Below are 56,778 nucleotides of genomic sequence, written 5' to 3'. Positions count from 1 at the left end.
CTACGCCTGGTCAAATGACAACGATCGTTTCCACCCATCGCTTCATGAAATACCAGCTCTACCTCCTTATCTCCTGCCAGCCTTTTTCCACAATCAGATATACTTTCCCTACACTGTGTTAATAAGGACATGCTGGTGAGAACACGACATCTGGTCAGCCTGATTTCGGGAGTACTGATTCTTTCAGTATTACTGCCTGTCGGCTTAAGCATTTGGCTGGCCCATCAGCAAGTACAAACATCGTTTATTGAAGAGCTGAATACTTATTCCTCCCGCGTCGCTATTCGGGCCAATAAGGTGGCGACACAAGGGAAAGATGCTCTGCAGGAGCTGGAAAGGTGGCAAGGTGCGGCCTGTAGCGCAGCCCATCTCATGAAAATGCGTCGGGTATCTTACAGTTATCGCTATATTCAGGAAGTGGTCTATATCGATAACAACGTTCCCCAGTGTTCGTCTCTGGAGCATGAAAGCCCACCCGATGCCTTCCCCGAGCCAGGTAAAATTTCGAAAGATGGTTATCGGGTCTGGTTAACATCGCATAACGATTTAGGCATTATCCGTTACATGGTCGCCATAGGAACGGCACATTATGTCGTCATGATCGACCCCGCTTCCTTTATTGATGTCATTCCCTATAGCTCATGGCAAATTGATGCCGCCATTATTGGCAATGCCCATAATGTTGTCATAACCAGCAGCGATGAAATTGCTCAGGGAATTATTACCAGGCTACAAAAAACACCCGGTGAGCATATCGAAAATAATGGAATTATTTACGATATCCAGCCCTTCCCGGAGATGAATATTTCGATCATCACCTGGGCTTCAACGAAAATGTTGCAGAAAGGCTGGCATCGGCAAGTCTTTATTTGGTTACCGCTCGGGTTGGTGATTGGCCTGCTGGCAGCGATGTTTGTGCTGCGTATTTTGCGCCGTATCCAGTCACCGCATCATCGGCTGCAGGATGCTATCGAAAATCGTGATATTTGCGTGCACTATCAGCCGATTGTCTCCTTAGCCAATGGCAAAATTGTCGGTGCTGAGGCACTGGCGCGCTGGCCGCAGACAGACGGTAGTTGGTTGTCACCAGATAGTTTTATTCCGCTGGCACAGCAAACGGGGCTTTCTGAGCCGTTGACGCTACTGATTATAAAAAGTGTCTTTGAAGATATGGGCGACTGGCTGCGTCAGCATCCGCAGCAGCATATTTCGATCAATCTTGAATCCACCGTGCTCACCTCGGAAAAAATCCCGCAATTGCTGCGTGAAATGATCAATCACTATCAGGTTAATCCCAGACAGATCGCGCTTGAACTCACTGAACGCGAGTTTGCCGATCCGAAAACCAGCGCCCCGATAATTTCTCGCTACCGGGAGGCGGGCCATGAAATTTATCTCGATGATTTTGGTACGGGGTATTCAAGTTTAAGCTATTTACAGGATCTGGATGTCGACATTCTGAAGATCGATAAATCTTTCGTTGATGCGCTGGAATATAAAAATGTCACGCCACATATCATCGAAATGGCAAAAACACTGAAACTGAAAATGGTAGCGGAGGGAATCGAAACCAGTAAACAAGAAGAGTGGCTACGCCAGCATGGCGTGCACTACGGCCAGGGCTGGCTCTATAGCAAGGCATTACCGAAAGAGGATTTCTTACGCTGGGCCGAACAACATTTGTGAATTTTAGGGCTGACGGCACGCCGCACAGCCCGTCACGCTACCTACTCGTCGATGATTGACTCGAATCCGCCATAGATCATTCGCTTGCCATCAAACGGCATGGACTCGCCGAACTCCTTCATCCGTGGGTCCGACATCATCTTTTGATTAGCAGCGTCGCGGACCTCTTTTGAAGGGTATTCAATCCAGCTAAAGACAACCTCTTCATTCTCTTCCGCTTTCACCGCCATACGAAAATCGGTCACTTTGCCATCCGGTACATCGCTGGCCCAGCATTCGACAATACGAAGCGCGCCAAACTCTTTAAACAATGGCGCGGCCTTAGCGGCCATTTCCCGATAGGCATCCTTTTTATCGGCAGGAACGGCAACCACAAAACCATCAACATACTTCATCAGACATACCTCCGAAGCGTACTGCGCAGCCAGACAATTCTTGCGACGTCAGTTGTGGTTAAAGTTTAGCCATGTTGGGATTTTTTGACGAAACGGGGGAAGGCAGAAATGGGTGGGGGCCCTGCCAGCTACATCCCGGCACACGCGTCATCTGCCTTGGCTGCTTCCTTCCGGACCTGACCTGGTAAACAGAGTAGCGTTGCGGGAGAACCAACAGAGCCCCCATTGAGAGCGTTGAGAACCAACGCGCAGGCGCATTATCACTGCTGCCCCGGCTAATTGCAACCCATTGCGTGCCAGATGCTGGTTTCTTGCGCAATGCGGCTTCACTCGGGCGTTTTTCCAGATTATGCTGAAAAATTACCTCAGGAAGAAAAGATGGAAAAAGAAGATTCATTTCCCCAACGCGTCTGGCAAATCGTAGCCGCTATTCCCGAAGGCTATGTCACCACTTACGGTGAAGTCGCGAAACTGGCGGGATCGCCCCGCGCCGCGCGCCAGGTAGGTGGTGTGTTAAAGCGTCTCCCGGAAGGCAGCACCTTGCCCTGGCACCGGGTGGTTAATCGCCACGGCACAATTTCGCTAACCGGACCGGATTTACAGCGTCAACGGCAGGCATTACTGGCAGAAGGCGTGATGGTATCGGGAAGCGGACAAATCGACTTACAGCGTTATCGCTGGAACTACTAACCCTCTCCGGGCGGAGAGGGTTAACTTCGCTTAATATTGCGTAGGAGCTGGAACTGCCGAAGACGGATTCACCTGAGTTGGTGAAGTCGAAGGTACGGTAGTCGTTGCGCCACCGCTGGCCTGAACCGGCACGGCGGTTTGCTGCACCGGCACCAATGTCAGGTCAGCTTTAGTTCCGCCCTGGTTGATCACTGGCTGAACGGTATCGGTAATAAATACCAGTTTGTCATTCACGGTAATCGCCGCACTCAACAGAATACGCGCGTTCGGCTGAACGTCTGCCGGGTTAAATGGCAGAACAAAGCTGAATGGTGACTGTTTACCTTCAGTACGCACCGCTTTTTGAGCCAGCACTTTTGACGGTGCATCGGCTAATGATGCGTCAGAAAGTGTCACGGTCAGCACGGCATCAGGCGGCAGTGCGACTTTCTGACGGATCCAGACGGTACCGGAAACATTCGGTTGCTGGATAGCAGGTTGCTGTGTTGCTGAAATAGACGTATTTGCAGCCGGTGCTGGCGTCTGAATATCCGCGCTTTTATCTGCGCAAGCCGCCAACGCAATCGCAACCGCTAAACCACTGGCCATGTGCACGAGTTTCATTCACTTCTCCTTATTATCAATGCACCAGCGGGCTAACTTTCCTCGCCGGAAGAGTGGTTAACAAAATAGTAACGTCAACAAGTGTGGCACACATCACGCATTTCTGCCTGTAATTGGCTAGTAATTCAGACTATTGCACCCATCGGACCAGTGGCAAATTTGCGTTATACTCAACTCACTTTGGCTTGCTGCGGCAGCTTTGTTACTGGAGAGTTATATGAGTCAGGCGCTAAAAAATTTACTGACATTGTTAAATCTGGAAAAAATTGAGGAAGGACTCTTTCGCGGCCAGAGTGAAGATTTAGGTTTACGCCAGGTGTTTGGCGGCCAGGTCGTGGGTCAGGCCTTGTATGCTGCAAAAGAGACCGTCCCTGAAGAGCGGCTGGTACATTCGTTTCACAGCTACTTTCTTCGCCCAGGCGACAGTAAGAAGCCGATTATTTATGATGTCGAAACGCTGCGTGACGGTAACAGCTTCAGCGCCCGCCGGGTTGCTGCTATTCAAAACGGCAAACCAATTTTTTATATGACTGCCTCTTTCCAGGCACCAGAAGCGGGTTTCGAACATCAAAAAACAATGCCGTCCGCGCCAGCGCCTGATGGCCTGCCTTCGGAAACGCAAATCGCCCAATCACTGGCGCACCTGCTGCCGCCAGTGCTGAAAGATAAATTCATCTGCGATCGTCCGCTGGAAGTCCGTCCGGTGGAGTTTCATAACCCACTGAAAGGGCATGTCGCAGAACCGCATCGTCAGGTATGGATCCGCGCAAATGGTAGCGTGCCGGATGATCTGCGCGTTCATCAGTATCTGCTCGGTTACGCTTCTGACCTTAATTTCCTGCCGGTAGCTCTACAGCCGCACGGCATCGGTTTTCTCGAACCGGGGATTCAGATTGCCACCATTGACCATTCCATGTGGTTCCATCGCCCGTTTAATTTGAATGAATGGCTGCTGTATAGCGTGGAGAGCACCTCGGCGTCCAGCGCACGCGGCTTTGTGCGCGGTGAGTTTTATACCCAGGACGGCGTGCTGGTTGCCTCGACCGTTCAGGAAGGGGTAATGCGTAATCACAATTAAAAAAAACAGCCGGAGGTGAAAACCGTCCGGCTGTTTTTTGCAGTGCTTATTACGCGTTATAGGCATTTTCGCCGTGGCTGTTGACGTCCAACCCTTCTCGCTCCTGTTCTTCCGGTACACGCAGACCAACCGTCAGATCCGCCAGTTTGTAGCCAATAAACGCCACCACACCGGACCAGACAATCGTAATGGCAATGCTTTCCAGCTGTACCAGCAACTGATGGCCCATCGTCACACCTTCAGCGAAGCCCACGCCGCCCAGCGAGCTGGCGGCAAAAATCCCGGTCATGATACAGCCGACAATGCCACAAACGCCGTGCACACCGAAAACATCGCAGGGATCATCCACCCGCAGCAAGCGTTTGAGCATGGTAACGCCCCACAAGCCCGCCAGACCAGCGACTACGCCGATAATCAACGCGCCGCCAACACCAATGTAGCCACAGGCTGGCGTCACGCCGACCAGACCGGCAATCGCGCCAGAACACGCCCCCAGCAGTGAAGGCTTACCGCGCAGCGCCCATTCACCGAAGATCCAGCCAAGAATTGCCGCCGCCGTTGCGACCACAGTGTTCACAAATGCCAGTGCTGCAATTTCATTCGCCGTGCCCGCTGACCCGGCGTTAAAGCCAAACCAACCGATATAGAGAATGGCAGTACCGGTAAAGACCATCGGCAGGTTGTGCGGTTTAAACGCCTCTTTGCCGAAGCCCACGCGTTTGCCAATTAGATATGCGCCCACCAGACCAGCAATTGCGGCGTTAATGTGCACCACCGTGCCACCCGCGAAATCCAGCGCACCGTGAGAAGCCAGCAAACCACCGCCCCAGACCATATGCGCAATCGGAATGTAAGAGAGCGTCAGCCACACCACCACGAAAATCAGCACAGCTGAGAAGCGGATCCGTTCCGCCAGCGCCCCGACGATCAAGCCTACGGTAATGCAGGCAAACGATCCCTGAAACGCCACGTGGATATACTGATAAATGCTGCCCATCACCGCCGTCAGTTCGATGTTTTTCAGCATCAACCAGTTAATGTTGCCAAAGAAGTTGTTGCCCTCACCAAACGCCAGCGAGTAACCGTAAACCACCCAGAGAATACAGACCAGTGCAAACGTCACCGTCACCTGCGTCAGCATCGACAGCACGTTTTTGCCGCGAATTAACCCACCGTAAAACAGGGCAATCCCCGGAATAGTCATAAACAGCACCAGCGCAGTACAAATCATCATAAACGCATTGTCGGCTTTATCGGCCACCGCAGGTGCAGCCATTACCAGTCCCGGCAGCATCGCCAGTGAAGCAAGCCCAGTTTTTATCGTCGCTATCTTCATTTTTCGTTCCTGTTGCTGTGTGCCAGAGATTACAGCGCCGCTTCGTCGGCTTCGCCGGTACGAATACGAATGACGCGTTGCAATTCAGCGACGAAGATTTTGCCGTCGCCAATTTTTCCGGTGTAAGCCGCTTTGCTGACGATATCGATCACTTCATCGAGTTGGTCATCAGCAATCGCCACATCAATTTTTACTTTTGGCAGAAAGTTGACGCTGTATTCCGCCCCCCGGTACAGCTCGGCATGCCCTTTCTGACGCCCGAAACCTTTCACTTCGGTGACGGTCAGGCCCTGAATACCGATGGAAGATAACGCTTCACGAACGTCTTCCAGCTTGAATGGTTTGATTATCACGGTCACCAGCTTCATAGATCCCCTCCGGTCAGAATTCGGTAATGGTTCTGCTACACGAATAAGGTATTGCAAGCGGTGTGCCAGAAATGAAAAACGAGAAAGAGAGCAGGAAGTTAAGAAGATTGAAAACAAAAACGCACTATGACAGTGCACAGTGCGTTACATTTTTGCACCAACGATGAAATATTGCGCTATTCAGGCGCTCAATGATTCATCTTCACGCACGCTGGCTGCCAGCTCTTCGCCCGCAAGTTGCAGTTGATACATCTGCCAGTAGCGCCCCTGGGCGGCCAGCAGTTGCTGGTGAGTCCCCTGTTCCACAGCCTGACCACGATGAAGCACCAGAATGGTGTCGGCATCGACAATGGTCGATAAGCGGTGAGCAATCACCACAAGCGTAGTGTGTTCACGCACCGCCGCCAGTGCGTGTTGAATCGCCTGTTCAGTACCGGAGTCAATGCTGGCGGTTGCCTCATCAAGGATCAGGATTTGCGGCGTCTCCACCAGCACGCGCGCCAGTGCCAGCAGTTGCTTTTGCCCGACGGAGAGATTATTCCCCTGCTCGCCCAGCGGCGTATAAATACCATCGCTCATGCTGCGCGCCAGCTCCGCCAGTTGCACGGTTTCCAGCGCCTGCCAGACACGTTCTTCGGAGATATCACGTCCCAGCGTCACGTTGGCGAGGAAGGTATCCGCCAGTACCACCGGATCTTGTTGCACCATCGCCACGCCCTGGCGCAGCACGCTGTGACTTAGCGAACTTAATGGACGACCATCAAGGCGAATCTCACCTTCCGTTAGCGGGTAATAGCCCATCAATAAACTGGCGAGGGTACTTTTTCCACTTCCGGTATGCCCCACTAGCGCCACAAAGTTACGCGAAGGCACAGAGAGATTAATATTCTTCAGCACCAGATTGTTATCGCGATAAGCAAATGACACGTTATCGACTTCAATGGTGCCGCTCTGCAACGGGCGATCATCATTGCCATATTGCTGGCGCGGCCCGTCCATCAACTCAAACACGCGCTCACCAGCAACAACAGCCTGTTGCAGCATCGCTTGTTGCGTGGTCAGTTCGATTAAGGGTTCGTTAAGCCGCCCAAGATAGCTGATAAACGCATACAGTACGCCCACTTCAATGGTACCGCTGGCGGAGAAGCCAAACAGCATCAACAAGCCACAAAGAATGAGCGATGAAAACAGACTCAGCAGCGGACGCAGCAGAAAACCGTCGAGGCGCAGGGTTTGCATCCTCGCCATATAGTGTGAACGACTGGCCTCACCCATACGTTCGCCAAATCGCGCCTGCTGACGGAACTGCTGGATGACGCTCATGCCATTGATGATTTCGTTAAAGCCGTCGTTGATATCTGCCAGATAGGCGCGCACACGACGGACAATCGGCGTGCTGTAACGCTGGTATATCACCATTACCACCAGCACCACCGGGAAAATCATTATCGCTACCAGCGCCATTCGCCAGTCGAGACTAAACATCGCCACCAGCATCGCACCCACCAGGGCGGCGCTACGCAGGACCGTTGCCACTACGGTAACGTAGAGGTCGCGGATCACTTCAGTATCATTGGTAACGCGGGAAATCACCTGCCCGACCGGCTGAGTATCAAACTCACTCAACGGTTGGCGTAACGCAGCATCCATCACGTCGGTACGCAACTGTTGTACCACGCCAACCGCCGCCCGATTAAACAGCAGCGACTGCGCGTAATGTAGCCCGGCGGCAAACAGTTGTAGCCCAACATACGCCGCAGCCAGCCCGGCAACCACTTTCAACGGCAGGTTATTTTTCGCTACCATATTGTCGATAAAATAGCTGATAAGCAGCGGCCCGCTGACTTCTGCCGCCGCCGCAACCCACATCATCAGGACCGCAATCCCCAACGGTTTCCGCCACGGTGAACCGTACGCTAACAGGCGCTTGAGAGTCGGCCACAGTTGGCTAAAACTACGCATCGATGGCCTCCTCGCGAATTTCCGGAGCGTCGTCGAGCGCCGCCTCCAGTTGTTGATAGCGATACATATCGCGATACCAGCCGCTTTGTTGTGCCAGCACATCATGATTGCCACGCTGGGCGATATGTCCGTGCTGCATCACAATAATTTCACTGGCTTCCGTCAGTGCAGAAAGGCGATGGGCACTGATGATTACCGTCCTTCCCTGCCCCCACTGGCGCAGGTTATGCAGGATCTGGTGCTCTGTGCGTCCGTCCACCGCCGAAAGCGCATCATCAAGGATGAGGATTTCCGCGTTGACTAATAACGCACGAGCAATGGAGATACGCTGTTTTTGCCCACCAGAAAGCATCACGCCGCGCTCGCCCACCTCTGTATCGTAACCTTGCGGTAGACGCAAAATATCGTCATGTACGCTGGCTAACCGCGCGACATGCTCAATCTCTTGCTGTGTGGCATTCGGGCAACCTAGCGCGATGTTGTTCGCCACGGTGTCGGAAAAAAGGAATGGCGTCTGGCTGACCACCGCCAGGCGGCTACGCCAGCTATCGAGTTGTAACTTCGTCAGAGGAATATCATGAAAGCGAATATGCCCCTCGCTGACGTCGAAATGACGCTGAATGAGCGACAACAGGGTACTTTTGCCGGAACCAGTCGGCCCGCAGATACCCAGCATCTGACCGGGTTTCAGGGCGAAATTGACGTTTTCCAGCGCAGGATGGTCAGTCTGCGGATACATAAACTGGCGAATATTTACATCCAGTTCACCACGACCTTCTGGCACTGGTTCGCTACCATCGTTCACCACCGGCGCTTCCGCCAGCATCGCGCGAATACGGCTGTACGCAGCACTACCACGCTCCACTATGTTAAACATCCATGCCAGCGCCAGCATCGGCCAAATCATCAGACCTAAATACATCATAAAACTGGTGAGCTGGCCCAGCGTTAAACTGCCCTGCACCACCATCCAACTACCGCCGCCAATCGCCAGCAAGTTCGCCATACCAATCGCGATATAGATGGTCGGGTCGAAACGAGCATCAATACGCGCCACCCGCATGTTTTTTTTGCCGGTATCTTCGGCATCCGCGGCAAATAACGCCGACTGGCGATCTTCCAGACCAAAGGCTTTGATCATGCGGATACTGGTGAGGCTTTCTTGAGTTCGGTCATTAAGACTGGAAAACGCCGCCTGCGCCAACTTAAAACGTTCATGTAAGGCATCGCCGTTGCGCTTAATCATGATCGCCATCACTGGCATCGGCAACAGGGCAAATAAGGTCAACTGCCAGCTAATTTGCGTTGACATCATAATCAACACAGCGCAGCCCATCACCAGTGAATCCACCAGCGTCAGCACCCCTTCTCCGGCGGCAAACACGACCCGATCGACGTCATTGGTCGCACGAGCCATGAGGTCACCCGTGCGATGACGCAGATAAAACTCAGGATGCTGCCGGCTTAGCTGACGGTAATAATCTTCACGCAGTTCAACAGCCAATTGATAGGACGCGCCGAACAGCAATACGCGCCAGACGTAACGCAGGAGATAAACTACGACTGCAATCAGCACCATGGTAGCGATCCACATCAGGATCTGCCCGGTAGTAAAGTGTTGTTCTGTCACGCCATCGACAACAATACCAACCACCTTCGGCGGAACCAGTTGCAGCATCGCGATAATGACAAGCAAGGCAACAGCCCCGAGATAGCGACGCCATTCCCGACGGAAATACCAGCTTAATTGAGCAAATAATCGCACGCGTAGTGTCCTGACCTGATTCTGGATATTTATTCGATGGGTAAAGAAGTGGTGTATTTAATCTGTTCCATCGCGAAGCTGGAAGTGACGTCCGACAGCCCCGGCACGCTGTTTACCAGACGCTTATAAAACTCGTCGTAGCGTTTCATATCGGCAACCTGGACGCGCATCAGATAATCGTATTCCCCGGCCATGCGCCAGAACCCCAGCACTTCTGGCATTTCAGTAACCACCGTCACAAAGCGGCAATACCATTCGCTGCTGTGATGTTGCGTTTTTATCAGCACAAAGGCGGTCAGACCGAGGCCAATTTTTTCCGGGTCCAACAGGGCGACTTTGCCGATAAGGATACCGTCATCCTCCAACCGTTTCAGTCGCTTCCAGCAAGGCGTGGTTGTCAGATTAACGGCTTCAGCCAATGCCTGCAAAGAGAGGGTGCAATCCTGCTGTAGTAAGGCCAGCAGCTTACGGTCAATTTTATCTAACATAACCCTTCCACAGAGAATTTTTTTCTCTTTTAATTCTATTTTAAAGGTGAAATCGCGACAATTTATTCTGTGCGGTTTAAACATCACGGCACAAAATGACAAATTCAACGCAAAAAAAACCGGGCAATTGCCCGGTGCTGGAAGGGATCTCGTTATTCGGGGGAATAAGGTAGATGTGGATAGTCCAGCCAGTGCGTCAAATAGTGAGAGACCGCCTGATTTCGGCAATGTCCAATCACCGGTAAATGAGGGAGCTCCGCGCGCAGTTGCGGCATCGCATTGCCCATAATAAAGCCGCTACCGACGCTGCCTAACATTTCGCGATCGTTCATCGCATCACCAAAGGCCATGCAATCGCGCAACGATAAACCTAAATGTTGGGTCAGCACCGTCAATGCAGCGCCTTTATTGCAGCCCACCGGGAGCACTTCGAGGCAATCCGTCGCGGAAAAACACAAATGTGCACGCTCGCCTAATGCTTCGTGTAGTTGGATCTGCAAGCGTGTAAGATCGTCGTGATCGCCACAGAAGCAGATCTTGGTGACGCTGCCGAGTGGCATTTTTTTAACATCGATTATCTGATAACGAAAACCGCTATAGACAAATGCCTGCAACAACGCAGGGATCTCTTTTCCGGTAAACCAACCATCGTCATTGAAAATATGCATGCTAGCTCGGGTATCCCATTGCTGATACAGCACCAGCTCTGCCACATCCGCAGGTAAATCATCACGATGTAAAAGTTCACCTTCCAGAGAATGCACGCGCGTTCCGTTGCCGGTAATCAAATACGCATCCAGCGATAGCGCCCCGAGAATATGCTGCATCTCCAGCGCATGACGACCTGTGGCGAAAGTGAGGGTAATGTCGCGTTCACGCAGTCGTGCCAAAGTAGAGAGTGTTTTCTCACCTAAATGATGGTCAGGCATCAATAAAGTGCCGTCCATATCAAATGCTGCCAGACGAGCCATTTCTTTCTCCACTCTGTGACACGGTTAATAGTGATTGAGTATCACCTGATATATACGGAAGTAATAGTGAATAGTTAAATAATATTGTTCCGGGTTTATATGCGACTGCTCAACCGTCTTAACCAGTATCAACGTCTGTGGCAACCTTCCGCCGGAAAGCCGCAAACCGTCACCGTCAGCGAACTGGCCGAACGCTGTTTTTGCAGCGAACGCCATGTTCGTACGCTGTTACGCCAGGCACAGGAGGCGGGATGGCTGGAGTGGCAGGCGCAGTCAGGACGCGGAAAGCGCGGTCAACTACGCTTTCTGGTCACGCCAGAATCGCTACGCAATGCGATGATGGAACAGGCGCTGGAAACCGGAAAGCAGCAAGATGTGCTGGAGCTGGCGCAACTGGCCCCAGGTGAGCTGCGCACTCTGTTACAGCCGTTTATGGGCGGACAATGGCAAAACGATACGCCCACGTTGCGTATTCCCTACTATCGCCCGCTCGAACCGCTACAACCGGGCTTTTTGCCCGGCCGTGCCGAGCAGCATCTCGCCGGGCAAATATTTTCCGGCCTGACCCGCTTCGATAATAATACCCAGCACCCGATTGGCGATTTAGCGCATCACTGGGAAACCTCTGCTGACGGGTTACGCTGGGACTTTCATCTTCGCTCAACCCTACACTGGCATAACGGCGATGCAGTAAAAGCCTCACACTTACACCAGCGGTTATTGATGCTGTTACAACTGCCAGCACTGGATCTATTATTTATTAGCGTGAAGCGTATTGAAGTCACCCATCCGCAGTGTCTGACCTTCTTTTTACATCGCCCCGATTACTGGCTTGCGCACCGGCTGGCGAGCTACTGCAGCCATCTGGCGCATCCGCAATTCCCCCTGATCGGCACTGGTCCTTTTCGCTTAACACAATTCACAGCGGAACTGGTGCGCCTGGAGAGTCATGATTATTACCATTTACGTCATCCGCTGCTTAAAGCGGTTGAGTACTGGATAACTCCGCCGCTTTTCGAAAAAGATTTGGGAACCAGTTGTCGGCATCCCGTGCAAATCACTATCGGCAAACCTGAGGAGCTGCAACGGGTCAGCCAGGTCAGTAGTGGCATCAGTTTAGGTTTTTGCTATTTAACGTTGCGCAAAAGTCCCCGACTGTCCCTCTGGCAGGCGCGAAAAGTGATCTCCATTATTCATCAATCCGGTTTATTACAAACGTTAGAAGTCGGAGAAAACCTGATCACCGCCAGTCATGAATTACTGCCTGGCTGGACTATTCCACAATGGCAAGTACCGGATGACGTCAAACTACCGAAAACCTTGACGCTGGTTTATCACCTACCGATAGAACTTCATACCATGGCAGAACGCCTACAGGCGACACTGGCCGCGGAAGGCTGTGAACTTACAATTATTTTTCATAACGCAAAAAACTGGGACGACACGACCCTACTGGCACACGCAGACCTCATGATGGGCGACAGGTTAATTGGCGAAGCGCCGGAATATACCCTGGAGCAATGGCTGCGATGCGATCCACTGTGGCCACATGTTTTCGAGGCTCCAGCATATGCACATTTGCAATCGACACTGGACGCGGTGCAAGTAATGCCTGATGAGGAAAACCGATTTAATGCCCTGAAAGCGGTTTTTAGCCAGTTAATGGCAGATGCGACGCTGACGCCGCTGTTCAACTATCACTATCGCATTAGCGCCCCTCCCGGCGTGAACGGTGTGCGGCTGACACCGCGAGGCTGGTTTGAATTTACCGAAGCCTGGCTTCCCGCGCCGTCGCAATGAATAGCTGGTCCGGGTTAATCGCAGGCGTTACCATAACGCTTTTATTGTTCAAGCAGGATTATCTATGAAACGTGCTGTCGTTGTGTTCAGTGGAGGCCAGGATTCCACCACCTGTCTGGTGCAGGCATTACAACAATATGATGAAGTCCATTGCGTGACGTTCGATTACGGTCAGCGACATCGCGCAGAAATCGACGTGGCACGCGAACTGGCGCTGAAACTGGGCGCTCGTGCACATAAAGTGCTGGATGTAACGCTGCTCAACGAACTGGCGGTCAGCAGCCTGACGCGTGACAGCATTCCGGTGCCTGATTATGAACCTGAAGCTGATGGCATCCCGAATACGTTTGTCCCTGGGCGTAATATTTTGTTCCTGACACTGGCGGCAATATATGCGTATCAGGTAAAAGCAGAAGCCGTAATTACCGGCGTCTGCGAAACGGATTTCTCCGGCTACCCAGATTGCCGCGATGAGTTTGTGAAAGCACTAAACCATGCTGTCAGTTTAGGCATGGCGAAAGATATTCGTTTTGAAACGCCGCTGATGTGGATTGATAAAGCGGAAACCTGGGCGCTGGCTGATTATTACGGCAAACTAGATTTAGTCCGTAACGAAACGTTGACCTGCTATAACGGCATTAAAGGCGACGGTTGCGGTCATTGTGCGGCGTGTAATTTACGCTCCAACGGTTTGCATCATTATCTGGCCGATAAACCGACGGTGATGGCAGCGATGAAGCAGAAAACCGGGTTGAAGTAATTATTCCGGGTGTCGCCGGATGCGGCTTGAGCATCCGGCACCACAAAACGTTTACTTAACCATCTGCTCCAGCTTTTCGCGCAATTCCCCTTCCAGAGCTAATGCTTTCTGCGTTTTAAGATCAATACAAACAAACGTAATAAGCGCATCCGCGACTACCTGCCCTTCCGGCTCCAGTGTAATGACCTGGCTTAAGATGCCGCTTTTACCGTTTAATTGCTGCAACTGACTGGTAATGGTTAACAGGTCGCTTAATACCGCCGGGCGACGATAGTTAATATTGATATTGACCACGACGAAGGCGATGTTATGGGCCGTCATCCACTGAAAACTGTCGCTATTTTCCAACCCATCCCAGCGGGCTTCTTCGAGAAACTCAAGGTAGCGGGCGTTGTTTACGTGCTGGTAAACGTCGAGATGATATCCACGAACTTTGATTTGTGTTTGCATAGCGCAATAACCTTACGTTGTTGTTATAAGAACTGTTATAAGTGCAGAGGTCATAACTGGTATGACCTCTTCAGTCTGGCAAAAATTTGCCACTATGCAAATTAATTACAGGGTTAATACCGCCAGATTACGTTCCACCAGCGAATTGCCCATCCCCGGCACCTGCTTGAGATCCTCCACCGTTTTAAACGGACCGTACTCTTCGCGATAACTGACAATCGCCTGCGCCTTCTTCAGGCCAACGCCATTCATCGCGCGGGCTAACTCTTCCGCGCTGGCATTATTAATGCTGACCCGGGTACCTTCTTCGTCACTGGCTTTAGTCGGTACTGCTGCTTTACTTTGTGCTGCAGGAGCTTCCGCTTTGGTTTCTACCGTTGTCGGTTTCGCCGCAGGAGCTGCCGCCAGCGCGCTATGAGACATTCCGGCACAGGCCAGGGACAGGGTAATGAGCAGTGCTTTAATTCCGTGTTTCATACTGTTTTCTCCTTGTTTGTTAACAGTGGAATCACCTTAACGACAGTGAAAACAGGAAACAAATGGCAATGTTCAGAAATGGAAAAGGCCGCGAAAGCGACCTTTTCTTGTTACAGCTGCAAAGCATTTTTTTGCGAGGCGGCTTCAGGATTATTGCTGTTCCAGCGCATCGCCAATTTTGATTTTCGCCTCTTTACGCAGGTTACTCATCAGAGCTTCAAAGACGATTTGTGCGTTGTTCTGGGTGATACCCTGCACCATCGCTTTTTTCTGCTCTTCCGGCATTGAACCTTGTTTCACTTCATCCAGCGCCAGCAGAACCACATTACCTTGCATATCGGTCGCCATACCGTAGCTCGGTTTGTCTTTCGCTGGCAGTGGCAGTGCAAACGCCGCCTGGCTAATCGGGTCACGACCGGAACGGCTTAAGGTTTTCGGCTCGCCAAATTTCAGACCGGCGGCCTGCATAGCTTCTGCACCTTTGCCGGCTTTCAAATCAACCAGCAGTTTTTCAGCATCCACTTTCGCCTGTTGTTCAGCTTTGTTGTGCTGAACCAGTGCCTTAACTTGTTCCTGAACATCTGCCAACGGTTTCACCGCTTCCGGTTTGTGCTCGCTGATGCGCAGCACGAATGCGCGATCGCCGTCTACGGTGATGATGTCAGAGTTGATGCCCGGCGCGCCGTTTTCACCTACCAGACCGCCGTTGAAGATAGCGTCTGCAACCGGCTTAAAGTTCAACTCTTCCGGCAGGTTATCTTTGCTGAACCAGCCAGTCTGAGTGGCTTTAACGCCCGCAGCTTGCTCTGCACCGGCCAGAGACTCGGTATCATTGCTTGCTGCATCGCTCACTTTCTGCTGCAGTGCGTAGTACGCATCGAGGGCTTTTTCGTGTTTCACTTTCGCCGCGACATCGTCACGCACTTCGTCTAACGACTTCACTTTCGCTGGCTGAATGTCGTCCAGACGTACAATCAGGAAACCGACCGAAGATTTGATGACACCAGAGAGTTGGCCTTTTTCTTTCAGACCAGCATTTTTCAGTTCGTCCGGGATAGTGGCATCTTCTAACCAACCCATATCGCCGCCGTTACGGGCAGAGATAATATCGGCAGATTTTTCTTTGGCTAACGCAGCAAAATCACCGCCTTTATTCAGCTCATCAAGTACCGCTTTCGCTTCATCTTCAGTTTTGGTCTGGATGATGCTGTAGCGGGTACGCTGCGGCTGGGTGAATTGATCCTGATGCTGATCGTAGTAGCTCTGGATATCCGCATCGCTAACCGGTTGCTGCATCGTTGCGGCATCCAGCTTGATGTAACTCACGCGGAATTGTTCCGGCGTCATGAAATTGTTTTTGTTTTGTTCGTAGTAGCTGGCAATTTCCTGTTCGGTCACAGGCTGCTTCGCCGCCAGCGCGTTAACATCGATAGTCGCTTCACGTACCACGCGTTGTTGAGCTACCAGTGCCGCCAGCTCGTCGGTTTCACCTTTCAGCATAAAATCGGTACCGGCAACGCCGTTAATCAGCTGTTGAGTAGTGAGCTGGTTACGTAGCGCCTGGGCGTACTGATCGGCGGTCATCCCCATCTGGTTGAGGATACCGTTATAGCGGCTGTTATCAAATTTGCCGTCAACCTGGAAGGCTGGGGTCGCGAAAATCGCCTGTTTAACCTGCTCATCACTGATACCCAGTTTCAGCTCACGAGCGTACTGATCCAGCAGCGCCTCGTCGATCAGACGATTCAGCACCTGTTGACGCAGGGTTTTCATATAGCCTTCGTTCGCTGCAAGCTCAGAGTATTGATCGCCCAGCTGTTGCTGCATGCGATTACGCTCGCTGTTGAAGGCGTTCTCGAACTGCCCACGGCTGATTTCCTGGTCATTCACTTTTGCGGCGTAGTTATTGCCTCCGCCAATCAGGTAACCACTCACGCCGGTCAATATGAACGACACGATAATGATACCGAAAATAATCTTGAGCACGAGACTGTTTGCAGCCGTGCGTAAGCTGTCCATCATGGTGTAACAACACTCCGCTGTAGATGACTGTGTACCTCACGCAACGTATCGATGCGCGCAAAGGCCTATTGTGACAAGAAACGGGGGCAATTGTCAGCCCACAAGACGCAGAAAGTCACCGAATACAAATAAAAAAGGCACATCAGTAGATGCGCCCTTGAACTTCGTCACATCCCCACTGGGGACAACGCTTAGTTTACCGCGTCTTTCAGTGCTTTACCTGCACGGAAGCTCGGTACTTTAGCGGCAGCGATGGTGATCTCTTTACCGGTCTGCGGGTTGCGGCCAGTACGGGCAGCACGCTCTTTAACGGCAAAAGTACCAAAACCTACCAGTGCTACATCATCCCCTTCTTTCAGAGATTCAGTTACGGAAGCAATAATAGCATCTAACGCACGGCCAGCCGCAGCTTTAGAGATATCAGCCCCTGCAGCAATCTTGTCGATCAATTGAGATTTATTCACTCTTCTCTTCCTCTTTATAATTTATATCGCACTTGAATCCTTCAAGGTACGAACGCGCAGCAGTTATATCAGGCCAGCCATCCCCTTACAACACCCCTTAATAAGGGCAAGCCCAATCCGCCATCTAACTTAGCGAGACAAAAAAAGGCTGGCAAGTCCGAATTAGCCTGCCAGCCCTGTTTTTATTAGTGCATTTTGCGCGAGGTCACTATTTTGCAGTCACAACCTGCATGCCAGACGGTTCATTTTGCAGCGCCAGAGTCAGAACTTCCTCAATGCGTTTCACAGGATGAATGTCCAGATCAGCAATTACGTTGTCAGGAATCTCTTCCAGATCGCGTTTATTTTCGAACGGAATTAACACTGTTTTAATCCCGCCACGATGCGCCGCTAACAGTTTTTCTTTCAAACCACCGATAGGCAGTACCTGACCACGCAGAGTGATCTCACCGGTCATTGCCACATCGGCACGAACCGGGTTACCGGTCAGGCAAGAAACCAGCGCAGTGCACATGGCAATACCGGCGCTCGGGCCATCTTTCGGCGTCGCGCCTTCCGGTACGTGAACGTGGATGTCGCGTTTTTCGTAAAAATCAGGGTTGATCCCCAGTTTTTCTGCACGCGCACGAACCACCGTTAACGCCGCCTGAATGGACTCTTGCATCACTTCGCCGAGCGAACCGGTATAGGTCAGTTTGCCTTTACCCGGAACGCACGCAGTTTCAATGGTCAGCAAGTCGCCACCCACTTCTGTCCACGCCAGACCGGTTACCTGGCCGACACGGTTTTCGTTATCCGCGCGACCATAGTCGAAACGCTGAACACCGAGGTAGTCATGCAGGTTATCGCCGTTAATTTCGATATGTTTTAATGACTTATCGAGCAGTAACTGCTTAACCGCTTTGCGACACAGTTTGGAGATTTCACGCTCCAGGCCACGCACGCCCGCCTCACGGGTGTAGTAACGAATAATGCCGATAATGGCGCTATCGTCGACGGTCAGTTCACCTTTTTTCAGTGCATTACGTTCAATCTGCTTCGGCAGCAGGTGACGTTTGGCGATGTTCAGTTTTTCATCTTCGGTATAACCGGAGAGGCGAATCACTTCCATACGATCCAGCAGCGGTGCCGGAATGTTCATGGAATTCGACGTCGCGACAAACATCACGTCGCTGAGATCGTAATCCACTTCCAGGTAGTGGTCGCTGAACGCTACGTTCTGCTCTGGATCCAGCACTTCAAGCAGTGCGGAAGCCGGATCGCCTCGCATGTCAGAAGACATTTTGTCGATCTCATCGAGCAGGAACAGCGGGTTTTTCACGCCCACTTTCGCCATTTTCTGGATCAGTTTACCCGGCATAGAACCGATGTAAGTACGGCGGTGACCACGGATTTCCGCTTCGTCACGCACGCCGCCCAGCGCCATACGAACATATTTACGTCCGGTAGCTTTGGCGATGGACTGACCAAGAGAAGTTTTACCTACCCCCGGCGGCCCTACCAGGCAGAGGATCGGTCCCTTGATTTTGTTGACACGGCTTTGAACCGCAAGATACTCAAGGATGCGATCTTTCACGCGCTCCAGACCATAATGGTCGGTATCAAGGATTTCCTGCGCCTGACGCAGGTCTTTTTTGACCTTGCTACGCGCATTCCACGGTACCTGTACCATCCAGTCGATATAACCACGCACTACGGTCGCTTCTGCCGACATCGGAGACATCATTTTCAGCTTCTGCAACTCTGCTTCCGCTTTCTCTTTTGCCTCTTTCGGCATTTTCGCCGCGTCGATTTTGCGCTTCAGGGCTTCGTTTTCGTCCGGCGCGTCGTCCATTTCACCGAGTTCTTTCTGAATAGCTTTCATTTGCTCGTTCAGATAGTACTCACGCTGGGATTTCTCCATCTGCTTTTTAACGCGGTTGCGAATGCGTTTCTCAACCTGCAGCAGATCGATTTCCGATTCCATCATTGCCATCAGATATTCCAGACGTTCGTTGACGTCGGACATCTCCAGAACGGACTGTTTGTCAGCCAGTTTCAGCGGCATATGCGCAGCAATGGTATCCGCCAGACGCGCCGGATCGTCGATGCTATTCAGCGACGTCAGCACTTCTGGTGGAATTTTTTTGTTCAGCTTGATGTAGCCTTCGAACTGGCTGATTGCAGTACGCACCAGCACTTCCTGTTCCCGCTCATCAATGGTCGGCGACTCCAGATACTCCGCCTTCGCAGAAAAGTGTTCGCCATTGTCAGAGAGCGCAGAAATACGCGCGCGCTGTAACCCCTCGACCAGCACTTTGACGGTGCCGTCAGGCAGTTTCAGCATCTGCAATATAGAGGCCACGGTCCCGACGGTGAAAAGATCGTTTACACCCGGCTCATCCGTTGAAGCTTCTTTCTGCGCGACCAGCATAATTTTTTTATCATGGTCCATCGCCGCTTCCAGACAACGGATAGATTTTTCCCGCCCGACAAATAAGGGGATGACCATGTGCGGATAAACCACCACATCGCGCAGCGGCAATACGGGGATTTCAATGCGTTCAGAACGCTCAGGATTCATAGAGCTCTCTCTTAGTTTAATTTCCGCCAGGTAATCAGATGACACGACTGTGCTTCACGCCATCTATTAACATGTACGTCAGTATATGGGGATGTTTCCCCCACATTCAACGCCGAGAATAGAGGAAAAATTAAAGGGGAGATAAAATCCCCCCTTTTTGGTTAACTAATTGTATGGGAATGGTTAATTATTCACCAGATGCCTGTTGCGCTTCCGGCTTGCCATAAATCAGCAACGGCTTGCTTTGACCATCAATTACCGATTCGTCGATAACCACTTTTTCGACGTCTTCCATGGACGGCAGATCGTACATGGTATCGAGCAGTGCGGCTTCTACGATGGAACGCAGGCCACGAGCACCGGTTTTACGCGCCATCGCTTTCTTAGCGATAGCATCCAGCGCCTCGTCACGGAATTCCAGATCCACGCCTTCCAGATTAAACAGCGCCTGATACTGCTTGGTCAGGGCGTTTTTCGGCTCTTTGAGGATCTGAATCAGAGCTTCTTCGCTCAGTTCATTCAACGTTGCGACAACCGGCAGACGACCAATGAACTCAGGGATCAGACCAAACTTGATCAGATCTTCCGGTTCAACCTGCGCCAGCAGCTCGCCTTCACTTGCTTTGTCAGATTTCGCTTTTACCGTCGCGCCAAAACCAATGCCGGAGCCTGTTTCTACACGATGGGAAATCACTTTATCCAGACCGGCAAATGCACCGCCACAGATAAACAGGATCTTAGAGGTATCAACCTGCAAGAATTCCTGCTGCGGATGTTTACGCCCACCTTGCGGTGGAACAGCAGCTACCGTACCTTCGATCAGTTTCAACAGTGCCTGCTGTACGCCTTCACCGGAAACGTCTCGGGTAATGGACGGGTTGTCTGACTTACGAGAAATCTTGTCGATTTCATCGATGTAGACAATCCCGCGCTGCGCTTTCTGTACGTCGTAATCGCACTTTTGCAACAGCTTCTGAATGATGTTTTCAACGTCTTCGCCCACATAACCGGCTTCGGTCAGCGTGGTTGCATCGGCCATGGTGAACGGGACGTCCAGCAGGCGCGCCAGCGTTTCGGCCAGCAGCGTTTTACCGGAACCGGTCGGACCGATCAGCAGAATGTTACTTTTGCCCAACTCGACACCATTGCTGGTATCTCCGTTGCGCAGACGTTTGTAGTGGTTGTATACCGCGACCGCCAGCACTTTTTTCGCCTGTTCCTGACCGATAACGTAATCGTCCAGGTGGTTGCGAATTTCATGCGGCGTCGGTAGCGCACTGCGTTCACGATGCGGTGCAACTTCTTTAATCTCTTCGCGAATGATGTCGTTACATAAATCAACACATTCGTCGCAGATATACACGGATGGACCGGCAATCAGCTTGCGCACTTCATGCTGGCTTTTGCCGCAAAAAGAGCAATACAGCAATTTGCCTGAGCCATCTTTGCGTTTATCTGTCATGGGTCAAAACCTCTTCTTTGTTCTTTGTGCCGCACACGACGACGCAAATGCCATTCTCAGGCGCAAGCCGCTTTATAGCGTTGTGCCGCCCTGGATAAGTATAGCGGCACAGTTGCGCCTCTGGCATCAATTACGATGGGTCAGAATCGAATCGACCAGACCGTATTCCACCGCTTCAGGGGCGGAAAGGAAGCGATCGCGCTCGGTGTCACGTTCAATCTGTTCTAATGATTGACCCGTATGAAGCGCCATAAGTTCATTCATACGCCCTTTAACTTTCAGAATTTCACGGGCATGAATTTCGATATCGGTCGCCTGGCCCTGGTAGCCGCCCAACGGCTGGTGAATCATCACGCGCGAATTCGGCAGGCAGAAACGTTTACCTTTTGCCCCTGCAGTCAGCAAGAAAGCGCCCATCGAAGCCGCCTGGCCCATACAGATGGTGCTGACATCAGGCTTGATAAACTGCATGGTGTCATAGATAGACATCCCGGCAGTGATCACCCCGCCTGGGGAGTTAATGTACAGATAGATATCTTTTTCTGGGTTTTCTGCTTCCAGGAACAGCATCTGCGCCACAATCAGGTTAGCCATGTGGTCTTCAACCTGGCCAGTCAGAAAAATGACGCGTTCCTTAAGTAGACGAGAATAGATATCAAAAGAGCGCTCACCACGTGAGGTCTGTTCAATGACCATCGGCACCAGCGCCATATGGGGTGCAAAGTTATCTCGTTCGCCGCTGTATGACATTTCCGTCTCCTGGATAAAATTGAAAAAACCTGCTGTACCGATTGTAACCTTATGGACGGATTATCAGCTAGTCCCTGTGTTATGGGTACGGCATCACCATATTTCAAGCATAACAATCTTTTGTTGTTACGCTAACACCGAAAGAGGCTTTTCGCACGGTTCCATGCAAAATTCATGACAAAAAAAAGACCCACCACCTGGCGGTGATGGGCCTTTGTGCGAATTTAGCGCGTTATGCTGCGTAAATTACGCCTGCTGGTTCATCAGCTCGTTGAAAGTGGTTTCTTTTTCAGTCACTTTCGCTTTCGCCAGTACAGCTTCAACAGCCTGTTCTTCCAGAGCAACATTGCGCATGTTGTCCATCAGTTCTTTGTTTTTGCTGTAGAACTCGATAACTTCTTTCGGATCTTCGTACGCAGAAGCCATCTCTTCGATCAGGCCTTTCACGCGTTCTTCGTCAGCTTTCAGCTCGTTGGTGCGGATAACTTCGCCCAGCAGCAGGCCAACAACTACGCGGCGTTTAGCTTGTTCTTCGAACAGTTCGCGCGGCAGTTCCAGAGCCTGTTTTTCGTTACCGCCGAAACGCTGTGCAGCCTGGCGACGCAGAACGTCGATTTCGCTGTCGATCAGCGCAGCCGGTACGTCGATGTCGTTAGCTTTTACCAGACCTTCGATCGCCTGAGACTTAACGCGGTTACGGATGGCGCTCTTCAGCTCGCGCTCCATGTTTTTACGCACTTCAGCGCGCAGACCTTCTACGGAACCATCTTCAACGCCGAAACGTTTGATGAATTCTGCAGTCAGTTCCGGCAGTTCACGCTCTTCAACTTTCTTCAGGTTGATAGCGAATTTCGCTGCTTTACCTTTCAGGTTTTCTGCGTGGTACTCTTCCGGGAAGGTCACGTCGATGGTGAACTCTTCGCCAGCTTTGTGGCCTTTGATACCGTCTTCAAAGCCCGGGATCATACGACCCTGGCCCATCGCCAGTACGAAATCAGACGCTTTACCGCCTTCGAACTCTTCGCCGTCTACAGAACCGGTGAAGTCGATGGTTACGCGGTCTTCTGCTTCAACAGCGCCGTCTTTTTCTTTCCAGGTCGCCTGCTGTTTACGCAGAGTATCCAGCATGCCGTCAACGTCAGCGTCGGTCACTTCAACGATCGGTTTTTCAACTTCGATCGCTTCCAGACCCTGCAGTTCAACTTCCGGATAAACTTCAAACTCTACAGAGTAGGTGAAGTCTTCACCCAGCTTGTATTCGCCCGGAACATAAGTCGGTGCGCCAGCCGGATTGATTTTTTCTTTAATGATGGCGTCAATGAAGTTACGGCTCATCAGGTCACCCAGAACGTCCTGGCGTACAGAGGCGCCATAACGCTGAGCAACGATATTCATTGGCACTTTGCCTTTGCGGAAGCCGTCAATACGTACTTTTTTCGCAACGTTGACCAGCTCGCTTTTAACAGCGGTCTCGATGCTGTCAGCAGCGATAGTAATCGTTACACGGCGGCCAAGGCCTTGAGTGGTTTCAACTGAAACTTGCATCTTGTTACCTCAAAAAATCACAGTGCTCGGTCAACTCTTACCCCGCAAGCACAGGTTGTTGGCTTCGCGGAACCGGGATGTTCTTATAATCAATCACATTCCCTGTTACCAGAATCATCCCGAAAGCATTCAAATAGGACGCGGCATTATAGCGGCATCACTTTTATGAGTCGAGAACGGTTATTGCGCGCTGTCGCGTATTTTTTCACAATTCCCGGGCAATTTTCGTCTGAATGCTGGGCAAAAAGCGCAAAATCCAGACAAAACAAAACGGCCCGCAGGCCGTTTTTCATAAAATCTTTAGCAACATACTGGAAAAGCGCCGACAGTTGCAAATGCGTTTTTACGCGATGCTTCCTGCTCCACGACAGGGAGGAGAGGCAAAGACGGTGTCCTGCAACCCTTCCCACTCCTTAATAGTGTAAGTATGCAGAGCCAGCGCATGAACGATAGTAGAGAGTTCCTCCGCTAAAGTACTGTAAATCATTCGATGACGATTCAGAAAACGTTCACCCGTAAAACGATCGCTGACCAGCACAACTTTAAAATGGCTTTCAGAGCCGGCTGGGACATTGTGACGATAGCTTTCATCCACTACTTCGAGGAATACGGGTTGGAACGCCGCCCTTAATTTTTCTTCTATCCGCTCACGTATCATCATGAAATATCTCCTCCGACAACGCTGAGATGTCATCCATCCCTTTAAATACTAGCCGCTTTTACCGTTTCCATTGCAGCTTAACAACAAATATTTAGGTTTCGTCCTGGTTTTTCCGTCAAGCGTATGAAGTTTACTGATTTAAAGATTGAAACACAGGCCTCGCATCAGCGTTTCTTTTACCAGGGGCGATTATTTCGTCAACATGATGAATTTACATGCCTTACCCACTTCCCCTCGCCGTTGGCAATGTTATGATGGCGGGAATTTTTACCAAACACGCTTAAGAGTCTCTGAGAGCCCGAACATGTTCAAAAAAATCCTCTTCCCGTTAGTTGCTCTGTTTATGCTTGCAGGATGCGCAAAACCGCCAACAACTATTGAAGTTTCTCCGACGATAACGCTGCCACAACAAGATCCAAGTCTGATGGGCGTCACCGTCAGCATTAATGGTGCCGATCAGCGTACCGATCAGGCGCTGGCAAAAGTTACCCGCGATAATCAAATCGTTACCCTGACAGCCTCCCGCGATCTGCGTTTCCTGCTGCAAGAAGTGCTGGAAAAACAGATGACCGCGCGTGGTTACATGGTTGGTCCGAATGGCCCGGTTAATCTGCAAATCATCGTTAGCCAACTGTATGCTGACGTGTCCCAGGGCAACGTGCGCTATAACATCGCCACCAAAGCGGATATCGCTATCATCGCTACCGCGCAGAATGGCAACAAAATGACCAAAAACTATCGTGCCAGCTACAACGTTGAAGGTGCGTTCCAGGCCTCCAACAAAAATATCGCCGATGCGGTTAACAGTGTGCTGACCGATACCATCGCTGATATGTCTCAGGACACCAGCATCCACGAATTCATCAAGCAGAACGCGCGTTAATTTCTGCCCTCTGGCCCGGTGCAAGCCGGGCCTGTAGACGCCCATGTCCAGTCAATATTTACGTATTTTTCAACAGCCACGTTCAGCCATATTGCTGATTCTGGGTTTTGCTTCCGGGCTACCGCTCGCCCTGACATCCGGCACCTTACAGGCCTGGATGACGGTCGAGAATATCGATCTTAAAACCATTGGTTTCTTCTCTCTGGTAGGCCAGGCTTACGTTTTTAAATTCCTCTGGTCACCGCTGATGGACCGCTACACGCCCCCATTTTTCGGGCGGCGGCGCGGTTGGTTGCTCGCCACGCAAATCCTGTTATTAGTCGCCATTGCGGCGATGGGTTTTCTAGAACCAGGCACCCAGCTCCGCTGGATGGCGGCACTGGCGGTGGTGATCGCTTTTTGCTCTGCCTCCCAGGATATTGTCTTCGATGCGTGGAAAACCGATGTGCTCCCGGCAGAAGAGCGTGGTGCGGGCGCGGCAATCAGCGTGCTGGGTTACCGTTTAGGGATGCTGGTTTCCGGCGGCTTAGCCCTGTGGCTGGCAGATAAATGGCTGGGCTGGCAGGGCATGTACTGGTTGATGGCGGCGCTGTTGATCCCCTGTATTATCGCGACGTTACTTGCACCAGAACCAACCGACACCGTTCCTGTGCCCAAAACGCTGGAACAAGCGGTTGTTGCACCTCTGCGCGATTTCTTTGGTCGCAATAATGCCTGGCTTATTTTGCTTCTTATCGTGCTGTATAAGCTGGGCGACGCATTCGCCATGAGCCTGACAACCACGTTTTTGATTCGCGGCGTCGGGTTTGATGCAGGTGAAGTAGGCGTGGTTAACAAAACGCTTGGCTTACTGGCGACCATTGTTGGCGCATTGTACGGTGGGATTTTGATGCAGCGCCTGTCACTGTTCCGGGCGCTGCTGATTTTCGGTATTTTACAAGGTGCGTCTAACGCCGGTTACTGGCTGCTGTCGATTACTGATAAGCATCTCTACAGCATGGGCGCAGCCGTCTTTTTCGAAAACCTCTGTGGCGGGATGGGTACATCAGCCTTTGTCGCGCTGTTAATGACGCTGTGTAATAAGTCATTTTCCGCTACTCAATTTGCCCTGCTCTCAGCGCTTTCTGCTGTAGGGCGAGTTTATGTCGGCCCCGTGGCGGGTTGGTTTGTTGAAGCACACGGCTGGTCGACATTCTATCTGTTCTCCGTCGCCGCTGCTGTACCAGGGCTTTTTTTGCTGCTGGTTTGTCGCCAGACGCTTGAATATACACGAGTAAATGACAACTTTATCTCCCGTACCGAATATCCGGCAGGTTATGCCTTTGCCATGTGGACACTGGCGGCGGGCGTCAGCCTGTTGGCCGTGTGGTTACTGCTGTTGACGATGGACGCGCTGGATTTGACGCACTTCTCTTTCCTGCCTGCTCTGCTGGAAGTCGGGGTTTTAGTCGCCCTTTCTGGCGTCGTGCTTGGTGGTTTACTGGATTATCTGGCGCTACGAAAAACGCATCTGACGTAATCTGTAAATATTATTTAGCTGTAGTAATCACTCGCCGTAATTATTACGGCTAAATAAACATCAGCATCGCTTATTAATATTTGTTCTTTTGTGCGGCTTAGTGTTTGGAAATTATTGACGCCATTTATGAAATCTATTTTTTCTTACACGATTCAGCTAATGAGACTTTATTTCCCCACCACCCAATTGTCACCTTAATGATAATTATTTGTTAAATAAATGTTTTATTTAGCATTGGTTATACCAATTGCCCGCTCAGACTCCTTCTGCACTCCCCTTTCGTTATAACGCCCTTTTGCAACAGCTTCTTAAAATCAACTTGATATGTTTTGCAACATATGTGACCTGGCAGCCAAATCCAAGTAACAGGAATTTAATCATGTTTACAGTAATGTAACCTTCCCGTAAAATGCCCACACACTTTAAACGCCACCAGATCCCGTGGAATTGAGGTCGTTAAATGAGACTCAGGAAATACAATAAAAGTTTGGGATGGTTGTCATTATTTGCAGGCACTGTATTGCTCAGTGGCTGTAATTCTGCGCTGTTAGATCCCAAAGGACAGATTGGTCTGGAGCAACGTTCACTGATACTGACGGCATTTGGCCTGATGTTGATTGTCGTTATTCCCGCAATCTTGATGGCTGTTGGTTTCGCCTGGAAGTACCGTGCGAGCAATAAAGATGCTAAGTACAGCCCGAACTGGTCACACTCCAATAAAGTGGAAGCTGTGGTCTGGACGGTACCTATCTTAATCATCATCTTCCTTGCGGTACTGACCTGGAAAACCACTCACGCTCTTGAGCCTAGCAAGCCGCTGGCACACGACGAGAAGCCCATTACCATCGAAGTGGTTTCCATGGACTGGAAATGGTTCTTCATCTACCCGGAACAGGGCATTGCTACCGTGAATGAAATCGCTTTCCCGGCGAACACTCCGGTGTACTTCAAAGTGACCTCCAACTCCGTGATGAACTCCTTCTTCATTCCGCGTCTGGGTAGCCAGATTTATGCCATGGCCGGTATGCAGACTCGCCTGCATCTGATCGCCAACGAACCCGGCACTTATGACGGTATCTCCGCCAGCTACAGCGGCCCGGGCTTCTCAGGCATGAAGTTCAAAGCTATTGCAACACCGGATCGCGCCGAATTCGACCAGTGGGTCGCAAAAGCGAAACAGTCGCCGAATACCATGTCTGACATGGCAGCGTTCGAAAAACTGGCCGCGCCTAGCGAATACAACCAGGTGGAATATTTCTCCAACGTGAAACCAGACTTGTTTGCCGATGTGATTAACAAGTTTATGGCTCACGGTAAGAGCATGGACATGACCCAGCCAGAAGGTGAGCACAGCGCACACGAAGGTATGGAAGGCATGGACATGAGCCACGCGGAATCCGCCCATTAAAGGGGTTGAGGAAGAATAAAGATGTTCGGAAAATTATCACTTGATGCAGTCCCGTTCCATGAACCTATCGTCATGGTTACGATCGCTGGCATTATTTTGGGAGGTCTGGCGCTCGTTGGCCTGATCACTTACTTCGGTAAGTGGACCTACCTGTGGAAAGAGTGGCTGACCTCCGTTGACCATAAACGCCTCGGTATCATGTATATCATCGTGGCGATTGTGATGTTGCTGCGTGGTTTTGCTGACGCCATTATGATGCGTAGCCAGCAGGCCCTTGCCTCTGCGGGCGAAGCGGGCTTCCTGCCACCTCACCACTACGATCAGATCTTCACCGCGCACGGCGTGATTATGATCTTCTTCGTGGCTATGCCTTTCGTTATCGGTCTGATGAACCTGGTGGTTCCGCTGCAGATCGGCGCGCGTGACGTAGCGTTCCCGTTCCTCAACAACTTAAGCTTCTGGTTTACCGTTGTTGGTGTGATTCTGGTTAACGTTTCTCTCGGCGTGGGCGAATTTGCGCAGACCGGCTGGCTGGCCTATCCACCGCTATCGGGAATAGAGTACAGTCCGGGAGTCGGTGTCGATTACTGGATATGGAGTCTCCAGCTATCCGGTATAGGTACGACGCTTACCGGGATCAACTTCTTCGTTACCATTCTGAAGATGCGCGCACCAGGCATGACCATGTTCAAGATGCCAGTATTTACCTGGGCATCATTGTGCGCGAACGTACTGATTATCGCCTCCTTCCCAATTCTGACGGTTACCGTCGCGTTGCTGACCCTGGATCGCTATCTGGGCACCCATTTCTTTACCAACGATATGGGTGGCAACATGATGATGTACATCAACCTGATTTGGGCCTGGGGCCACCCGGAAGTTTACATCCTGATCCTGCCTGTTTTCGGTGTGTTCTCCGAAATTGCAGCAACCTTCTCGCGTAAACGTCTGTTTGGTTATACCTCGCTGGTATGGGCAACCGTCTGTATCACCGTGCTGTCGTTCATCGTCTGGCTGCACCACTTCTTTACGATGGGTGCGGGCGCGAACGTAAACGCCTTCTTTGGTATCACCACGATGATTATCGCCATCCCGACCGGGGTGAAGATCTTCAACTGGCTGTTCACCATGTATCAGGGCCGCATCGTGTTCCATTCTGCGATGCTGTGGACCATCGGTTTTATCGTCACCTTCTCGGTGGGCGGTATGACAGGCGTGCTGCTGGCAGTACCGGGCGCAGACTTCGTTCTGCATAACAGCCTGTTCCTGATTGCGCACTTCCATAACGTGATCATCGGCGGCGTGGTGTTCGGCTGCTTCGCAGGGATGACCTACTGGTGGCCTAAAGCGTTCGGTTTCAAACTGAACGAAACCTGGGGTAAACGCGCGTTCTGGTTCTGGATCATCGGCTTCTTCGTTGCCTTTATGCCGCTGTATGCGCTGGGCTTCATGGGTATGACCCGTCGCTTGAGCCAGCAGATTGACCCGCAGTTCCACACCATGCTGATGATTGCCGCCAGCGGTGCAGTACTGATTGCGCTGGGTATTCTCTGCCTCGTTATTCAGATGTACGTTTCTATTCGCGACCGCGACCAGAACCGTGACCTGACCGGCGACCCGTGGGGTGGCCGTACGCTGGAGTGGGCAACCTCTTCCCCGCCTCCGTTCTATAACTTTGCCGTTGTGCCGCACGTTCACGAGCGTGATGCATTCTGGGAAATGAAAGAGAAAGGCGAAGCGTACAAAAAGCCAGACCACTATGAAGAAATTCATATGCCGAAAAACAGCGGTGCCGGTATCGTCATTGCGGCTTTCTCCACCATCTTCGGTTTCGCCATGATCTGGCATATCTGGTGGCTGGCGATTGTTGGCTTCGCAGGCATGATCATCACCTGGATCGTGAAAAGCTTCGACGAGGACGTGGATTACTACGTGCCGGTGGCAGAAATCGAAAAACTGGAAAACCAGCATTTCGATGAGATTACTAAGGCAGGGCTGAAAAATGGCAACTGATACTTTGACGCACGCGACTGCCCACGCGCACGAACACGGGCACCACGATGCAGGCGGAAACAAAATCTTCGGATTTTGGATCTACCTGATGAGCGACTGCATTCTGTTCTCTATCTTGTTTGCTACCTATGCCGTTCTGGTGAACGGCACCGCAGGTGGCCCGACAGGTAAGGACATTTTCGAACTGCCGTTCGTTCTGGTTGAAACTTTCTTGCTGTTGTTCAGCTCCATCACCTACGGCATGGCGGCTATCGCCATGTACAAAAACAACAAAAGCCAGGTTATCTCCTGGCTGGCGTTGACCTGGTTATTTGGTGCCGGATTTATCGGGATGGAAATCTATGAATTCCATCACCTGATTGTTAACGGCATGGGCCCGGATCGCAGCGGCTTCCTGTCAGCGTTCTTTGCGCTGGTCGGCACGCACGGTCTTCACGTCACTTCCGGTCTTATCTGGATGGCGGTGCTGATGGTGCAAATCGCCCGTCGCGGCCTGACCAGCACTAACCGTACCCGCATCATGTGTCTGAGCCTGTTCTGGCACTTCCTGGATGTGGTTTGGATCTGTGTGTTCACTGTTGTTTATCTGATGGGGGCGATGTAATGAGTCATTCTACCGATCACAGCGGCGCGTCCCATGGCAGCGTAAAAACCTACATGACAGGTTTTATCCTGTCGATCATTCTGACGGTGATTCCGTTCTGGATGGTGATGACAGGGGCTGCCTCTCCGGCCGTAATTCTGGGAACAATCCTGGCAATGGCAGTGGTACAGGTTCTGGTGCATCTGGTGTGCTTCCTGCACATGAATACCAAATCAGATGAAGGCTGGAACATGACGGCGTTTGTCTTCACCGTGCTAATCATCGCTATCCTGGTTGTCGGCTCCATCTGGATTATGTGGAACCTCAACTACAACATGATGATGCACTAAGAGCGGCGGTTATGATGTTTAAGCAATACCTGCAAGTAACGAAACCAGGCATCATCTTTGGCAACCTGATCTCGGTGATTGGGGGATTCCTGCTGGCCTCAAAGGGCAGCATTGATTATCCCCTGTTTATCTACACGCTGGTTGGGGTGTCACTGGTTGTGGCGTCGGGTTGTGTGTTTAACAACTACATCGACAGGGATATCGACAGAAAGATGGAAAGGACGAAGAATCGGGTGCTGGTTAAAGGCCTGATCTCTCCTGCTGTCTCGCTGGTGTACGCCACCTTGCTGGGTATTGCTGGCTTTATGCTGCTGTGGTTTGGCGCGAATCCGCTGGCCTGCTGGCTGGGGGTGATGGGCTTTGTGGTTTATGTCGGCGTTTACAGCCTGTACATGAAACGCCACTCGGTCTACGGCACGTTGATTGGTTCGCTCTCCGGCGCAGCGCCGCCGGTGATTGGCTACTGTGCAGTGACAGGCGAGTTCGATAGCGGCGCAGCGATCCTGCTGGCTATCTTCAGCCTGTGGCAGATGCCTCACTCTTATGCCATCGCAATTTTCCGCTTTAAGGATTATCAGGCGGCAAACATTCCGGTGCTGCCAGTGGTGAAAGGCATTTCGGTAGCGAAAAACCACATTACGCTGTATATCATCGCCTTTGCCGTTGCCACGCTGATGCTCTCTCTTGGCGGTTACGCTGGGTATAAATATCTGGTGGTCGCCGCGGCGGTTAGCGTCTGGTGGTTAGGTATGGCCCTGCGCGGTTATAAAGTTGCTGATGATCGAATCTGGGCGCGCAAGCTATTCGGCTTCTCGATCATCGCCATCACTGCCCTCTCGGTAATGATGTCCGTTGATTTTATGGTGCCGGACTCGCATACGCTGCTGGCTGCTGTGTGGTAACACAACCTCTCTATAAAAAAGGTGCTACGGCACCTTTTTTATTGTCTGAGAACAGAGATACGGCTAATAACCGTATCTCTTGACAGAGTGAGTATATGCACATAAATTAATCATACGGTTGATAGCCGTATTATGCATGAGATCGACTCCCTACGATTTCATTCAGTTAATCAAAGAGGTCATAATGCCTGGAAAAACAGTCGCTCTACCCGATATCGATAAAACGCTGAAAAATGCGCGGGTTGAACTCAAAACCAGTCCCGACGCCAAAAACAAACTTCGTGAAGCTGCGCAAGCCGTTGGGGTAGATTTAAGCGCTTTTATTTTGAGCGCAGCTATGGAACGCGCCGAAAGTGTGCTTGATAACCAACGTCGCCGTGAGCTTTCGAATCAAAGCTGGGAACTGATGAACCAACTCATCGCTGAACCTGCTCAACCGACGCTCGCCCTCAAGGCGTTAATGAAAAGGAAAAACAGCGATGGTCGACAAGCATGAAGAGATTACTCTGCCCATAGTCCTCTCCTGTAATTATCAGTCTGATATTACTTATCCTGGGCAAAAACAGTTTGATTGCGGTAACCCTGTTATCGATAAATTTGTACGCGCATCGCTAAAGAAAAGTGTGCGTAATAGCGACTGTGCTGCTAAAGCACTTATTGACAGACAAAGTGGTGAACTGATTGGCATCTGTACTTTTACGGCATATTCGCTGGAAAAACAACGCGTTTCTGGCGTCCTTCAGGGTTCACAACCTTCAGAGATTGGTGTTGTCAGATTAGTCATGTTAGGGGTAGCGCGGAAATATCAAAAGCGGGGCTTTGGTCAGGACCTACTATGTGATTTTTTTGAACATGTAAAAATAATTCACCGGGCATTACCAATTAAAGGGGTTTATCTTGATGCTGACCCTGCCGCCATTAACTTTTATACTCGTCTCGGCTTTGTTCAGCTTTCAGCGAGGCCCAATGTTTTCGGTGCTGTACCGATGTTTTTAGCGATTCAGCATATTCTCGCGGCTTAGATTATTATCGCCTCCGGCCATGGCAAGTTTTGCCTCAGCCGGAGACTGAGCAGCGTTACCACTTTTGTTCAATTGCCCCCGCTTTCATCAGGTCCACATCCTTGCCTTTAATGGTTGCCGTTGCGGCAACGATCGTGGTCCTTATAGCTGCACAAGATTTTCGTTCAAATTCCGGTTTATAAAGAATAAGCAACGAATTACTGGTAAATGAATCAAGCCGGTAATCTGTAAAGTTAATATCCAGTCGGTTTAAGCCGAAAGGTGCAAAGCCGACCGTTTGAATAGTTTCCTTACCCGACGGACTCTTGATGTTGTACGTAACACGAAGATTGGCCACTTCGCCTAATTTATTGGTTTTGGCAAAGAGGCTATCCTTGCAGGAAAAACCTTTATCTAAAAAATTATCCCGCATTCCAGAACGGGTAATCGTGATCACCGGTAACGTATCGTCAACCGTTTTTCTGTCAATCATATCTTTTCGACAGGCGGCCATAAAGTCTTCCGGACCAGCATAAATGTGAACACCCTTATCAAGATATTCTTTCGCTTTACTACAATCCACCTCGACATACTGACCATTGGCGTACATCATGCCCAACCTGGACCATGCTAAATTCACACCGCGTTGCGTAGCCTGATTAAATAACGCATACGCTTTGGCATAATCCACCCGCACCTGTTCACCTTCGTAGTAGATATCCCCCAGCGCTAACGGAGCTTCTTCATCACCTTGTTTAGCGGCTAACTCGAACCATTTAATGGCTTCCTGAACGTTGGGTGTGGTATCGTAGCGGGGCTGATAATATTCCCAGCCTAACAGGCTTTGCGCGTCGACATCCCCCGACTCAGCCATTTTATGCAGTGTCCTTATCACATCGGGGGCAGGCTTTTCACTGTATATGCTGTCATACAATTCATGCGCTTTCTCGCTTGCCAGTGAACCTTGTGAGGCAATTAATAAAATAGCCAATAAACTCTTTTTGTTTAACATAAATAACCTTTATGCATCCACCACTATATTTTTCAATATACCTAACCACCAAACATCCACTTCATGAATAAATACACAGCCATAACAACCTCAGGTAATAAGTAAACATTTAAGCTAAAGCAGAATAACCAGCACCTCCAACACCTCTATTTATTGTGATAAAATAACACCATCCTTTAATAAAAAATCACACGCTCATCAACAAATCCGAAAATAATATCATTCGTGGCAGGATAAAATCAGGCGAGCTTTTCATTTGTTATATTTAACGCACAAAGTATTAATGGCAAGAATACGAGAGAAGCGCATGCCTGACGTAAAAATCACGCTCTTATGTAATATTTACTCATTAACACTCTGTTTACCCAACATGCGCTCCGCACTACACTATGTGGGCAATTTTTTAAGAGGTGGTAATGAACGATTATAAAATGACGCCAGGTGAGCGGCGCGCGACCTGGGGTTTAGGGACCGTATTTTCATTGCGCATGCTGGGCATGTTTATGGTACTGCCGGTTCTAACTACGTACGGTATGGCACTGCAAGGTGCCAGTGAAGCATTAATCGGTATTGCCATTGGTATTTATGGCCTGACTCAGGCCGTTTTTCAGATTCCGTTTGGCCTGCTCTCAGACCGTATTGGTCGCAAACCATTAATTGTCGGCGGGCTGGCGGTGTTTGCCGCCGGTAGCGTTATCGCTGCGCTTTCCGACTCTATCTGGGGAATTATTCTGGGCCGGGCGTTACAAGGTTCTGGAGCGATTGCCGCTGCCGTTATGGCGCTACTTTCTGATCTCACGCGCGAACAAAACCGCACCAAAGCGATGGCGTTTATCGGCGTGAGTTTTGGCATTACCTTCGCCATTGCGATGGTACTTGGCCCTATCATCACTCACAAACTTGGACTGCACACGCTGTTCTGGATGATCGCTATTCTGGCAACGACCGGTATTGCGTTGACCATTTGGGTTGTGCCCAACAGCAGCACGCACGTACTTAATCGTGAGTCCGGAATGGTGAAAGGCAGTTTCAGCAAAGTGCTGGCAGAACCGCGACTGCTGAAACTCAACTTCGGCATTATGTGTCTGCACATGCTGCTGATGTCGACGTTTGTTGCCCTGCCCGGACAGTTGGCTGATGCGGGGTTCCCGGCGGCTGAACACTGGAAGGTCTATCTGGCGACGATGTTAATCGCCTTTGGCTCGGTTGTGCCTTTCATTATCTACGCGGAAGTTAAGCGCAAAATGAAGCAAGTCTTTGTTTTCTGCGTCGGGCTGATCGTGGTTGCGGAAATTGTGTTGTGGAACGCACAAACGCAGTTCTGGCAACTGGTGGTCGGCGTGCAGCTTTTCTTTGTGGCGTTTAATTTGATGGAAGCCCTCCTCCCCTCGCTTATCAGTAAAGAGTCGCCAGCCGGTTACAAAGGTACGGCGATGGGCGTTTACTCCACCAGCCAGTTTCTTGGCGTGGCCATTGGCGGTTCGCTGGGTGGCTGGATTGACGGCATGTTTGACGGTCAGGGCGTATTTCTCGCTGGCGCAATGCTGGCCGCAGTGTGGCTGGCAGTCGCCAGTACCATGAAAGAACCGCCGTATGTCAGCAGTTTGCGCATTGAAATCCCATCGGACATTGCCGCAAACGAGACGTTAAAAGTGCGTTTGATGGAAACTGCGGGTGTCAAAGAAGTGTTGATTGCAGAAGAAGAACATTCAGCTTATGTGAAAATCGACAGCAAAGTGACGAATCGCTTTGAGGTTGAACAGGCAATTCGTCAGGCATAAAAAACGAGGCGAATTGCCTGTTGCGCTACGCATATCAGGCCTACAAAGTTCCTGAGTGACAAATCTTTGTAGGCCGAATCAGGCGTTCATGCCGCATCTGACATGAACAAAGCGCAGGTTGTCGCGATTAATCGCGGAAGTTTTTGAACTGGAACGGCTGACCCAGATCGCCACCACGTACCATCGCCATGACAGCCTGCAAATCATCACGAGATTTGCCCGTCACACGGATCTCATCGCCCTGAATTTGCGCCTGCACTTTCAGTTTGCTGTCTTTGATCATCTTGACGATTTTCTTCTGGGTCGCGCTTTCAATGCCCTGTTTCAGTTTCGCTTCCACAAACCAGGTTTTACCGCTATGAACGATATTTTCCGGTACATCCAGCGAACTGCCTTCAATGCCGCGCTTCAGCAGCTTGGCACGCAGAATATCCAGCAACTGATTGACCTGGAAGTCGGACTCGCTCAACACTTTGATGGTTTTGCTGGCGTCGTTCAGCTCAAATGAGGCTTCAACGTTACGGAAGTCAAAACGGGACTCCACTTCGCGGCTCGCGTTATCGACCGCGTTTCGTGCTTCCTGAAGATCAACTTCAGAGACAATATCGAAAGATGGCATCTTTTCCTCTCCCTTCATTTTTGATGCGAAGCATAATACCTGCAAAGTTAAATAACCGACAGTCCTGCACCAGGACGTATCCCTTAATTGTGCATAGTCGCAACAGCATGCACAATTAAGGGATAGCCTTATTGAACACCCGGAGTGGTTGCGGGTGAGGAGGAACAATGAAAATTACCGTATTGGGATGCGGTGCCTTAGGGCAATTATGGCTTACAGCACTTTGTAAACAGGGTCACGAGGTTCAGGGCTGGCTGCGCGTACCGCAACCTTATTGTAGTGTGAATCTGCTTGAGACAGATGGTTCGATATTTAACGAATCGCTGACCGCCAACGATCCCGATTTTCTCGCCACCAGCGATCTGCTCCTGGTGACGCTGAAAGCATGGCAGGTTTCCGATGCCGTCAAAAGCCTCGCGTCCACACTGCCTGTAACCACGCCAATACTGTTAATTCACAACGGCATGGGCACCATCGAAGAGTTGCAAAACATTCAGCAGCCATTACTGATGGGCACCACCACTCATGCCGCCCGCCGCGACGGCAATGTCATTATTCATGTGGCAAACGGTATCACGCATATTGGCCCGGCACGGCAACAGGATGGCGATTACAGTTATCTGGCGGATATTTTGCAAACCGTGTTACCTGACGTCGCGTGGCATAACAATATTCGCGCCGAGCTGTGGCGCAAGCTGGCAGTCAACTGTGTGATTAATCCACTGACCGCCATCTGGAATTGCCCGAATGGTGAATTACGTCATCATCCGCAAGAAATTATGCAGATATGCGAAGAAGTCGCGGCGGTGATCGAACGCGAAGGGCATCATACTTCAGCGGAAGATTTGCGTGATTATGTTATGCAGGTGATTGATGCAACGGCGGAAAACATTTCGTCGATGTTGCAGGATATCCGCGCGCTGCGCCACACCGAAATCGACTATATCACTGGTTTTCTCTTACGCCGCGCTCGCGCGCATGGGATTGCCGTACCGGAAAACACCCGCCTGTTTGAAATGGTAAAAAGAAAGGAGAGTGAATATGAGCGCATCGGCACTGGTTTGCCTCGCCCCTGGTAGTGAAGAGACTGAAGCCGTCACCACTATCGATCTGCTGGTTCGCGGCGGTGTCAACGTCACCACTGCCAGCGTCGCCAGCGATGGTAACCTGGCAATTACCTGCTCACGCGGCGTGAAGCTGCTGGCGGATGCGCCGCTGGTCGAAGTAGCTGATGGCGAATATGACGTGATCGTGCTGCCTGGTGGCATTAAAGGCGCGGAGTGTTTTCGTGATAGCACCCTGCTGGTTGAAACCGTGAAACAGTTCCACCGTTCCGGGCGTATCGTCGCGGCTATTTGCGCCGCGCCAGCCACCGTGCTGGTGCCTCATGATATCTTCCCGATTGGCAATATGACCGGCTTCCCGACGTTGAAAGACAAAATTCCCGCTGAACAATGGCAGGACAAGCGCGTCGTCTGGGATGCTCGGGTAAAATTGCTGACCAGTCAGGGGCCAGGTACGGCTATTGATTTTGGTCTGAAAATTATCGACCTGTTGGTTGGGCGTGAAAAAGCCCATGAGGTGGCATCACAACTGGTGATGGCGGCAGGGATTTATAATTATTACGAGTAGTGTCGGATGCGGCAAACGTCGCATCTGACCAGATGCGACGTAAAAACCACAAATTACGGGCGATACACCTTCACATTGTTAAAGCCCTGCTCGCGCAGATAGAGCGCCTGCAGACGGCTCATCACCCCGCGCTCACACCACAACAGCCAGGTTTTGTTCTGGTCGAGATCGCCAAATTTGGTGCTCAGTTTATAGAACGGCAGAGAAACCACGTCGATACCTTCAACTCTCAGCGGCTTATCTTCTTGTTCATCAACAGAACGGATATCGAGGATCACATCGTTCGGGCCGAAGCCGTTGACGGTTTCCACTTCCACCACTTCCTGCTCGGTCTGCTGAGCGATTTCGCGGATATCAACGTTATTCGCTTCCTCAACCACTTTATCGAGAATGCTGAAGTCGAACTTCTCTTCTTCCGCTTCAATCTTCGACTTAACCGCTTTCACTGTCGGGCTTTTGGAGATAACACCGCAGTATTCCGGCATGGTGCGGGCAAAATCTTCGGTGCCAATCTGGCGAGCCAGGTTGATGATGTGCTCTTTGTCGTAAGAGATCAGCGGACGCAGGATCAGCGTATCGGAGACGTTATCAATCAGGCGCAGGTTGGTTAGCGTCTGGCTGGACACCTGTCCCAGCGCTTCGCCGGTGACGAGCGCCTGTACGCCGTAACGTTCAGCCACTTTAGACGCGGCACGCACCATCATACGTTTGAGGATTACACCCATCTGACCGTCGTCGATTTTCTCGAGAATTTCACCGACGACCGGCTCAAAGTTAATGGCGACAAAACGCACGCGGTGGGAGCTACCAAAACGGTTCCACAGATAATGCGCCACCTGACGAACACCAATTTCATGCGCCGCGCCGCCGAGATTAAAGAAGCAGTAATGCACGCGGCAGCCGCGACGCATCAACATATAGCTGGAAACTCCGGAGTCGAAACCACCGGAAATGAGCGAAAGCACATCTTCCTGAGTGCCGATTGGGAATCCGCCAATACCTTCGTAACGACCTTTGATCAGCAGGAGACGATCGTCTTCAACTTCCAGATGGACAGTCACATCCGGATTGGTCAGCTTCACGCGCGCGGATTCAATATGCTGATTTAAACCGCCGCCGACGTAACGTTCCACATCAATCGAGCTAAACTCATGTTTACCACGGCGCTTCACGCGTACGCAGAAGGTTTTACCTTCCAGCTGATCGCGATACTGAACCAACGCTTTCTCAAAAATATCGTGCATGTCGGTAAACGGCACGTCTTCGACTTCGAGAATATGGTGGATACCCGGAATACGGGTCAGGGCGTCGCGAATAGCCAGACGCTGGTTTTCATCTTTTGCGCGAACTTCGATGTTATCCCAGTGGCGGACGACAGCGAGCGTCTCATCATAGTGCTTTAAAACGTTACGAATGTTCCCGGTAAGGATTTTTATAAAGCGCAAGCGCACAGATTGGCTTTTGATGGTGATTTCCGGGAACAATTTAATGATAAACTTCATGGCGGCAATGGTTCGTTGGCAAGTCTTAAGCGACTTGTATAGGGAAAAATACAGCAGCCCACACCTGCGGCTGCATCCAGGCGCGGAAGTATACCACTAACATCGCTTTGCTGCGCACATCACCTTACCATTGCGCGTTATTTGCTATTTGCCCTGAGTCCGTTACCATGACGGGGCGAAAAATATTGAGAGTCAGACATTCATTATGCCGAAGAAAAATGAGGCGCCCGCCAGCTTTGAAAAGGCGCTGAGCGAGCTGGAACAGATTGTAACCCGTCTGGAAAGTGGCGACCTGCCGCTGGAAGAGGCGCTGAACGAGTTCGAACGTGGCGTGCAGCTGGCACGTCAGGGGCAGGCCAAATTACAACAAGCCGAACAGCGCGTACAAATTCTGCTGTCTGACAATGAAGACGCCTCTTTAACTCCTTTTACACCGGACAATGAGTAATGGACTTTCCGCAGCAACTCGAAGCCTGCGTTAAGCAGGCCAACCAGGCGCTGAGCCGTTTTATTGCCCCACTGCCCTTTCAGAACACTCCCGTGGTCGAAACCATGCAGTATGGCGCATTATTAGGTGGTAAGCGCCTGCGACCGTTCCTGGTTTATGCCACCGGCCATATGTTCGGCGTTAGCACAAACACGCTGGACGCACCCGCTGCCGCCGTGGAGTGTATCCACGCGTATTCATTAATTCATGATGATTTACCGGCAATGGATGATGACGATCTGCGTCGCGGTTTGCCGACCTGCCATGTGAAGTTTGGCGAAGCAAACGCGATTCTCGCGGGCGATGCTTTACAAACGCTGGCGTTCTCGATTTTAAGTGATGCCGATATGCCGGAAGTGTCGGATCGCGACAGAATTTCGATGATTTCTGAACTGGCGAGCGCCAGCGGTATTGGCGGAATGTGCGGTGGTCAGGCATTAGATTTAGATGCGGAAGGCAAACACGTACCTCTGGACGCACTCGAGCGTATTCATCGCCATAAAACCGGCGCATTAATTCGCGCCGCCGTTCGTCTTGGTGCATTAAGCGCCGGAGATAAAGGACGTCGTGCTCTGCCAGTACTCGACAAGTACGCAGAGAGCATCGGCCTTGCCTTCCAGGTTCAGGATGACATCCTGGATGTGGTGGGAGATACTGCAACGTTGGGTAAACGCCAGGGTGCCGACCAGCAACTTGGTAAAAGTACCTACCCTGCACTTCTGGGTCTTGAGCAAGCCCGGAAGAAAGCCCAGGATCTGATCGACGATGCCCGCCAGTCGCTAAAACAACTGGCTGAACAGTCACTCGATACCTCGGCACTGGAAGCGCTAGCGGACTACATCATCCAGCGTAATAAATAAACAATAAGTATTAATAGGCCCCTGATGAGTTTTGATATTGCCAAATACCCGACCCTGGCACTGGTCGACTCCACCCAGGAGTTACGACTGTTGCCAAAAGAGAGTTTACCGAAACTCTGCGACGAACTGCGCCGCTATTTACTCGACAGCGTGAGCCGTTCCAGCGGGCACTTCGCCTCCGGGCTGGGCACGGTCGAGCTGACCGTAGCGCTGCACTACGTCTATAACACCCCGTTTGACCAATTGATTTGGGATGTGGGGCATCAGGCTTATCCACATAAAATTTTGACCGGACGCCGCGACAAAATAGGCACCATCCGTCAAAAAGGCGGCCTGCACCCGTTCCCGTGGCGCGGCGAAAGTGAATATGACGTGTTAAGCGTCGGGCATTCATCAACCTCTATCAGTGCCGGAATTGGTATTGCGGTTGCTGCCGAGAAAGAAGGCAAAAATCGCCGCACCGTCTGTGTCATTGGCGATGGCGCGATTACCGCAGGCATGGCGTTTGAAGCGATGAACCACGCGGGCGATATCCGTCCCGATATGCTGGTGGTTCTCAACGATAATGAAATGTCGATTTCCGAAAATGTTGGCGCGCTCAACAACCATCTGGCGCAGCTGCTTTCCGGTAAGCTTTACTCTTCACTGCGCGAAGGCGGGAAAAAAGTATTCTCCGGCGTTCCGCCCATTAAAGAGCTGCTCAAACGTACCGAAGAACATATTAAAGGCATGGTAGTACCAGGCACGCTGTTTGAAGAGCTGGGCTTTAACTACATCGGCCCGGTTGACGGTCACGATGTGCTGGGGCTTATTACCACGCTTAAGAACATGCGCGACCTGAAAGGCCCGCAGTTCCTGCATATCATGACCAAAAAAGGTCGTGGTTACGAACCGGCAGAAAAAGATCCAATCACCTTCCACGCCGTGCCTAAATTTGACCCCTCCAGCGGTTGCCTGCCGAAAAGCAGCGGCGGCCTGCCGAGCTATTCAAAAATCTTTGGCGACTGGTTGTGCGAAACCGCAGCAAAAGACAACAAGCTGATGGCGATTACCCCGGCGATGCGTGAAGGCTCCGGCATGGTCGAGTTTTCACGTAAATTCCCGGATCGCTACTTCGACGTGGCAATCGCCGAGCAACACGCAGTGACCTTTGCTGCGGGTCTGGCGATTGGTGGCTACAAACCCATTGTCGCGATCTACTCCACTTTCCTGCAACGCGCCTATGATCAGGTGCTGCATGACGTGGCGATACAAAAACTCCCGGTTCTGTTCGCCATTGACCGCGCCGGCATTGTTGGTGCTGACGGTCAAACCCACCAGGGCGCGTTTGATCTCTCTTACCTACGCTGCATTCCGGAAATGGTCATTATGACCCCGAGCGATGAAAACGAATGTCGCCAGATGCTCTATACCGGCTATCACTATAACGATGGCCCGTCAGCGGTGCGCTATCCGCGCGGCAACGCCGTTGGCGTTGAACTGACGCCACTGGAAAAACTGCCAATTGGCAAAGGCATTGTGAAGCGTCGTGGCGAGAAACTGGCGATCCTCAACTTTGGTACGCTGATGCCGGAAGCAGCGAAAGTCGCAGAATCGCTGAACGCTACGCTGGTCGATATGCGTTTTGTGAAGCCGCTTGATGAAGCGTTAATTCTGGAAATGGCCGCCAGCCACGAGGCGCTGATCACCATTGAAGAAAACGCCATTATGGGCGGCGCAGGCAGCGGCGTGAACGAAGTGCTGATGGCCCATCGTAAACCAGTACCCGTGCTGAATATTGGCCTGCCGGACTTCTTTATTCCACAAGGAACGCAGGAAGAAATGCGCGCTGAACTCGGCCTCGATGCCGCCGGTATGGAAGCCAAAATCAAAACCTGGCTGGCATAATCCCTACTCCACTCCTGCTATGCTTAAGAAATTATTCATAGACTCTAAATAATTCGAGTTGCAGGAAGGCGGCAAACGAGTGAAGCCCCAGGAGCTTACATAAGTAAGTGACTGGGGTGAACGAATGCAGCCGCAGCACATGCAACTTGAAGTATGACGAGTATGGCAGGAGTGGCAGCATGCAATACAACCCCTTAGGAAAAACCGACCTTCGCATTTCCCGACTTTGCCTCGGCTGTATGACCTTTGGTGAGCCGGATCGCGGTAATCACGCATGGACACTGCCCGAAGAGAGCAGCCGTCCCATCATTAAACGCGCGCTGGAAGGCGGCATAAATTTCTTTGATACCGCCAATAGTTATTCTGACGGCAGCAGCGAAGAGATCGTCGGTCGTGCACTGCGGGACTTTGCCCGTCGTGAAGACGTGGTCGTTGCAACTAAAGTGTTCCATCGCGTTGGTGATTTGCCGGAAGGATTATCCCGTGCGCAAATTTTGCGCTCTATTGACGACAGCTTGCGACGTCTCGGCATGGATTATGTCGATATCCTGCAAATTCATCGCTGGGATTACAACACGCCGATCGAAGAGACGCTGGAAGCCCTGAACGACGTGGTAAAAGCCGGGAAAGCGCGTTATATCGGCGCGTCATCCATGCACGCCTCGCAGTTTGCTCAGGCGCTGGAACTGCAAAAACAGCACGGCTGGGCGCAGTTTGTCAGTATGCAAGATCACTACAATCTGATTTATCGCGAAGAAGAACGAGAGATGCTGCCGCTGTGTTATCAGGAAGGCGTGGCGGTGATTCCGTGGAGTCCGCTGGCGCGGGGACGTCTGACGCGTCCGTGGGGAGAAACCACCGCGCGGCTGGTGTCGGATGAAGTGGGGAAAAATCTCTACCAAGAAAGCGATGAAAATGACGCGCAGATTGCAGAACGCTTAACGGGCGTCAGTGAAGAACTGGGGGCAACGCGAGCACAAGTCGCGCTGGCATGGTTGTTGAGCAAACCTGGCATTGCCGCGCCGATTATTGGTACTTCGCGGGAAGAACAACTTGATGAATTGCTGAACGCGGTAGATATCACTTTAAAGCCGGAACAGATTGCCGAGCTGGAAACGCCGTATAAGCCGCATCCGGTGGTAGGTTTTAAATAGGAATCCAGGCCTGATGAGACGTGACAAGCGTCACATCAGGCATCGGTGCACAGCTACGACAGAATACCCAGCGGCCAATGATGACCGATAAAATACAGGATGCCAGCGGAGATCACCCCGGCGACAATATCATCTATCATGATCCCCATGCCGCCATGTACATTGCGGTCAAACCAGCGGATCGGCCACGGTTTCCACATATCCAGAATACGGAAAATCACAAACCCGGCGGCAACCCACTGCCAGTCATTGGTCGGCAGCGCCATGAGCGTGATCCACATACCAATAAATTCGTCCCAGACAATGCTGCCGTGATCGTGCACGCCCATGTCTTTCGCCGTTTGATGACAAAGATAGACGCCGATACAGATCCCCAGCATGACTACCAGCGAATAGAGCTGCCAGGGCAAAAAGGTCATCAGATACCAGAACGGAATCGCCGCCAGCGACCCCATCGTGCCTGGAACAATTGGGCTTAATCCACTACCAAATCCAACAGCAAGCAGATGCCACGGATTACTCAGCTTAAGGCGACTTTTCGCGACATCTTTATGGCGTGGCAAAATGGTCATATCCTTTCCAGTCAAATGTGACAGGTTCGCCGTCACGAATAAAACAAAGCCCTTCGATATCGGCAGTCATTTGCCCGATACAGGTAAACGGTACGCCCAGATGTCCGAGAGCCACATCCAGCGCGCCACGGTTAAGCTCTGGCACAGTGAAACACAACTCGTAATCTTCACCGCCAGAGAGCGCCCAGCGCAGCGCCTGTTCCGGCTCAACATGGCGAGAAAGCGCATCAGAAAACGGCAGCAATGCCAGGTCAATACGTGCGCCGCAGTCGCTGGCTTTCACGATATGCCCGAGATCGGAAATCAGACCGTCAGAGAGATCGATAGCTGAATTTGCCAGATCACGCAAAGCCTGTCCCTGTAAAATACGCGGCGACGGACGGAGATGACGTTTGATCAAGTAGTCCGCATCTTTAGCATCGGCAACCTGCAAACGGTTTTGCAATATCGCCAGCCCGGCGGCGCTATCGCCCGGTGTACCGGTCACATAGATCCAGTCACCCGGTTTCGCCCCAGAGCGCGTTAAGGCTCGTCCCATCGGAACAAAGCCGTGGATACCCAACGTCATTGATAATGGCCCACGCGTGGTATCGCCGCCAATAAGTTGCATATCGTAATAATTGAGAAGATCAAACAAACTGTCGCTGAAGGACTCAAGCCACGCTTCATCGACGTCCGGTAAGGTTAATGCCAGCGTTAGCCAGGCCGGATCGGCCCCCATCGCTGCCAGATCGCTTAGGTTCACCGCCAGTGCTTTATACGCCAGATCCGCAGGATCGATATCAGGGAGGAAATGGTTGCCCGCCACCAGCGTATCAGTGCTGATCGCCAGGGTCTGTTTCTCGGGGATATTGAGAAGTGCGCAATCGTCGCCAATGCCCAGTTCGACATCAAGACGAGAACTTCTTACACGGTCAAAATAACGGGCAATCAGGGAGAACTCGCCACATGCCATACGTTATGCCTCAGCAGGTAAAAAAGAAAAGGCCGGCGATCGCGGAACGGTCTTCCGTGAATCTACCGGCCTGGATATCACTTTTTGTTAGGGCGAATCACAGGTGCTGCTTTATCGAGTACGCCGTTGACGAACTTATGGCTGTCTTCTGCGCCGAACGATTTTGCCAGTTCGATCGCTTCGTTAATGGCCACTTTGTATGGCACATCGCTACGTTTAGACAGCTCGTACAGCGCAATGCGCAGTACAGCTTTTTCTACCTGGCCCAGTTCTTCCAGCAGGCGGGACAGGTATGGCTTCATCAGTCCGTCGAGGTATGCGGTGTTAGTCGCCACCCCGGCCAGCAGCTCACGGAAGTACAGGACGTCAACATCTTTTACATCCTGTTCAGCCAGGAACTGGTATTCAACATCAGCGATGTCGTTCTGGGACAACTGCCAGGAGTAGAGCGCCTGGACGGCACACTCACGAGCGCGGCGACGAGCAGCAGGTTTCACGGATTTCCCCTTACTAATTTCAGGCCTTGATGGCTTTCAATACATTAATCATTTCAAGCGCGGTCAGTGCAGCTTCTGCACCTTTGTTGCCAGCTTTGGTGCCAGCACGTTCGATCGCTTGTTCAATGCTTTCAGTGGTCAGAACACCAAAAGCAACCGGAATTTCGCTGTCCTGGGCAACATGCGCCAGGCCGTTGCTTGCACCACCAGCGACATATTCAAAGTGGGCAGTGCCACCACGAATAACCGTACCCAGCGCAATCACCGCGTCATATTTACCGGTTTTAGCCAGTGCACCCGCCGCCAGCGGCAGCTCATAGGCACCAGGCACCCAAACAACGGTAATGTTTTCATCTTTTACCTGACCGATACGTTTCAGTGCGTCAATTGCACCTTCCAGCAGGCTGTCATTGATAAAGTTGTTGAAACGCGCGATGGTGATGGCGACGCGAGCGTCCGGGGTAGCAACGTTAGCTTCAATAATGTTCATTTTCTTCCTTCGGGTTCGAGTATGGCCCCGCAGGGGGGCGGATTTTAGCATAATATTTCGTGCGCTGCTTCCCTTTCGAGCCGGGAGATCATGCACCCACTAAATGCAGGCAAACATCCGGGCCTACATGACGTATCTCTTTGAATTTAAATTGGGGGACGTCGGCTAATTTCTCAAGTCCTGGCAGCGTGCATAATCCACGGGCGTCGTTGCCTAATAGTTTAGGTGCGATATAGACAATCAGCTCATCGACTAAACCCGCCTGTAGCAATGCGCCAGCGAGCGTTGGCCCCGCTTCCACCCAGATGCTGTTAATCTGCTGTTTACCCAGTTGCATCATCAGTACAACCAGATCCAGATGACCTTTATGCTCTGGAATCAGCAAGGTACGTACCGTTTCCGGCCACTCACGAGAATCTTCCTGCGTACGCGCGAACCAGGTTTCGCCGGGCTGCTGCACAATGCGATGTTCCGGCGTCACGCGATTTTGGCTATCAATCACAATACGTACTGGCTGGCGGAGATTTTGTTGCGGATAGAGCGCCTGAGTTTGTTCGTCCAGTTCAGACCAACGCACCGTTAAGGCTGGATCGTCCGCCATGACTGTTGCGCTGCTGGTTAAAATGGCATGACTTTGCGCACGCAGACGTTGTACATCGCGTCGCGCCTGAGGAGACGTGATCCACTGGCTCTCACCGCTCGCCATCGCTGTGCGGCCATCTAGCGACGCGCCAAGTTTTAACTGGATATAAGGAAAGCCGGTGCGCATGCGCTTGAGAAAGCCTTTATTCAATTGCTCGGCTTCACTCATCATCAGGCCGTGGCTGACGTCAATGCCAGCCTGTTGCAAACGATAAAGTCCACGCCCAGCGACCTGCGGGTTAGGATCCTGCATCGCGGCAACCACGCGCGTGACACCCGCAGCAATCAACGCATCGCAACACGGCGGCGTACGACCATGATGACTACAAGGTTCGAGTGTGACATACGCCGTGGCACCTTTGGCTTTTTCGCCAGCCATGCGCAACGCATGTACCTCGGCATGCGGTTCACCCGCTCGCTGATGGTAACCTTCACCGACGATTTCGCCATCTTTTACAATGACGCACCCGACATTCGGGTTGGGATGAGTGGTAAAACGTCCTCGTTGCGCCAGCTTAAGCGCCCGCGCCATGTAATACTCGTCCTGCACGGCTTAGTCCTCCAGGCGCGCGATCTCTTCGCCAAATTCTTTGATATCTTCGAAACTGCGATAGACAGAGGCAAAACGGATATAGGCGACTTTATCGAGCTTTTTCAATTGCTCCATCACCAAATTGCCAATCATCTTGCTCGGCACTTCACGCTCACCGGTGGCGCGCAGCTGCGATTTAATATGATTGATTGCCATTTCGACGTCATCGGAACTCACCGGACGTTTTTCCAGCGCCCGCAGCATTCCGCTACGTAATTTCTCTTCATTAAACGGTTCACGCACGTCATTGCTTTTTACAACACGTGGCATAACCAGCTCCGCCACTTCAAAGGTGGTGAAACGTTCATTACACACCAGACACTGCCGACGGCGGCGTACGGATGAGCCCTCGCCTACGAGACGAGAGTCAATTACCTTAGTGTCCACGGCGAAACAGAATGGGCAATGCATACGGCGTCCTGACCAGGTGGTTAACAGAAATCTATTTTACCCTGAACTGACGATACAACAAAGGCGCAACGCTTTTGAGATAAAGGATCGATGCTTTCGCTGCTTTTACCCTCTACCATTAGGCTTATTGCGATAAGAAAGGGACGACCTATGAATACAAACGTTTTTCGACTGCTCCTGCTGGGAAGCCTGTTCAGCCTTAGCGCCTGTGTGCAGCAAAGCGAAGTGCGGCAGATGAAACACAGCGTCAGCACACTGAACCAGGAGATGACGCAACTCAATAAAGAAACGGTCAAAATCACTCAGCAAAACAGGCTGAATGCAAAATCCAGCAGTGGGGTTTACCTTCTGCCTGGAGCGAAAACACCAGCAAGACTGGAAAGCCAGATCGGTACTTTACGTATGTCGCTGGTGAATATTACGCCTGATACAGATGGCACCACCCTGACGCTACGTATTCAGGGCGAGTCGAATGATCCCTTGCCCGCATTCAGCGGAACTGTTGAATATGGGCAAATTCAGGGAACAATAGACAACTTTCAGGAAATCAATGTGCAGAATCAATTGATTAACGCCCCTGCCAGCGTCCTCGCCCCCAGCGATGTTGATATTCCGTTACAGTTAAAGGGTATTTCTGCGGATCAGTTAGGCTTTGTACGTATCCACGACATTCAACCTGTTATGCAGTAAACGTATCGCGGGGCGTTTTGTGCGTCCCGCAACATCTTTCCCCGTCATTTTGTTACTCTGCTTACATCACCCAGATTGATAGTAAAAGTTTGCAACAAGGGTGAAAGTCAGTACAATCCCCGCCCGAATGTGTGTAAACGTGAACGCAATCGATTACGTAAATGATAGAACTGTGAAACGAAACATATTTTTGTGAGCAATGATTTTTATAATAGGCTCCTCTGTATACGAAATATTTAGAAACGCAATTTGCGCCTTTTTCACTCCCGCAAGGGATTTTCAAACAGTGGCATACATATGAAAAAAACATTACTGGCAGCCGGTGCGGTACTGGCGCTCTCTTCGTCTTTTACTGTTAACGCAGCTGAAAACGACAAACCGCAGTATCTTTCCGACTGGTGGCACCAGAGCGTTAACGTTGTCGGAAGCTATCACACCCGTTTCGGACCGCAGATCCGCAACGATACCTACCTTGAGTACGAAGCATTCGCTAAAAAAGACTGGTTCGACTTCTATGGGTATGCGGATGCGCCGGTATTCTTCGGCGGTAACTCCGATGCAAAAGGTATCTGGAACCACGGTTCCCCGCTGTTTATGGAAATCGAACCACGTTTCTCCATCGACAAGCTGACCAATACTGACCTTAGCTTTGGTCCGTTCAAAGAGTGGTACTTCGCGAACAACTACATTTACGACATGGGTCGTAATAAAGATGGTCGCCAGAGCACCTGGTACATGGGTCTGGGTACCGATATCGATACTGGCCTGCCGATGAGCCTGTCCATGAACGTCTATGCAAAATACCAGTGGCAGAACTATGGCGCAGCGAATGAAAACGAGTGGGACGGTTACCGTTTCAAAATTAAATACTTTGTGCCGATTACCGATCTGTGGGGTGGTCAGCTGAGCTACATCGGCTTCACCAACTTCGACTGGGGTTCCGATTTAGGGGATGACAGCGGTAACGCAATCAACGGTATTAAGACCCGTACCAATAACTCCATCGCTTCCAGCCATATTCTGGCTCTGAACTACGATCACTGGCACTACTCTGTCGTAGCTCGTTACTGGCACGACGGTGGTCAGTGGAACGACGATGCAGAACTGAACTTCGGCAACGGCAACTTCAACGTTCGCTCTACCGGCTGGGGTGGTTACCTGGTAGTAGGTTACAACTTCTGATGACTGAAATGCCGGATCTTGTATCCGGCATTTCAGATTGTTAACAACGTGCGCTTTGTTCATGCCGGATGCGGCGTAAACGCCTTATCCGGCCTACAAAAACACGTAAATTCAATACATTGCTGAGATTACGTAGGCCTGATAAGCGTAGCGCATCAGGCAATTTTGCGTTTTAATCACTTCTTCTTATTCATCATCGCTTTTAAATCAGCGAATGGGTTGTACTTCGCTTCACCGACATCTTTCTGCGCATCTTCCCCTGCGATAACGGTCGTACCATACCGATCTGCTTCGGTATATTTCGAATGCTCATGATCGTGGCAATAGAGACAAAGCAATTCCCAGTTACTGCCATCTTCCGGGTTATTGGTATGGTCGTGATCAATGTGGTGAACAGTAAGTTCACGCAGGTTGGAATAGACAAACTCGCGGGAACAGCGACCGCAGACCCACGGATAGAGTTTTAACGCTTTTTCGCGATAGCCGCTTTCTAACCGCGCATAGTTTTTTGGGATTATAGCCATGAAAAGTTACCTGGATGAAATGTAGGGTTACGCGCAGTTTCCCAAGATGCGGGGATTTTCGCAATCCTGAGTCAAGAAATTCTCACATTACCAGTGACGGCGAGGTTCCATCAGCTGATGAAGAATGCGCGCAATGAGAATGTCATCGACTCTTATAACGTAATAAACAGTGTGAAACCTAAATGCGATCTTCTTTACCTCTGGAATCGCATCATAGTCTTGACCAATCTCGGGCATTTGAGAGAGTGTATCCAAAAAAATGCCGAGAGAGTCGGTATAGCGATCCGCCTGCTCCTCACCAAACTTTCCCAGCGTGTAGTCATAGATCCCTCTGAAATCTTCAACAGCTTTTCCGCTAAGCTTATACACGATGTTTTTGCTTCCTTTCTGCTGCGATATCACGAAGCGTCATCGAACTTTCACCACTCTCAAGACCTTCAATAACTGCATTTCTGACAGCTTCATCCCTGGATTCTTGTTGTTCCAATAGACGAAGCGCTGAACGCATCACTTCACTGGCCGAGCCATAACGACCAGACTGGACCATCCGGGTAATAAAACTATCTAATTGTTCGCCAACGCTTACTGAGGTAATTTTGCGCATAAGCGATCTCCATGTATTAACTATTAATACAAAGTATATGTCAGAACTCTTTCTACAACCAAAGCTGTATTCAGTAAACTAATCAACTATCGAAAAAAAACCGCAGCGCAAATACGCCACGGTTTTTTAAATGAACGGATTTAAAACACCCTTAAGGCAGAATTGACGGCTGATCCGCCCCTTCTTTTTCCACTTTCTGTTGCAGCATGTGTTCGCGCTTCATACCCAGTTTCAAAGCCAGCGCCGATGCTACGTAGATGGAAGATGCAGTACCGATGGAAACACCGATAAGCATGGTCAGCGAGAAGCCTTCCAGTACCGGACCACCGAAGAGGTACAGCATCAGGATAACCATCAAGGTAGTACCGGATGTGATCAAGGTACGGTGCAGCGTCTGGGTCAAGGACACGTTAAAGATTTCGTAAGGCGTACCGCGACGGATCTTGCGGAAGTTTTCACGAATACGGTCCGATACCACGATACTGTCGTTAAGCGAGTAACCGATAACCGACATCAACGATGCCACAATGGTCAGGTCAATCTCGATATGGAATAACGACAAAATACCCAGCGTAATGATAACGTCGTGCGCCAGCGCAATAACAACCCCTGCCGCCAGTCGCCACTCAAAGCGGAAACCTACATACACGAGGATAGACAGCAGCGCCGCCATCAACGCCATCGCACCGGTTTGCGCAAGGTCTGCCCCCACGCTCGGACCGACGAACTCAATACGCTTCACTGCCGCATTCTGATTGGTGGATTCGTTAATCACCTTCAGAACCTGGCTGCCCAGCACCTGACCGCCGGTTTCGCCTTCAGCAGGCGGCATACGGACCATGATGTCGTGGCTGCTACCAAAGTTTTGCAGCATCGGCTCTTCAAAGCCCGCTTTCTGCAATGCATCACGCATCACATCGATTTCAGCCGGTTTTTCGAGCGTAATTTCGATAACCGTACCACCGGTGAAATCCAGCCCCCAGTTAAAGCCGCGCACGCCCATAATAACGATAGCGGCGATTAACAGCAGACCAGAGATGCCGAAAGCCCAGTAGTCCCAGCGCATAAAGTCATAGACTTTACGGCCGTGGTTTAGTTGTTCAACAGTATATTCCTGTGCCACATCGCACTCCTCAGATTGACAGCTTCTTGACGCGCTTGCCGCCATATAGCAGGTTTACGATGGCACGCGTACCGACAATCGCGGTAAACATCGACGTCGCCACACCGATACCGGTAGTAATCGCGAACCCTTTAATTGCCCCGGTACCCACTGCGTACAGGATGATGACTTTAATCAGCGTGGTGATGTTCGCATCGAAGATGGAACTGAACGCGCCACGATAACCTTCATCAATTGCCTGCTGAACAGTACGCCCGTTGCTTAACTCTTCTTTAATACGTTCGTTGATCAGTACGTTCGCATCGACCGCCACCGCAAGGGTTAAGACGATACCCGCGATACCCGGCATACTCAGCGTTGCGCCTGGCAACAACGACATAATGCCGACGATCAAGATCAAGTTGGCAATCAGAGCACTGGTCGCAATCAGACCAAACTTCTTATAGAAGATGATCATAAACAGAATAGAAACCAGCAGACCGGCAAGGCAAGCCTCCAGCCCCTGTTCAATGTTCTGCATACCCAGAGTCGGGCCAATGGTACGTTCTTCAACAATCTGAATTGGCGCGATCAACGCACCGGCACGCAGCAAAAGTGAAAGCTGACGGGCTTCGTTCGGGTTGTTAATACCGGTGATACGGAAGCTGTTACCCAGACGAGACTGGATGTTAGCGATGTTAATCACCTCTTCCTGTTTCACCAGAACCGCACGACCGTTAGCATCTTTCTTGCCGCTGTCTTTGTACTCCACAAATAGGGTCGCCATCGGTTTGCCGATGTTGTCCTTGGTGAAGTTCGACATGATGTTACCACCAGCGCTATCGAGCGAGATGTTAACCTGCGGTTGGTTGTATTCGTCCTGGCTGGAAGTGGAGTCAGTGATATGGTCACCGGTCAGAATTACACGTTTGTACAGCACAACAGGCTGACCTTCGCGGGTCTGTTTCACTTCAGAGTCGCCCGGTACGCGTCCAGACGCAGCAGCGGCCTGGTCAACGTTGGTGTTTACCAGACGGAATTCCAACGTTGCCGTTGCACCCAGAATCTCTTTCGCTCGTGCGGTGTCCTGGATACCAGGCAGCTCAACAACGATACGGTCAGCACCCTGACGCTGAACCACCGGCTCCGCCACGCCAAGCTGGTTTACACGGTTACGCAGGATGTTGATGTTCTGTTGCACCGCATATTCACGCGCTTCACTCAGGCGAGCATCGCTCATTACCGCACGCAGCTGATTGCTGCCCTGGCTGCTAATCACCAGGTCCGGATGACGCTTGCTCAGATACGCAATGGCTTCATCACGAGCTTTAGCATCGCGGAAAGTGATGCTCAGGCCGTAGTTGTTTTCTTTACGAACGGTGGTATACGGGATGCCCTTTTCGCGCAGGTCGCTGCGCAGGCTATCGATGTTTTGTTCCTGGAGTTTGCCAAGCGCGGTGTCCATATCCACTTCCATCAGGAAGTGAACGCCGCCACGCAGGTCAAGGCCGAGCTTCATCGGCTCAGCGTGAATAGCTGCCAGCCAGCGCGGCGTTGCCGGGGCAAGGTTAAGCGCCACGACGTATTTGTCACCCATAACGCCCATTAATGCTTCACGAGCGCGCAGTTGGGTGTCAGTGGAGTCGAAGCGCGCAAGAATAGCGCCCTCTTCCAGTGCCACAGACTTAGCAGTTATTTTTTCTTCTTGTAACGTTTTCTGGACCTGGATCAGCGTTTGCTCACTGGCGGCGACTCCGCGCGCGCCAGTGATCTGAACAGCCGGATCCTCACCAAACAGGTTGGGAAGTGCATACAGCAGACCGATGACAATCACCACGATCAGCATGACGTACTTCCACAAAGGATAACGGTTTAACACGGCAATTCCCTTAGGGAAAAATTTTAATTACAGCGCCTTCATGGTGCCTTTCGGCAGAACGGCAGCTACGAAGTCACGTTTAATAACTACTTCAGTGGTGTCATTCAGTGCGATAGCAATGTAGCCGTTTTCTGCTACTTTGGTTACGCGACCGACCAGGCCACCGTTCGTCAGAACTTCATCACCTTTGGCAATGGAGTCCATCAGCTTTTTGTGTTCTTTGGTGCGCTTCTGCTGTGGACGCAGGATCATGAAATAGAAAATCAGACCGAATACCACCAGCATCAAAATCAAAGACATCGGGCTACCTTGCGCCGGTGCACCCGTTGCCGCTACCGCATCAGAAATAAAAAAGCTCATTAAATTTCCCTCATTATTAATATTAATCAACGTTCAAAGGTGGTACTTCTCGCCCCTGACGCTGGTAAAAATCAGTTACGAAGCTCTCTAATTTACCCTCTTCAATAGCCTTGCGTAAACCCGCCATCAAACGCTGGTAGTAACGAAGGTTATGAATGGTATTGAGTCGCGCGCCTAATATTTCGTTGCAACGGTCGAGATGATGCAAGTAAGCGCGTGAATAATTGCGACAGGTGTAGCAATCACACTCAGGATCGAGTGGGCCAGTATCGCTCTTATACTTCGCATTGCGGATTTTCACCACGCCATCGGTCACGAACAGATGACCATTTCGGGCGTTGCGGGTTGGCATTACGCAGTCAAACATATCGATACCGCGACGTACGCCTTCAACCAGATCTTCCGGTTTACCAACGCCCATCAGGTAACGCGGTTTGTCTGCCGGAATTTGCGGACACACATGCTCCAGAATGCGGTGCATATCTGCTTTCGGCTCACCCACAGCCAGACCGCCGACAGCGTAGCCATCAAAACCGATATCTACCAGACCTTTAACAGAAATATCACGTAAATCTTCGTAAACGCTGCCCTGAATGATACCAAACAGCGCATTTTTGTTACCGAGACTATCAAAACGCTCACGGCTACGCTTCGCCCAACGCAGAGACATCTCCATCGAGCGTTTTGCGTAATCCCAGTCAGCAGGATACGGCGTACACTCATCAAAGATCATGACGATATCTGAACCAAGATCGTACTGAATCTCCATCGACTTTTCCGGGTCGAGGAAAATCGGGTCGCCGTTGATCGGGTTACGGAAGTGAACGCCCTGTTCGGTGATTTTACGAATATCGCCAAGGCTGAAGACCTGGAAGCCGCCGGAGTCGGTAAGGATAGGGCCTTTCCACTGCATAAAATCGTGCAGATCGCCATGCAGTTTCATGATTTCCTGACCCGGGCGCAGCCACAGGTGGAAAGTGTTACCGAGAATAATTTGTGCGCCAGTGGCTTCAACTTCTTCCGGCGTCATCCCTTTTACGGTGCCGTAGGTGCCAACAGGCATAAAGCAAGGCGTTTCCACTACGCCACGATCAAAGACCAGGCGGCCACGGCGTGCGCGACCGTCGGTGGTGTCCAGTTCAAATTTCATTTTTTCTCCACTACGTCAGAAAAACAGTCCAACGTTTAAACCAGCGCCGCGGAATTACTCCCCGACGCGCTCATTAATTGCCTGCGGATTGTACGTGATAAACATCGCATCACCGTAACTAAAAAAGCGATATTTCTCTTCTACCGCCGCTTTATAGGCGTTCATAGTGTGTTGATAGCCGGCAAATGCCGAAACCAGCATAATCAGCGTCGATTCAGGAAGGTGGAAGTTCGTCACCAGCGCATCGACCACTTTGTACTGGAAGCCCGGATAGATAAAGATTTGGGTATCGTCAAAGAACGGTTCGATGAGATCGTTTTTCGCCGCCTGGGCCGCGCTTTCCAGCGAACGTACCGAGGTGGTGCCAACCGCAATCACCCGATTACCGCGTGCTTTTGCTGCCAGTACCGCGTCTACCACATCCTGCGGCACTTCAGCGTATTCTGAGTGCATGATGTGATCTTCAATGGTGTCGACGCGCACCGGCTGGAAAGTACCCGCACCAACGTGCAGAGTTACGAACGCCATCTCCACGCCTTTGGCGCGCAATTTTTCCAGCAAAGGTTCGTCAAAATGCAGCCCGGCAGTCGGGGCCGCTACCGCGCCCGGTTTTTCACTATAAACTGTTTGATAAAGTTCGCGGTCTGCATCTTCGTCCGGACGGTCGATGTACGGCGGCAGTGGCATGTGGCCGATGCTGTTGAGGATATCCAGTACAGAACGATCATCATTAAATTCGACTTCAAACAGTGCGCCGTGGCGAGCGGTCATTGTTGCGTTGATACTTTCGTCATCGCCCAGCAGCAGCTCTGCGCCCGGTTTTGGCGCTTTCGAGGCGCGAATATGCGCAAGAATGCGTTTGTCGTCGAGCATACGCTCAACCAGCACTTCAATCTTGCCGCCGCTGGCTTTACGCCCAAACAGGCGCGCCGGGATCACGCGGGTATTATTAAAAACCAGAAGATCGCCGGGGTTGAGCTTATCGAGTAAATCGGTGAAAGTACCGTGCGTCAGCGCGCCCGTCGGCCCGTCCAGCGACAGTAAACGACAGCTACTGCGTTCAGGCATTGGATAGTGGGCAATCAGGGATTCGGGCAATTCAAAGGAGAAATCGGTAACGCGCATGACACTGACTCAGACTAAAATAAGAGGCGGGTAGTCTAGTGCCGGGGCGCTCTCCCTGCAACCTTTACCCCCCTTTGGATAGAATATAATCGATGAATTTTTTAGCTCACCTGC

58 protein-coding genes and 1 other RNA gene (1 of these 59 running past the window's edge) are annotated in these 56,778 nt (G+C 51.2%); 24 read left to right on the top strand and 35 right to left on the bottom strand.

Annotated elements, in window-relative coordinates; translation table 11 throughout:
- The first annotated feature begins 135 nt into the window (after nucleotides 1-135).
- On the top strand, nucleotides 136-1,686 hold the full coding sequence (gene pdeB / locus ATB02_RS01465; RefSeq protein WP_105270987.1) for a cyclic-guanylate-specific phosphodiesterase PdeB: 1,551 nt from the start codon (nucleotides 136-138) through the stop codon (nucleotides 1,684-1,686).
- A 41-nt stretch (nucleotides 1,687-1,727) separates the two neighbouring features.
- Here pdeB and ATB02_RS01460 read toward each other — a convergent pair whose 3' ends face one another.
- Nucleotides 1,728-2,081 carry a DUF1428 domain-containing protein gene (locus ATB02_RS01460; RefSeq protein ID WP_000878140.1) on the bottom strand — a complete coding sequence of 118 codons (354 nt, stop codon included), beginning with the start codon at nucleotides 2,079-2,081 and terminating at the stop codon, nucleotides 1,728-1,730.
- Nucleotides 2,082-2,200: 119 nt separating this feature from the next.
- An RNA gene (gene ffs / locus ATB02_RS01455) (signal recognition particle sRNA small type) lies at nucleotides 2,201-2,297 on the bottom strand.
- 162 nt (nucleotides 2,298-2,459) lie between these two features.
- On the opposite strand from ffs, the gene ATB02_RS01450 reads away from it, so the two are divergent.
- Nucleotides 2,460-2,771, top strand: coding sequence for an MGMT family protein (locus tag ATB02_RS01450; protein WP_198600571.1), 312 nt, complete (start codon nucleotides 2,460-2,462; stop codon nucleotides 2,769-2,771).
- Between the two features lie 30 nt (nucleotides 2,772-2,801).
- On the opposite strand, the gene ATB02_RS01445 is transcribed toward ATB02_RS01450, so the two are convergent.
- Complete coding sequence (locus ATB02_RS01445; protein ID WP_000779831.1) at nucleotides 2,802-3,374, bottom strand: YbaY family lipoprotein; 573 nt, start codon at nucleotides 3,372-3,374, stop codon at nucleotides 2,802-2,804.
- 217 nt (nucleotides 3,375-3,591) lie between these two features.
- Between ATB02_RS01445 and tesB the strand changes: the two genes are divergently transcribed.
- Nucleotides 3,592-4,452 (top strand): acyl-CoA thioesterase II, encoded by an 861-nt coding sequence (gene tesB / locus ATB02_RS01440; RefSeq protein WP_000075876.1) that lies wholly within the window; start codon nucleotides 3,592-3,594, stop codon nucleotides 4,450-4,452.
- Nucleotides 4,453-4,501: 49 nt separating this feature from the next.
- Here tesB and amtB read toward each other — a convergent pair whose 3' ends face one another.
- From amtB to cof, 6 genes are all read right to left on the bottom strand, one after another.
- Nucleotides 4,502-5,788 (bottom strand): ammonium transporter AmtB, encoded by a 1,287-nt coding sequence (gene amtB / locus ATB02_RS01435; protein ID WP_000685029.1) that lies wholly within the window; start codon nucleotides 5,786-5,788, stop codon nucleotides 4,502-4,504.
- Between the two features lie 29 nt (nucleotides 5,789-5,817).
- Nucleotides 5,818-6,156: a P-II family nitrogen regulator gene (gene glnK, locus ATB02_RS01430; protein WP_000780338.1), complete on the bottom strand. Its 339-nt coding sequence runs from the start codon at nucleotides 6,154-6,156 to the stop codon at nucleotides 5,818-5,820.
- A 180-nt stretch (nucleotides 6,157-6,336) separates the two neighbouring features.
- A complete protein-coding gene (locus tag ATB02_RS01425) occupies nucleotides 6,337-8,118 on the bottom strand; it encodes a SmdB family multidrug efflux ABC transporter permease/ATP-binding protein (protein ID WP_074500882.1) in 1,782 nt (593 codons plus the stop codon).
- On the bottom strand, nucleotides 8,111-9,883 hold the full coding sequence (locus ATB02_RS01420) for a SmdA family multidrug ABC transporter permease/ATP-binding protein (protein ID WP_105270969.1): 1,773 nt from the start codon (nucleotides 9,881-9,883) through the stop codon (nucleotides 8,111-8,113). Before ATB02_RS01420 ends, ATB02_RS01425 begins: the two co-directional genes overlap by 8 nt.
- A gap of 29 nt (nucleotides 9,884-9,912) precedes the next feature.
- Nucleotides 9,913-10,371, bottom strand: coding sequence for a DNA-binding transcriptional regulator DecR (decR, locus tag ATB02_RS01415; RefSeq protein ID WP_000884589.1), 459 nt, complete (start codon nucleotides 10,369-10,371; stop codon nucleotides 9,913-9,915).
- Between the two features lie 152 nt (nucleotides 10,372-10,523).
- Entirely contained in the window at nucleotides 10,524-11,342 is an 819-nt protein-coding gene (gene cof, locus ATB02_RS01410; protein ID WP_001305489.1) for an HMP-PP phosphatase, read from the bottom strand.
- A 99-nt stretch (nucleotides 11,343-11,441) separates the two neighbouring features.
- Between cof and ATB02_RS01405 the strand changes: the two genes are divergently transcribed.
- Together ATB02_RS01405 and queC are read left to right on the top strand one after the other, a co-directional pair.
- Nucleotides 11,442-13,142: an SgrR family transcriptional regulator gene (locus ATB02_RS01405; protein WP_105270968.1), complete on the top strand. Its 1,701-nt coding sequence runs from the start codon at nucleotides 11,442-11,444 to the stop codon at nucleotides 13,140-13,142.
- A gap of 64 nt (nucleotides 13,143-13,206) precedes the next feature.
- Nucleotides 13,207-13,902, top strand: coding sequence for a 7-cyano-7-deazaguanine synthase QueC (gene queC / locus ATB02_RS01400; protein WP_000817234.1), 696 nt, complete (start codon nucleotides 13,207-13,209; stop codon nucleotides 13,900-13,902).
- Between the two features lie 51 nt (nucleotides 13,903-13,953).
- On the opposite strand, the gene fadM is transcribed toward queC, so the two are convergent.
- The 9 genes from fadM to bolA all read right to left on the bottom strand — a co-directional run bounded on the left by fadM (nucleotide 13,954) and on the right by bolA (nucleotide 24,296).
- Entirely contained in the window at nucleotides 13,954-14,352 is a 399-nt protein-coding gene (gene fadM, locus ATB02_RS01395) for a long-chain acyl-CoA thioesterase FadM (RefSeq protein ID WP_001194534.1), read from the bottom strand.
- A 105-nt stretch (nucleotides 14,353-14,457) separates the two neighbouring features.
- Complete coding sequence (locus tag ATB02_RS01390; protein ID WP_000680297.1) at nucleotides 14,458-14,829, bottom strand: helix-hairpin-helix domain-containing protein; 372 nt, start codon at nucleotides 14,827-14,829, stop codon at nucleotides 14,458-14,460.
- Between the two features lie 150 nt (nucleotides 14,830-14,979).
- Nucleotides 14,980-16,851, bottom strand: coding sequence for a peptidylprolyl isomerase (gene ppiD, locus ATB02_RS01385; RefSeq protein ID WP_000969383.1), 1,872 nt, complete (start codon nucleotides 16,849-16,851; stop codon nucleotides 14,980-14,982).
- A gap of 191 nt (nucleotides 16,852-17,042) precedes the next feature.
- A complete protein-coding gene (hupB, locus tag ATB02_RS01380) occupies nucleotides 17,043-17,333 on the bottom strand; it encodes a nucleoid-associated protein HU-beta (RefSeq protein ID WP_254892905.1) in 291 nt (96 codons plus the stop codon).
- A 190-nt stretch (nucleotides 17,334-17,523) separates the two neighbouring features.
- Nucleotides 17,524-19,878 (bottom strand): endopeptidase La, encoded by a 2,355-nt coding sequence (lon, locus tag ATB02_RS01375; RefSeq protein WP_001295325.1) that lies wholly within the window; start codon nucleotides 19,876-19,878, stop codon nucleotides 17,524-17,526.
- 187 nt (nucleotides 19,879-20,065) lie between these two features.
- Nucleotides 20,066-21,340 carry an ATP-dependent protease ATP-binding subunit ClpX gene (clpX, locus tag ATB02_RS01370; RefSeq protein WP_000130305.1) on the bottom strand — a complete coding sequence of 425 codons (1,275 nt, stop codon included), beginning with the start codon at nucleotides 21,338-21,340 and terminating at the stop codon, nucleotides 20,066-20,068.
- 126 nt (nucleotides 21,341-21,466) lie between these two features.
- Entirely contained in the window at nucleotides 21,467-22,090 is a 624-nt protein-coding gene (clpP, locus tag ATB02_RS01360; protein ID WP_000122253.1) for an ATP-dependent Clp endopeptidase proteolytic subunit ClpP, read from the bottom strand.
- 246 nt (nucleotides 22,091-22,336) lie between these two features.
- On the bottom strand, nucleotides 22,337-23,635 hold the full coding sequence (tig, locus tag ATB02_RS01355; protein WP_001198386.1) for a trigger factor: 1,299 nt from the start codon (nucleotides 23,633-23,635) through the stop codon (nucleotides 22,337-22,339).
- 343 nt (nucleotides 23,636-23,978) lie between these two features.
- Nucleotides 23,979-24,296, bottom strand: coding sequence for a transcriptional regulator BolA (gene bolA / locus ATB02_RS01345; protein ID WP_105270967.1), 318 nt, complete (start codon nucleotides 24,294-24,296; stop codon nucleotides 23,979-23,981).
- Between the two features lie 304 nt (nucleotides 24,297-24,600).
- On the opposite strand from bolA, the gene ATB02_RS01335 reads away from it, so the two are divergent.
- From ATB02_RS01335 to ATB02_RS01295, 9 genes are all read left to right on the top strand, one after another.
- Nucleotides 24,601-25,179, top strand: coding sequence for a lipoprotein (locus ATB02_RS01335; protein WP_001295326.1), 579 nt, complete (start codon nucleotides 24,601-24,603; stop codon nucleotides 25,177-25,179).
- 43 nt (nucleotides 25,180-25,222) lie between these two features.
- Nucleotides 25,223-26,698: a muropeptide MFS transporter AmpG gene (ampG, locus tag ATB02_RS01330; RefSeq protein ID WP_032302574.1), complete on the top strand. Its 1,476-nt coding sequence runs from the start codon at nucleotides 25,223-25,225 to the stop codon at nucleotides 26,696-26,698.
- 460 nt (nucleotides 26,699-27,158) lie between these two features.
- A complete protein-coding gene (gene cyoA, locus ATB02_RS01325; RefSeq protein ID WP_001239441.1) occupies nucleotides 27,159-28,106 on the top strand; it encodes a cytochrome o ubiquinol oxidase subunit II in 948 nt (315 codons plus the stop codon).
- Between the two features lie 21 nt (nucleotides 28,107-28,127).
- On the top strand, nucleotides 28,128-30,119 hold the full coding sequence (cyoB, locus tag ATB02_RS01320; protein WP_000467180.1) for a cytochrome o ubiquinol oxidase subunit I: 1,992 nt from the start codon (nucleotides 28,128-28,130) through the stop codon (nucleotides 30,117-30,119).
- Complete coding sequence (locus ATB02_RS01315; RefSeq protein ID WP_000179807.1) at nucleotides 30,109-30,723, top strand: cytochrome o ubiquinol oxidase subunit III; 615 nt, start codon at nucleotides 30,109-30,111, stop codon at nucleotides 30,721-30,723. The genes cyoB and ATB02_RS01315 overlap by 11 nt, the downstream gene beginning before the upstream one ends.
- Nucleotides 30,723-31,052: a cytochrome o ubiquinol oxidase subunit IV gene (locus ATB02_RS01310; RefSeq protein WP_000019869.1), complete on the top strand. Its 330-nt coding sequence runs from the start codon at nucleotides 30,723-30,725 to the stop codon at nucleotides 31,050-31,052. The genes ATB02_RS01315 and ATB02_RS01310 overlap by 1 nt, the downstream gene beginning before the upstream one ends.
- A gap of 11 nt (nucleotides 31,053-31,063) precedes the next feature.
- Nucleotides 31,064-31,954, top strand: coding sequence for a heme o synthase (cyoE, locus tag ATB02_RS01305; RefSeq protein ID WP_000971336.1), 891 nt, complete (start codon nucleotides 31,064-31,066; stop codon nucleotides 31,952-31,954).
- Between the two features lie 184 nt (nucleotides 31,955-32,138).
- Nucleotides 32,139-32,450, top strand: coding sequence for a type II toxin-antitoxin system TacA family antitoxin (locus ATB02_RS01300; RefSeq protein WP_001353405.1), 312 nt, complete (start codon nucleotides 32,139-32,141; stop codon nucleotides 32,448-32,450).
- On the top strand, nucleotides 32,434-32,976 hold the full coding sequence (locus ATB02_RS01295; RefSeq protein ID WP_000227787.1) for a GNAT family N-acetyltransferase: 543 nt from the start codon (nucleotides 32,434-32,436) through the stop codon (nucleotides 32,974-32,976). Before ATB02_RS01300 ends, ATB02_RS01295 begins: the two co-directional genes overlap by 17 nt.
- A gap of 55 nt (nucleotides 32,977-33,031) precedes the next feature.
- Here the strand turns inward: ATB02_RS01295 and ATB02_RS01290 are convergent, their stop codons facing one another.
- A complete protein-coding gene (locus ATB02_RS01290) occupies nucleotides 33,032-33,967 on the bottom strand; it encodes a tetratricopeptide repeat protein (protein ID WP_105270966.1) in 936 nt (311 codons plus the stop codon).
- 416 nt (nucleotides 33,968-34,383) lie between these two features.
- Here ATB02_RS01290 and ATB02_RS01285 point away from each other — a divergent pair, with 416 nt between their 5' ends.
- Entirely contained in the window at nucleotides 34,384-35,748 is a 1,365-nt protein-coding gene (locus ATB02_RS01285) for an MFS transporter (protein WP_105270965.1), read from the top strand.
- Nucleotides 35,749-35,875: 127 nt separating this feature from the next.
- Here ATB02_RS01285 and yajQ read toward each other — a convergent pair whose 3' ends face one another.
- Entirely contained in the window at nucleotides 35,876-36,367 is a 492-nt protein-coding gene (yajQ, locus tag ATB02_RS01280) for a nucleotide binding protein YajQ (RefSeq protein ID WP_001138904.1), read from the bottom strand.
- A gap of 167 nt (nucleotides 36,368-36,534) precedes the next feature.
- Here yajQ and panE point away from each other — a divergent pair, with 167 nt between their 5' ends.
- Both panE and yajL read left to right on the top strand, forming a co-directional pair.
- Nucleotides 36,535-37,446 (top strand): 2-dehydropantoate 2-reductase, encoded by a 912-nt coding sequence (gene panE, locus ATB02_RS01275; RefSeq protein WP_105270964.1) that lies wholly within the window; start codon nucleotides 36,535-36,537, stop codon nucleotides 37,444-37,446.
- Nucleotides 37,409-37,999, top strand: a complete 591-nt coding sequence (gene yajL, locus ATB02_RS01270) for a protein deglycase YajL (protein WP_105270963.1) — start codon at nucleotides 37,409-37,411, stop codon at nucleotides 37,997-37,999. The genes panE and yajL overlap by 38 nt, the downstream gene beginning before the upstream one ends.
- A 53-nt stretch (nucleotides 38,000-38,052) precedes the next feature.
- Here yajL and thiI read toward each other — a convergent pair whose 3' ends face one another.
- Entirely contained in the window at nucleotides 38,053-39,501 is a 1,449-nt protein-coding gene (gene thiI / locus ATB02_RS01265; protein ID WP_000668696.1) for a tRNA uracil 4-sulfurtransferase ThiI, read from the bottom strand.
- A 205-nt stretch (nucleotides 39,502-39,706) separates the two neighbouring features.
- On the opposite strand from thiI, the gene xseB reads away from it, so the two are divergent.
- From xseB to yajO, 4 genes are all read left to right on the top strand, one after another.
- A complete protein-coding gene (gene xseB / locus ATB02_RS01260; RefSeq protein WP_001124935.1) occupies nucleotides 39,707-39,949 on the top strand; it encodes an exodeoxyribonuclease VII small subunit in 243 nt (80 codons plus the stop codon).
- Nucleotides 39,949-40,848 (top strand): (2E,6E)-farnesyl diphosphate synthase, encoded by a 900-nt coding sequence (gene ispA, locus ATB02_RS01255; protein WP_000347230.1) that lies wholly within the window; start codon nucleotides 39,949-39,951, stop codon nucleotides 40,846-40,848. Before xseB ends, ispA begins: the two co-directional genes overlap by 1 nt.
- Before the next feature lie 24 nt (nucleotides 40,849-40,872).
- A complete protein-coding gene (gene dxs, locus ATB02_RS01250; RefSeq protein ID WP_105270962.1) occupies nucleotides 40,873-42,735 on the top strand; it encodes a 1-deoxy-D-xylulose-5-phosphate synthase in 1,863 nt (620 codons plus the stop codon).
- A 179-nt stretch (nucleotides 42,736-42,914) separates the two neighbouring features.
- A complete protein-coding gene (yajO, locus tag ATB02_RS01245; RefSeq protein ID WP_001199777.1) occupies nucleotides 42,915-43,889 on the top strand; it encodes a 1-deoxyxylulose-5-phosphate synthase YajO in 975 nt (324 codons plus the stop codon).
- 53 nt (nucleotides 43,890-43,942) lie between these two features.
- On the opposite strand, the gene pgpA is transcribed toward yajO, so the two are convergent.
- From pgpA to nrdR, 6 genes are all read right to left on the bottom strand, one after another.
- Nucleotides 43,943-44,461, bottom strand: a complete 519-nt coding sequence (pgpA, locus tag ATB02_RS01240; protein WP_032183470.1) for a phosphatidylglycerophosphatase A — start codon at nucleotides 44,459-44,461, stop codon at nucleotides 43,943-43,945.
- Nucleotides 44,439-45,416, bottom strand: coding sequence for a thiamine-phosphate kinase (gene thiL, locus ATB02_RS01235; RefSeq protein WP_000742107.1), 978 nt, complete (start codon nucleotides 45,414-45,416; stop codon nucleotides 44,439-44,441). The genes pgpA and thiL overlap by 23 nt, the downstream gene beginning before the upstream one ends.
- Nucleotides 45,417-45,493: 77 nt before the next feature.
- Nucleotides 45,494-45,913, bottom strand: coding sequence for a transcription antitermination factor NusB (gene nusB / locus ATB02_RS01230; RefSeq protein ID WP_000801125.1), 420 nt, complete (start codon nucleotides 45,911-45,913; stop codon nucleotides 45,494-45,496).
- Nucleotides 45,914-45,932: 19 nt separating this feature from the next.
- Nucleotides 45,933-46,403, bottom strand: a complete 471-nt coding sequence (ribH, locus tag ATB02_RS01225; RefSeq protein WP_001021161.1) for a 6,7-dimethyl-8-ribityllumazine synthase — start codon at nucleotides 46,401-46,403, stop codon at nucleotides 45,933-45,935.
- An 88-nt stretch (nucleotides 46,404-46,491) separates the two neighbouring features.
- On the bottom strand, nucleotides 46,492-47,595 hold the full coding sequence (gene ribD / locus ATB02_RS01220; protein ID WP_105270961.1) for a bifunctional diaminohydroxyphosphoribosylaminopyrimidine deaminase/5-amino-6-(5-phosphoribosylamino)uracil reductase RibD: 1,104 nt from the start codon (nucleotides 47,593-47,595) through the stop codon (nucleotides 46,492-46,494).
- Between the two features lie 3 nt (nucleotides 47,596-47,598).
- Nucleotides 47,599-48,048, bottom strand: coding sequence for a transcriptional regulator NrdR (gene nrdR, locus ATB02_RS01215; RefSeq protein WP_000543535.1), 450 nt, complete (start codon nucleotides 48,046-48,048; stop codon nucleotides 47,599-47,601).
- 150 nt (nucleotides 48,049-48,198) lie between these two features.
- Between nrdR and ATB02_RS01210 the strand changes: the two genes are divergently transcribed.
- Both ATB02_RS01210 and tsx read left to right on the top strand, forming a co-directional pair.
- On the top strand, nucleotides 48,199-48,738 hold the full coding sequence (locus ATB02_RS01210) for a DUF3251 domain-containing protein (protein ID WP_105270960.1): 540 nt from the start codon (nucleotides 48,199-48,201) through the stop codon (nucleotides 48,736-48,738).
- 297 nt (nucleotides 48,739-49,035) lie between these two features.
- Nucleotides 49,036-49,920, top strand: a complete 885-nt coding sequence (gene tsx, locus ATB02_RS01205; RefSeq protein WP_001295328.1) for a nucleoside-specific channel-forming protein Tsx — start codon at nucleotides 49,036-49,038, stop codon at nucleotides 49,918-49,920.
- 176 nt (nucleotides 49,921-50,096) lie between these two features.
- Here tsx and yajD read toward each other — a convergent pair whose 3' ends face one another.
- The 8 genes from yajD to queA all read right to left on the bottom strand — a co-directional run bounded on the left by yajD (nucleotide 50,097) and on the right by queA (nucleotide 56,664).
- Entirely contained in the window at nucleotides 50,097-50,444 is a 348-nt protein-coding gene (gene yajD / locus ATB02_RS01200) for an HNH nuclease YajD (RefSeq protein WP_032183461.1), read from the bottom strand.
- An 87-nt stretch (nucleotides 50,445-50,531) separates the two neighbouring features.
- Nucleotides 50,532-50,813 (bottom strand): type II toxin-antitoxin system RelE/ParE family toxin, encoded by a 282-nt coding sequence (locus ATB02_RS01195; RefSeq protein WP_000277485.1) that lies wholly within the window; start codon nucleotides 50,811-50,813, stop codon nucleotides 50,532-50,534.
- Nucleotides 50,806-51,048: a type II toxin-antitoxin system ParD family antitoxin gene (locus ATB02_RS01190; protein WP_001226938.1), complete on the bottom strand. Its 243-nt coding sequence runs from the start codon at nucleotides 51,046-51,048 to the stop codon at nucleotides 50,806-50,808. Before ATB02_RS01190 ends, ATB02_RS01195 begins: the two co-directional genes overlap by 8 nt.
- Nucleotides 51,049-51,199: 151 nt before the next feature.
- A complete protein-coding gene (gene secF, locus ATB02_RS01185; protein ID WP_000046637.1) occupies nucleotides 51,200-52,171 on the bottom strand; it encodes a protein translocase subunit SecF in 972 nt (323 codons plus the stop codon).
- A gap of 10 nt (nucleotides 52,172-52,181) precedes the next feature.
- The gene (secD, locus tag ATB02_RS01180) at nucleotides 52,182-54,029 is read right to left on the bottom strand and encodes a protein translocase subunit SecD (RefSeq protein WP_000934822.1); all 1,848 of its coding nucleotides are present in this window, start codon (nucleotides 54,027-54,029) and stop codon (nucleotides 52,182-52,184) included.
- 27 nt (nucleotides 54,030-54,056) lie between these two features.
- Nucleotides 54,057-54,389, bottom strand: coding sequence for a preprotein translocase subunit YajC (gene yajC / locus ATB02_RS01175; RefSeq protein WP_000007629.1), 333 nt, complete (start codon nucleotides 54,387-54,389; stop codon nucleotides 54,057-54,059).
- 22 nt (nucleotides 54,390-54,411) lie between these two features.
- On the bottom strand, nucleotides 54,412-55,539 hold the full coding sequence (tgt, locus tag ATB02_RS01170) for a tRNA guanosine(34) transglycosylase Tgt (protein WP_000667319.1): 1,128 nt from the start codon (nucleotides 55,537-55,539) through the stop codon (nucleotides 54,412-54,414).
- 54 nt (nucleotides 55,540-55,593) lie between these two features.
- Entirely contained in the window at nucleotides 55,594-56,664 is a 1,071-nt protein-coding gene (queA, locus tag ATB02_RS01165) for a tRNA preQ1(34) S-adenosylmethionine ribosyltransferase-isomerase QueA (protein ID WP_001266492.1), read from the bottom strand.
- Nucleotides 56,665-56,756: 92 nt separating this feature from the next.
- On the opposite strand from queA, the gene acpH reads away from it, so the two are divergent.
- Nucleotides 56,757-56,778: the start of an ACP phosphodiesterase gene (gene acpH / locus ATB02_RS01160; protein ID WP_105270959.1), read on the top strand. The gene runs 560 nt beyond the window's last position; 22 of the gene's 582 nt are visible here — the first part of the coding sequence; the start codon lies at nucleotides 56,757-56,759; its stop codon lies beyond the right edge, outside the window.

The organism is Escherichia sp. MOD1-EC5189 (assembly GCF_002966045.1).
Taxonomy (GTDB): domain Bacteria; phylum Pseudomonadota; class Gammaproteobacteria; order Enterobacterales; family Enterobacteriaceae; genus Escherichia; species Escherichia coli_F.
Note: the sequence above shows the minus strand (reverse complement) of the source record. Positions and strands in the feature narration are given on the sequence as shown.

What these genes read in the sequence shown, in the direction of transcription:
- yajC (WP_000007629.1), bottom strand. Translation starts at nt 54,389, where the DNA reads ATGAGCTTTTTTATTTCTGATGCGGTAGCGGCAACGGGTGCACCGGCG.
- ATB02_RS01190 (WP_001226938.1), bottom strand. Translation starts at nt 51,048, where the DNA reads ATGCGCAAAATTACCTCAGTAAGCGTTGGCGAACAATTAGATAGTTTT.
- pgpA (WP_032183470.1), bottom strand. Translation starts at nt 44,461, where the DNA reads ATGACCATTTTGCCACGCCATAAAGATGTCGCGAAAAGTCGCCTTAAG.
- ATB02_RS01210 (WP_105270960.1), top strand. Translation starts at nt 48,199, where the DNA reads ATGAATACAAACGTTTTTCGACTGCTCCTGCTGGGAAGCCTGTTCAGC.
- nrdR (WP_000543535.1), bottom strand. Translation starts at nt 48,048, where the DNA reads ATGCATTGCCCATTCTGTTTCGCCGTGGACACTAAGGTAATTGACTCT.
- queA (WP_001266492.1), bottom strand. Translation starts at nt 56,664, where the DNA reads ATGCGCGTTACCGATTTCTCCTTTGAATTGCCCGAATCCCTGATTGCC.
- amtB (WP_000685029.1), bottom strand. Translation starts at nt 5,788, where the DNA reads ATGAAGATAGCGACGATAAAAACTGGGCTTGCTTCACTGGCGATGCTG.
- ispA (WP_000347230.1), top strand. Translation starts at nt 39,949, where the DNA reads ATGGACTTTCCGCAGCAACTCGAAGCCTGCGTTAAGCAGGCCAACCAG.
- tig (WP_001198386.1), bottom strand. Translation starts at nt 23,635, where the DNA reads ATGCAAGTTTCAGTTGAAACCACTCAAGGCCTTGGCCGCCGTGTAACG.
- ppiD (WP_000969383.1), bottom strand. Translation starts at nt 16,851, where the DNA reads ATGATGGACAGCTTACGCACGGCTGCAAACAGTCTCGTGCTCAAGATT.
- ATB02_RS01405 (WP_105270968.1), top strand. Translation starts at nt 11,442, where the DNA reads ATGCGACTGCTCAACCGTCTTAACCAGTATCAACGTCTGTGGCAACCT.
- ATB02_RS01445 (WP_000779831.1), bottom strand. Translation starts at nt 3,374, where the DNA reads ATGAAACTCGTGCACATGGCCAGTGGTTTAGCGGTTGCGATTGCGTTG.
- ampG (WP_032302574.1), top strand. Translation starts at nt 25,223, where the DNA reads ATGTCCAGTCAATATTTACGTATTTTTCAACAGCCACGTTCAGCCATA.
- dxs (WP_105270962.1), top strand. Translation starts at nt 40,873, where the DNA reads ATGAGTTTTGATATTGCCAAATACCCGACCCTGGCACTGGTCGACTCC.
- ATB02_RS01335 (WP_001295326.1), top strand. Translation starts at nt 24,601, where the DNA reads ATGTTCAAAAAAATCCTCTTCCCGTTAGTTGCTCTGTTTATGCTTGCA.
- ATB02_RS01285 (WP_105270965.1), top strand. Translation starts at nt 34,384, where the DNA reads ATGAACGATTATAAAATGACGCCAGGTGAGCGGCGCGCGACCTGGGGT.
- bolA (WP_105270967.1), bottom strand. Translation starts at nt 24,296, where the DNA reads ATGATGATACGTGAGCGGATAGAAGAAAAATTAAGGGCGGCGTTCCAA.
- yajL (WP_105270963.1), top strand. Translation starts at nt 37,409, where the DNA reads ATGAGCGCATCGGCACTGGTTTGCCTCGCCCCTGGTAGTGAAGAGACT.
- ribH (WP_001021161.1), bottom strand. Translation starts at nt 46,403, where the DNA reads ATGAACATTATTGAAGCTAACGTTGCTACCCCGGACGCTCGCGTCGCC.
- tesB (WP_000075876.1), top strand. Translation starts at nt 3,592, where the DNA reads ATGAGTCAGGCGCTAAAAAATTTACTGACATTGTTAAATCTGGAAAAA.
- tgt (WP_000667319.1), bottom strand. Translation starts at nt 55,539, where the DNA reads ATGAAATTTGAACTGGACACCACCGACGGTCGCGCACGCCGTGGCCGC.
- fadM (WP_001194534.1), bottom strand. Translation starts at nt 14,352, where the DNA reads ATGCAAACACAAATCAAAGTTCGTGGATATCATCTCGACGTTTACCAG.
- ATB02_RS01425 (WP_074500882.1), bottom strand. Translation starts at nt 8,118, where the DNA reads ATGCGTAGTTTTAGCCAACTGTGGCCGACTCTCAAGCGCCTGTTAGCG.
- yajO (WP_001199777.1), top strand. Translation starts at nt 42,915, where the DNA reads ATGCAATACAACCCCTTAGGAAAAACCGACCTTCGCATTTCCCGACTT.
- ATB02_RS01310 (WP_000019869.1), top strand. Translation starts at nt 30,723, where the DNA reads ATGAGTCATTCTACCGATCACAGCGGCGCGTCCCATGGCAGCGTAAAA.
- queC (WP_000817234.1), top strand. Translation starts at nt 13,207, where the DNA reads ATGAAACGTGCTGTCGTTGTGTTCAGTGGAGGCCAGGATTCCACCACC.
- ATB02_RS01460 (WP_000878140.1), bottom strand. Translation starts at nt 2,081, where the DNA reads ATGAAGTATGTTGATGGTTTTGTGGTTGCCGTTCCTGCCGATAAAAAG.
- yajD (WP_032183461.1), bottom strand. Translation starts at nt 50,444, where the DNA reads ATGGCTATAATCCCAAAAAACTATGCGCGGTTAGAAAGCGGCTATCGC.
- thiI (WP_000668696.1), bottom strand. Translation starts at nt 39,501, where the DNA reads ATGAAGTTTATCATTAAATTGTTCCCGGAAATCACCATCAAAAGCCAA.
- cyoE (WP_000971336.1), top strand. Translation starts at nt 31,064, where the DNA reads ATGATGTTTAAGCAATACCTGCAAGTAACGAAACCAGGCATCATCTTT.
- ATB02_RS01290 (WP_105270966.1), bottom strand. Translation starts at nt 33,967, where the DNA reads ATGTTAAACAAAAAGAGTTTATTGGCTATTTTATTAATTGCCTCACAA.
- thiL (WP_000742107.1), bottom strand. Translation starts at nt 45,416, where the DNA reads ATGGCATGTGGCGAGTTCTCCCTGATTGCCCGTTATTTTGACCGTGTA.
- lon (WP_001295325.1), bottom strand. Translation starts at nt 19,878, where the DNA reads ATGAATCCTGAGCGTTCTGAACGCATTGAAATCCCCGTATTGCCGCTG.
- ATB02_RS01295 (WP_000227787.1), top strand. Translation starts at nt 32,434, where the DNA reads ATGGTCGACAAGCATGAAGAGATTACTCTGCCCATAGTCCTCTCCTGT.
- ATB02_RS01390 (WP_000680297.1), bottom strand. Translation starts at nt 14,829, where the DNA reads ATGAAACACGGAATTAAAGCACTGCTCATTACCCTGTCCCTGGCCTGT.
- ATB02_RS01450 (WP_198600571.1), top strand. Translation starts at nt 2,460, where the DNA reads ATGGAAAAAGAAGATTCATTTCCCCAACGCGTCTGGCAAATCGTAGCC.
- xseB (WP_001124935.1), top strand. Translation starts at nt 39,707, where the DNA reads ATGCCGAAGAAAAATGAGGCGCCCGCCAGCTTTGAAAAGGCGCTGAGC.
- ATB02_RS01300 (WP_001353405.1), top strand. Translation starts at nt 32,139, where the DNA reads ATGCCTGGAAAAACAGTCGCTCTACCCGATATCGATAAAACGCTGAAA.
- cof (WP_001305489.1), bottom strand. Translation starts at nt 11,342, where the DNA reads ATGGCTCGTCTGGCAGCATTTGATATGGACGGCACTTTATTGATGCCT.
- clpP (WP_000122253.1), bottom strand. Translation starts at nt 22,090, where the DNA reads ATGTCATACAGCGGCGAACGAGATAACTTTGCACCCCATATGGCGCTG.
- ATB02_RS01315 (WP_000179807.1), top strand. Translation starts at nt 30,109, where the DNA reads ATGGCAACTGATACTTTGACGCACGCGACTGCCCACGCGCACGAACAC.
- cyoB (WP_000467180.1), top strand. Translation starts at nt 28,128, where the DNA reads ATGTTCGGAAAATTATCACTTGATGCAGTCCCGTTCCATGAACCTATC.
- panE (WP_105270964.1), top strand. Translation starts at nt 36,535, where the DNA reads ATGAAAATTACCGTATTGGGATGCGGTGCCTTAGGGCAATTATGGCTT.
- cyoA (WP_001239441.1), top strand. Translation starts at nt 27,159, where the DNA reads ATGAGACTCAGGAAATACAATAAAAGTTTGGGATGGTTGTCATTATTT.
- yajQ (WP_001138904.1), bottom strand. Translation starts at nt 36,367, where the DNA reads ATGCCATCTTTCGATATTGTCTCTGAAGTTGATCTTCAGGAAGCACGA.
- clpX (WP_000130305.1), bottom strand. Translation starts at nt 21,340, where the DNA reads ATGACAGATAAACGCAAAGATGGCTCAGGCAAATTGCTGTATTGCTCT.
- tsx (WP_001295328.1), top strand. Translation starts at nt 49,036, where the DNA reads ATGAAAAAAACATTACTGGCAGCCGGTGCGGTACTGGCGCTCTCTTCG.
- decR (WP_000884589.1), bottom strand. Translation starts at nt 10,371, where the DNA reads ATGTTAGATAAAATTGACCGTAAGCTGCTGGCCTTACTACAGCAGGAT.
- glnK (WP_000780338.1), bottom strand. Translation starts at nt 6,156, where the DNA reads ATGAAGCTGGTGACCGTGATAATCAAACCATTCAAGCTGGAAGACGTT.